We start from the raw sequence: 54,009 nt of genomic DNA, 5'->3' as shown, positions 1-54,009 counted from the left end.
GACCAGGCCACGAACAGGATGCAGTACAACCCGAGCAGGCGGCTGCTGGACGAGCGCCACTGGTCAGGATTGCGCATCGAAGACATAGCCGGTTCCACGTACGGTGGTGATGGGTTGAGGGCGGCCCGGCTGCTCGATGCGCTTGCGCACGCGGCCGATGTGGACATCGATCAGGTTGGTGCCGGGGTCGAAGTGATAGCCCCAGACTTCCTGGAACAGCATGCTGCGGGTGACCACCTGGCCGGCATTGCGGACCAGGAATTCGAGCAGCTTGAACTCGGTCGGCAGCAGGCTGATCTCCTGCCCGCCACGCCGGGCCGAACGGGTCATCAGATCCAGTTCGAGGTCGCCGGCATGCAGGACACTGTCGGCAGGGCCGGCCTGGCTCTGGCGACGGATCAATACCTCCACGCGGGCCGCCATCTCATCGGAGGCGAACGGCTTGGTCAGGTAATCGTCGCCGCCTGCACGCAGGCCACGCACGCGCTCGTCCACGTCCGACAGCGCGCTGATCATCAGTACGGGGGTGACGATTCCTTCGCGCCGCAGCGCAGTGACCAGCGCCAGGCCATCGATGCCGGGCAGCATGCGGTCCAGGGTGATCACCGCGTAGTCGCCCGCACGCGCCAATGCGAGGCCGGCAGTGCCATCAACGGCAACGTCGACCTCGAAGCCATGGCTGCGCAGCTCGGTTGCGATTTCCTCCGCAGTGACAAGGTCGTCCTCGATGGTGAGTACGCGCGGCATGGGCCATTGTGCAGGTTGGATGGCTGCCATCCTCGCAACCGCTCGCGGTGACTGCAAATGAAAAATGTTTCATGCGCGATTCGCCGGATTCCGCGCACAGGTCTTCTATATTCGGCGCCGAGCGTCTCCCCACGACGCGCGGAACCCCGGCACCCGATGAACCTCCTGCACATGCCCTTGCCATGCCATGCCCGGCCACTGCGGCTCCGACGGCCTCTGCTGCTTGCGCTCGTTCTGCTCGGCCTGCTGTCGGCCTGCGGCAAGGATGCGCCCACGCCGGCCGGCAGGCTTCACGAGGTGGAGGTGCTGACCCTGCAGGAAAGGCCGCTGGCGATGGAACAGGAGCTGCCGGGGCGGACCATCGCATCGCAGGAGTCGGATGTGCGCCCGCAGGTGGATGGCGTGCTGGTGAAACGCCTGTTCGAGGAGGGCGAAACCGTGCGTGCCGGGCAGCCTTTGTTCCAGATCGAACCGGCCCTGTACCAGGCGGCGTTGAATCAGGCTCAGGCCAACCTGAAGACCGCCGAAGCGGCGGCAGTGACCGCACGCCTGCGCGCGCAACGGATGCAGGCGCTGGGCGGCGAGCAGCTGGCCGCGCGCCAGGACGTGGATGACGCCATCGCCAGTGGGCAGCAGGCCGCAGCCGCGGTGCAGGCGGCACAGGCGAGCCTGGATACCGCACGTACGCGGCTTGGTTTCGCCACGGTGACCGCGCCGATTGCCGGGCGCATCGGCCGTGCGCTGTTCACACCCGGGGCGCTGGTTACCTCGGGCCAGGCCAACCCGCTGGCGCGGATCCAGCAGGTCGACCCGATGAACGTGGACATCACCCAGTCCAGCAACGAGTACCTGGCTTTGCGCCGCGCCATCGCCGACGGTGGCGTGCAGGCCACCACCGCTGCGGTGCGGCTGCGCCTCTCCGATGGCAGCGCGTATCCGTTGCCCGGCACCCTGGAATTTGCCGATATCGACGTGCAGCAGGAAACCGGGAGCATCACCCTGCGTGCACGTTTTCCCAATCCCGCCGGGCAGCTGCTGCCGGGGATGTATGTGCGGGCGCAGGTGGGGCAGGGCACCCGCCAGCAGGCGCTGCTGGTGCCACAGGCTGCGGTCGACCGCAGCCCGAAGGGCGAGGCGCAGGTGTGGGTGGTGGATGAGGGGGGCAAGGCGAAGCTGCGCCTGTTCCGTACCGCGCGTGCGGTGGGCGACCAGTGGCTGGTGCTGGATGGCATTGCTGCAGGTGAACGGGTGGTCGTGGCCGGCGCACAGGGGCTCTCCGATGGCATGCCGGTGCAGGTGAAGCCCGCGGCGGCAGTCACGCCGGCACCGGCCGGGAAGGACTGAGCAGATGCTGCCGCGCTTCTTCATCCATCGCCCGGTGTTCGCCTGGGTGCTGGCGATCTGCATCATGGCGTTTGGCGCGATCGCCGTCAGCCAGCTGCCGGTCGAACAGTACCCGGACATCGCACCGCCACAGGTCAACATCACCGCGAACTACACCGGCGCCTCGGCGCAGACGGTGGAAGACAGCGTCACCCAGGTGATCGAACAGCAGATCAAAGGCATCGATCACCTGTTGTATTTCTCGTCGACCAGTTCGTCATCGGGGCAGGCGCGCATCACGGTCACATTCGACCAGAGCGCCAACCCGGACATTGCCCAGGTCCAGGTGCAGAACAGCGTCAACCAGGCCATCAACCGGCTGCCGCAGGAAGTGCAGCAGCAGGGCGTGACGGTCGCCAAGTCGCAGGGCGACTCGCTGATGGTGGTCTCGCTGTATGACACCAGCCGGCGCATGGAACGGGTGGATGTTTCCGACTTCCTGGTCAGCAACGTGCAGGATCCGATCAGCCGCATTCCGGGTGTCGGCGAGATCAATGTGTTCGGCTCGGCGTATGCGATGCGCGTGTGGCTGGACCCGCACAAGCTGCGCGCCTACGACCTGATGCCGGCCGACGTGCGCACGGCCATCCAGGCCCAGAACACCCAGGTCACGGCCGGCGAACTGGGCGCATTGCCATCCAGCGCAACGCAGAGCCTGAATGCCACCGTCACTGCCCAGTCGCGGCTGCAGACGCCCGAACAGTTCCGCGCGATCATCCTGCGCACGCTTCCCAGTGGCGCTGCAGTGCACCTGGGCGACGTGGCACGGGTGGAGATCGGTGCCGAGAACTACCAGACCAGCAGCTATCTCAATGGCTATCCGGCGGCGGGTTTCTCGGTCACGCTGGCCTCCGGGGCCAACGCGCTGGCCACCGCGGATGCGGTCCGTGAGGAGATCGAACGCCTGCGACCAACGTTCCCGCCCGGGCTGCAGGTCGCCTATCCGCGCGACAGCACACCGTTCGTGCGGGTCTCGATCGAGGGTGTCATCCATACCCTCATCGAGGCCATCGTGCTGGTGGTCGTGGTGATGTTCCTGTTCCTGCAGAACCTGCGTGCCACGTTGATCCCCGCGATCACGGTGCCGGTGGTGCTGCTGGGCACGTTCGGCGTGCTGGCGGTCGCCGGATTCACGATCAACACGCTCACCTTGTTTGCGATGGTGCTGGCGATCGGCCTGCTGGTCGACGACGCGATCGTGGTGGTGGAGAACGTGGAGCGCATCATCCACGACGAGCACCTGCCGCCACGCGAGGCCACCGAAAAATCGATGGGCGAGATCACCGGCGCGCTGATCGGCATCACCGTGGTGCTGGGCGCGGTGTTCCTGCCGATGGCCCTGTTCGGTGGTTCCACCGGCATCATCTACCGCCAGTTCTCGATCACCATTGCATCTGCGATGGCGCTGTCGGCGCTGGTCGCGCTGACGCTGACCCCGGCGCTGTGCGCGACCCTGCTCAAGCCATCTTCGGCGCAGAAACCGCAGGGCCGCTTCTTCAGGGCGTTCAACCGAGGAGTCGAGCGCAGCCAGTTGGCCTATCAGGGAAAGCTCGGTGGCGTGGTCGCCCGGCCGCGGCGCTGGATGGCGTTCTACCTGCTGCTGGTGGTCGCCATGATTGCGTTGTACGCGCGCATGCCCACCGGCTTCCTGCCGGTGGAAGACCAGGGACAGGTGACCTTCCAGTTCTCCACGCCGGAGGGCACGCCGATGGCGCGTACCGAAGCGCTGGGCGAGCAGATCAGCCGCTACTTCATGGAGCACGAGAAGCAGAACCTGGACGTGGTGTTCGTGGTGGTCGGCCGCAACAATGCCGGCACCGGCCAGAACGCGGGGCAGGGTTTTCTCGCCCTGAAACCCTGGGATGAGCGCACGGGCGACAACACCGCTGCGGCGATCATCACGCGTGCCAATGCCTACTTCCGCAGCTTGCCGGACGCCAGGGTCAATGTACTGGCACCGCCGGCAGTGCGTGGACTGGGCCAGTCCAGCGGCTTCGAACTGTGGTTGCAGGACACCAGTGCGGCCGGGCGCGTGGCCCTGCAGGCAGCGCAGGAACAGGTGGTGCGTGCGGCCGGCGAAGACGATGGGCTCACCTCGGTGCGCCTGAACGGCCTCGGCGACAAGGCCGAGCTGCGGCTGGACATCGACCATGCGCAGGCCAGCGCGCTGGGGCTGTCCCAGGCCGATATCAATTCCACCCTGTCGGCGGCCTGGGGCGGCAGCTACATCAACGACTTCCTCGACCGTGGCCGGGTCAAGCGGGTCTACATGCAGGGTGACCAGCCCTACCGCAGCGTGCCCGACGACATCGGCCAGTGGTATGTGCGCGGTGGCAATGGCCAGATGGCCTCGTTCGCCAGCTTCGCCAGCAGCCACTGGGCGCGCGGGCCGCAGCTGCAGCAGCGTTTCAACGGCCTGCCGGCGATGCAGATCCAGGGCAGCGCCGCGGAAGGGCGTAGCTCGGGCGAGGCGATGCAGCGCATGCAGGCGCTGGTTGCCGATCAACCCGGATTCGACCTGCAGTGGAGCGGCCTGTCCTACCAGGAGCAACTGGCCAGCAACCAGACGCTGTGGCTGTACACCGCCTCCATCGCTTTCATTTTCCTGTGCCTGGCGGCGCTCTATGAGAGCTGGACGGTACCGGTGGCGGTGGTGCTGGTGATCCCCTTGGGCGTGATCGGTACCGTGCTGGCGACCACGGCGGCGGGCTTCGTCAACGACATCTACTTCCAGGTCGGCCTGCTGACCACCATCGGCCTGTCAGCCAAGAATGCGATCCTGATCGTTGAGTTTGCCGAGGCCCGTTATCGCGCCGGCAGTTCTGCGGTGGAGGCGGCGCTGCAGGGCGCACGCCTGCGCCTGCGTCCGATCGTGATGACGTCGTTGGCCTTTGTGGCCGGTGTGATTCCGTTGGCGTTGGCCACCGGTGCCGGTGCGGTCAGTCGCCGTGAGATCGGCATGAGCGTGATTGGCGGCATGGTCTCCGGCACGGTGCTGGCGGTGGTGCTGGTGCCGTTGTTCTTCGTGCTGGTGCGCCGCCTCGGCCGGTCACGGCCGCAGGACTGAGGGGGGCGCGGCTGTCATCTGGCTGCCGCAGCGCCATCACCCTTCCTTTGCCCAGCTGTCGCTAGCGTAGGTCGTCCCCGTCCCCCACGGAGACCCGCCATGTGGCTGCTCGATCATCTCTGGCCCGGCCGCAGACCTGTCCCTCCCCCGGTTGCTGCCGAACCACAGGCGACGCCCCGTCGGCCCTGGCTGAAACGCCCCGTGCGGGCGGGCCGCAGTGGCATGGCGCCGTGGCAGAAGGTCGCCGCGCCGCCAAGGCGGACGCGCCACTAGGCTAGTCGCCGCGGTCGGCCGGGTGGTTGACCCCGTCGTTGACCGGAATGATGCCCAGTGCGAACGGGTCGATGCCCTCCAGGCAGGCCACGTTGTAGCCGTACTGGTCCGGGTTGGAACGACGCCGGTGGTGGGTGTAGATGCCGCACACGCCGCAGAAATAGTGCTCGGCCACATGCGTGTTGAACTGGTACAGCTGCAGGTGGTTCTGCCCGCGCACCACCAGCAGGCCCGCGCGTGTGACGCTGGCGGCGATGGCGCCACGGCGGCGGCACATCGAGCAGTCGCAGCGGCGCGGATCGACGATGCCATCAGGCAGGTCCAGCAACAGTTCGACCGTACCGCAGTGGCAGGTGGCGCGATGCCGGGGTTGGACCGGAACGCCGGCCACGGACGTGATACCCATCGTTTCTCCTGTGTGGTGGAAGGCGGCCGCGAGGACCGCTGCCGACCCTGCGCCGGCCTGCCTGAACGGGCCGTAGATGCCACGGTGAACCCGCTTGTGGCTAACTATGCGGCTTCAAGACCGCGACAGGATGCCAGTGAAAGCCGCAGGACGATGGATGACAGGAAGTGCCATGGCGCTGCTGGCGCTGTGGGTGACCGGGCTGCTGGCCTATCAGCTGCCTGGGCCGGGCTGGCTGGCCGCCGGCGTCGCCGGGCTGTGGCTGCTGGTGGCGCTGTGGGCGTCGTGGCGGGTCGCGCGGGGCCGTGCCTCGCGCCGCCTGGGTCTGGCGTTCGGGGCATCGCTGGCACTGGCCGGCCTGTGGTGGCTGCTGCTGACCCCGCGCCAGGACCGGTTGTGGGCCGATGACGTGGCGCAGCGCCTGCACGTGGTGTCCTTCGATGGCCGCCACGTCGTGCTGGACAATGTGCGTGACTTCAGTTGGCGCACCGAAACCGACTACGACGCACACTGGGTGCGCCGCGAGTACGACCTGGACCAGCTGCGCTCGGCCGACCTGGTGCTGTCGTACTGGATGGGCCCGGCCATCGCCCACACCTTGATCTCGTTCGGCTTCGAGGACGGTCGCCACGTGGTGTTCTCGCTGGAGATCCGCAAGGAGCGCGGTGAGTCGTTCTCGGCGCTGGGCGGCTTCTTCCGCAAGTTCGAGATGACCCTGGTGGCGTCGGAGGAGACCGACATCATCCGCACACGCACCAACGCGCGTGGCGAGGATGTCTACCTGTACCGCCTGCATGGTATGAACCGCACGCAGCTGAAGGAACTGTTCGCCGCGTACATCGCACAGGCCCGGGAACTGGATGCGAAACCGGGCTTCTACAACACGCTGACCAGCAACTGCACCACGATCGTCTTCGACCTGGCCCGCCACATCGCACCGCGCCTGCCGCTGGATTACCGCCTGCTGCTGTCCGGTTACCTGGCCGAGTACGCGCAGGAGGTCGGCGCGCTCACTCCAGGCGTGCCGTACACCGAGCTGCATGCCAAGGGCCGCATCACCCAGCGCGCGCTGGACCTGGGTGATGGCCCGCACTTCTCCACCGTGATCCGCCAGGGCGTGCCCGGCACCGAGCAGGACCCGCAGTAATGACCCAACTCTTTCTGACCCGCTGGCAGCGCATGTTGCCGGCGCTGCTTGCCGCCTTCCTGCTGCTGGGCAGCAGCGGCTGTGCGATGGTGACCGTCAAGCAGGTCAAGTCCAGCGATTCGCTGGTCAACAAGCGCGCGGATGTGCTCAACACCGGCAAGCTCAGCCCGGCCGCGCGCGAAACGCTCAGCGCAGCAGGCCTGGATGAGTCGCAGTGCGAGAGGGACTTCCTGGTCTGCCGCAGCACGCTGCTGATGACCGATGACCTCAATGTCGAGCAGCGGCTGTCGGCGCTGTCCGAATTGTGGGTGAAGGCCGCGCTGGCGATGACGCCGAAGAAGACTGCCGCCGGCGACCCGCCGATGAGTGATGCGGCATTGGATGCCTGGCTGGAAGCCGCGCGCTATGCCTATGCCTACCTGTTCTACAGTGGTCGCTCTCCGTCCGACCGTGCCTTCGAGGATCGCCAGACGCAGGTGCGCGACTACTACAACTACGCGGCCGAGAAAGCAGCGGTGGTGCTGTTCGTGCGTGCGCGTGCGGCGGCATTGGCCGGCGAGGACTACACGAAGCCGGTCTCGGTCGGCAGCTGGTCGCTGGCCTCCAACTACCAGCAGTTGAACCTGAAGAGCATCCCGGCGCAGCTGGTGCCGGCCGGTACCGTCAGTTTCGTCGGCCTGCGCAGCACCTATCGCCGCGATGGTTTCGGCGCCGAGCTGGTGATGGTGATGGATCCGCCGAAGCTGGTCGCGCCGGTGATCGCAGCCGATGGTCCGAAGGCAGAAACGGCATCGGACGATGGGGACGACGAGCGTCGCGGCCGTCGTCATCGCCATGACGATTCGGTGCCCGAGTTCAGTGAGATGTCCTCGATCAACGTCACCGCACTGCTGCGTTTCGAGGGCAGCAGCCTGGAAGACGTGATGCGCACGCGCCGGGTCGAGCTGGATGCCTATTCGCCGGAAGCCACCGAGCGCATCACCCTGCACGGTGAGCAGGTACCGCTGGCCGGCAACTTCACCGCGGCCTATGGCCTGTGGCTGGCGCAAAGTGGCTTCGCCCGGCAGTCGCTGCGCACCCTGTTCGGCATGAGCGAGGGCATCGGCGAGCCGCACATCTACCTGATGCAGCCTTGGGACCCGAACCGGCGCATCATCTTCATGCTGCATGGCCTGGCCAGCAGCCCGGAAGCCTGGGTGAACCTGGCCAATGAGATCATGGGCGATCCCGAGCTGCGCCAGCAGTTCCAGGTCTGGCAGGTCTATTACCCGACCAATGCGCCGATCGCACTGAACCGCTACGAGATCGCCAATGCGTTCAACGATACGCTGAAGCATTTCGACCCCAACGGCAGCACGCGTGCATCGAAGGACATGGTCTACATCGGCCACAGCATGGGCGGTGTACTGGCCCGGCTGCTGGTGAGCGACTCGGGCGACGTGCTGTGGAATGACCTGCTGGCCAACTACGACCTGAAGGGTGAACGGCTGAAGCGGGTGCAGAACAAGCTGGGGCCGTTGCTGCATTTCAAGGCACAGCCGAACGTGGAACGTGCGATCTTCATCGCCGCGCCGCACCAGGGTACCGACATCGCCGGCAACAAGGTCGGCCGCCTGATCGGTCGCCTGGTGCGCCTGCCGCTGACCATTCTCGGCAAGTTCGAGGACGTGTTCATGGCACTGGCGCAGGCCGAGCAGCAGGTCGATGGCACCGCCAAGCCGAAGATTCCGAACAGCATCGACAACCTCAAGGCCAGCGATCCGTTCGTGAAGGCCGCCGCACAGCTGCCGATCGAAGCGGGCCTGAAGTACCACTCGATCATCGCCCAGCGCAAGCCGGAGCTGCCGGTGGAAAAGTCCGATGATGGGCTGGTGCCGTACTGGAGTGCGCACCTGCCGGGCGCGCTGTCGGAGAAGGTGATCATTTCCGGCCACAGCGTGCAGGAGACCCCGCAGGCGGTGCTGGAGGTGCGCCGCATCCTGCACCGGGATATCGATGACATGGGGACCGGCACCCGCTAGTGCCGGCCGCTGGCCGGCAATGCCGCAATGCGGCGGCGTTACACCCGCCGCGCAATCACCGTGGCCAGCAGCGCCAGGCCGAAGGTGATCGCCAGGCACAGCACGTAACCGGTGTGGGGTGCGCTTTGCACGAACAGCGCGAACAGCGCGCCGGAAACCGCCAGCGCGGTGGTCACCGACAGGGCCTCGCTCAGCTGCAGTGCCGAGGTGTTGGCACCCTGCTCCTGCGGCGCCGACAACGACAGCGTCAGCACCGACAGGCTTGCGTAGATCATGCCCATGCCGAAGCCGGTCACGGCCCAGCCGAGCAGCGACACCGGCAGTGGCATCACGTTGAACAGCACCGCCAGCGTTGCGGCGATGCCGACCGTCATCGTCGTCGTGCCCACCCGCAACAGCTGCTGGCGCGACCAGCCACGCTGCTGGTGACCCTGCAGCCATGAACCGGCGAACCAGCCCAGTGCGCCAAGACTGAGCACGGCACCGGCCCAGCTGGGCGAGAGCCCGCGTTCGCGCTGCAGCAGCAGCGGCAGGTAGGCCTCGCAGGCGAAGAAGGCGGCCGCCGCGACGCCGCGCAGCGCGATCACGCTGGGCAGGCCACGGCGCAGGATCAGGGTTCCGGGCGGAAGCAGTCGATGCACGCAGAACAGCAGCCCCAGCATCGCCACGCCGATGCAGAGCAGCGCAGGCAGGCCCTGCTGCTGGCCGCCGAAGTAGAGCAGCAGCGCCGCCAGCGAGGCACCACTGGCCCAGCGCACAACGTTGCCTCGCCCATCGTTGGCGAGGCCGCCATCGGTGGGCTGCATGCGCGTGAGTGCCGGGCGCAGCAGCAGCGCGGCCGGAATGGCCAGCAGTGGCACGGCCAGGAACACCCAGCGCCAGCCGAGATGCTGCACGATCAGGCCGCTCAACGCCGGGCCGACCATCGATGGCACCACCCAACCGGCCGAGAAGGCGGCGAATACCTTCGGCCGCAGGTGCTCGGGGTAGCTGCGGCCGACCATCACATACAGCGAAACCGAGATCGCGCCCGCGCCGAGGCCCTGCAGAAGGCGTCCTGCCACCAGCATGCCCATGCGCATGGCAAAGCCGGCCAGCAGCAGGCCTAGGACGAAGCAGGCCAACCCGTACCAGAGCGGCCGTGCCGGCCCGTGGCAGTCGGCCCAGCGCCCGGCCAGGGTCATGCCGATCACGCTGGTGGCCAGGGTACCGCCGAAGGCCAGTGCGTACAGGCGCAGGCCGTCCAGTGCCACGGCCACGGTCGGCATGGCGGCCGCCACCGCCAAGGCCTCGAAGGCGTGCAGCGCGACCAGCGCCACCATGCCAAGGGTGGTGGCGCGATAGCGGGGGGACAGGATCGACGTATCAGCCTGCACAACCGCGTCGGCGGGCGAAACAGTGGGGGACATACAAGTTGGATGCGGGCCGCGCTTGTCAACTGGCGGCGAAGATAGCAGCATGCCACCTCAACCGCAGTTTAGGTCAAGTAATGGTTTCCCAGGAACTCAGCGTTGGCGAAGTCTCCCAGCGCAGTGGCGTGGCGGTTTCCGCGCTGCACTTCTACGAGCGCAAGGGGCTGATCAGCAGCCTGCGCACCTCGGGCAACCAGCGCCGCTACAGCCGCGACGTGCTGCGACGGTTGGCCGTGATCCGTGTCGCGCAACGGGTGGGCATGCCACTGGAAGCCGTCGGCCGTGCCTTCGAAAGCCTGCCCGAGGGGCGCGCACCCACCAAAGCCGACTGGGCCAAGCTGTCCGCGCGCTGGCGCACCGAGTTGGAGGAGCGCATCCACATGCTGGAATTGCTGCGCGATGAACTGACCGGCTGCATCGGCTGTGGCTGCCTGTCACTGCAGCGTTGCCGCCTGGCCAACCCCGGCGACGTCCTCGGCGAACGCGGCGACGGCCCGATGCGCTGGGAGTGACCCACGAAAACGGGACGGAGGGGATTATGTCGTTTGTGCATTGACGACTTAATCCCCTCCGTCCCCTTCTTTCTTACCAGACCGTGATCGTCTCGCCGCTCTGGATGCCTTCCACTGCACGCTGGAAGGCCAGCGCCGCGCGCTGCGCGCTTACCGCTTCGAAGCCCGGGAAGTAGGGGCCGTACGCCGCCATCGATTCGATCAGCACGTTCGGGCTGACCACGTTGATGCGCAGGCCGCGCGGCAGCAGCTCGAGTGCGGCGGCTCGCACGAAGCCTTCCAGTGCGGCATTCACCGCGGTGGCGTTGACGCCGTCGCGGATCGGTTGGGCGCTGATGATGCCACTGGTCAGGGTGATCGAGCCGCCGGCGTTGAGGTGGTGCTGGGCGGCCAGTGCCAGCCGCACCTGCCCCAGCAGCTTGTCCTGCAGCCCGATGTTGAACTGTCCTGGCGTCATCTGCTGCAACGGGCCGAAGTGCACCGAGCCGGTGGTGGAGATCACCGCATCGACCGGGCCGGTACGCGCGAACAGTTCGGCGACGCTGGCGTCATCGGTCAGGTCCACTCGGAGTTCGCCGCTGCTGCGGCCGGCGGCGAGAATCTGATGCTGTTGGCCGAGCTGGCGGGCGACTGCCTGGCCGAGGGTGCCGCTGGCACCGACGAGGAGGATCTTCATGGCCGTTCCTTGCGTGGGGGAGTGAGCGCAGTCTGCGCCGTCACGGTGCGGTTAGGTAAGCGGCGTATGCTTCGCAGATTCCTAACTCTGGATTAGCAATGGATACCCTTCGCTGCATGCAGGCCTTTGTTGCCGTGGCCGAGCGCGGGAGCTTCGCAGGGGCTGCCGAACAGCTGCAGGTGTCGGCGGTGATGGTCGGCAAGTACATCCAGCAGCTGGAGGCGCACCTGGGCACCGCGTTGCTGCAACGGAACACCCGCCGCCAGCGCCTGACCGAAGCCGGCAGCGCCTACCTCGCTGGGTGCCGGCAGGTGCTGGAGCAGGTGCAGCAGGCCGAGGCCGACGTGGCCGGACTGCAGATACAGCCACGCGGGCTGCTGCGGGTCAGCGCACCCACCACCTGGGGCAGCTGCGTGCTGGCGCCACAACTGGCCGGCCTGCTGCGCGCGCAGCCGCAGTTGAACATCGAACTGGATCTGAGCAACCGCCGTGTGGATCTGATCGAGGACGGCTTCGACGTAGCGATCCGGGTCGGGCCACTGCCGTCGCAGGAAGTGGTGGCGCGGCCGCTGCCACCGTATGCGATGAGCCTGTGTGCGGCACCGTCCTACCTGCGCCGGCGCGGCACGCCGCGTACGCCCGCGGATCTGCAGGGGCATGATTGCCTGAGCCACCTGGCCTGGCGCGGCGGCCATGGTTGGCAGCTGGCCAACGGCGAATACGTGGACTGGGAGGCGCGCCTGACCTGCAATGACGGGTTCGCGCTGCGCGAAGCGGCGGTCGCCGGCGCGGGGCTGGTGTTGCAGCCGACCGCATTGCTGGCCGGTGAGATCGCGGCAGGGCGGTTGAAGCCGCTGCTGCGCGACTACCTGCCCGAACCACGGCCGATGCACCTGATCTACCTGCCCGACCGCAGGCCGCGTCCGCGGTTGCAGTGCTTCGTCGATTTCGTCATGACCACATTGGGGCAATGAGCATCCACGCCAGGCGTGGATGACGGTGGGTGCCGACCGGTGGTCGGCACGCATCGGGATCAATCATTCGCCGCAGACAGTTCCTGCCCACGCACCTGTGCGGCACGCAGTGCGGTGTCCACCAGGGCCTCGAAGCCACCGGCCTGGAAGCTCTCGATCGCGGCCTGGGTGGTGCCGTTCGGCGAGGTCACGCGGCGGCGAAGCTCGGCCGGGCTCTCACCGGCTTCATCAAGCATGCGCGAGGCACCCAGCAGGGTCTGCACCACCAGCGTGCGCGCGGCGTCGGCTGGCAGGCCCTGGGCAATACCCGCCGCTTCCATCGCTTCGGCCAGCAGGAACACATAGGCCGGGCCACTGCCGGATACGGCAGTCACTGAATCCATCAGCGCCTCGCTGTCGATCCACACGGTGCGGCCTGCGCTGGCCAGCACCTTCTCGGCCTGTGCGTGCTGCTGCGTGTCCACCGACGGTGTGGCGAACAGGCCGGTCACACCTGCGCCGAGCAGGGCAGGGGTGTTCGGCATCGCGCGCACCACTGCCAGGTCGCCTCCCAGCCAACGCTGCAGCTGCGCGCTGGTGATGCCGGCGGCAATCGACACCACCATCGGTCGGTTCGCCTGTGCCAGTGCCCGCAGCGACTGGCAGACCTCACGCAGCACCTGCGGCTTCACCGCCAGCAGCCAGGTGCTGCCCTGCGCAGCGGCATCAATCGCGTTGTCATGCACCTGCACACCGAAGTCGGCGGCCAGCGCCTGGCGCAGTTCGGCCACCGGTTCGGCGACGTGGATGTGCGCGGCGGGTGTGCCCTGGCGGATCAGGCCGGCGATCAGGCTGCGCGCCATGTTGCCGCCGCCGATGAAAGTGATGGAATCAGCTGCCATGGAAAGCTCCTTGGAAAGTCAGGCTGGGCGCGGGCGCGCGCCGAACAGTGCGGTACCGATCCGCACCAGGGTGGCACCCTCGGCGATGGCTTCGGCGTAGTCGCTGCTCATGCCCATCGACAGCGTGTCGATCTGCGTGTGCTGGGCAGCCAGCGACTGGAAAAGTGTGCGCATGCGCACGAATGCATCCCGACGGTGCTCGGCCTCGGGCCATGGCGCGGGAATCGCCATCAGTCCGCGCAGGCGCAGGGTGGGTTCGGCGGCAACTGCGGCGGCGAGTACGTCCACTTCCTCCGGTGCACAGCCATGCTTGCTGGATTCGTCGTCGATGTTGACCTGGATCAGCACGTTCAGCGGGCCGCGCGCGGCCGGGCGATGGCGCGCAAGCGCCGTTACCAGCTTGGGCCGGTCCACGCTCTGCACCCAGTCGAAGTGGGTGGCCACGGCATCGGCCTTGTTCGACTGCAGGTGGCCGATCAGGTGCCACTCCAGCGCCAGGTGCTGCAGCGCCTGCATCTTGGCCAGTGCTTCCTGCACATAGTTTTCGCCGAAGGCATGCTGGCCCTGTGCAGCCAGCGCAGCCACGGCCTCGGCCGGTTGGGTCTTGGAAACAGCCAGCAGGCGTGGATCGGGCCTGCCCGCGGCCTCGGCGGCGGCATGCAGGTTGCTCAGGATCTGGGGCAGGGGAGTGGCCACGTAACGCGTTCCGTTGAATCAGGAGGCTATACTGCCGCCCGGGGAAAGATCCTTCCAGTCGAAGCCGTTATTGGGGAGTAGCCGCTCATGGATATCGCCGAACTGTTGGCGTTTTCCGTAAAGAACAAAGCGTCCGACCTGCACCTGTCCGCAGGGCTGCCGCCGATGATCCGCGTGGACGGCGACGTTCGCCGGATCAACATCCCAGCCCTGGACCACAAGCAGGTCCATGCGCTGGTGTACGACATCATGTCCGACAAGCAGCGCCGCGATTACGAGGAATTCCTCGAAGTGGACTTCTCCTTCGAGATTCCGTCGCTGGCGCGCTTCCGTGTGAACGCGTTCAACCAGAACCGCGGCGCCGGTGCGGTGTTCCGTACCATTCCGTCCGAGGTGCTCACCCTCGAGGACCTGGCCTGCCCGCCGTTGTTCCGCGAAGTGATCCAGCAGCCGCAGGGCCTGATTCTGGTGACCGGTCCGACCGGCTCGGGCAAGTCGACCACGCTGGCGGCGATGATCGACTACATCAACAAGAACGAATACGGCCACATCCTCACCGTCGAGGATCCGATCGAATTCGTGCACACCTCGCAGAAGTGCCTGATCAACCAGCGCGAAGTGCACCGTGATACGCATGGTTTCAATGAAGCGCTGCGCTCGGCACTGCGTGAGGACCCGGACATCATCCTGGTCGGCGAACTTCGTGACCTGGAAACCATCCGCCTGGCACTGACCGCCGCGGAAACCGGCCACCTGGTGTTCGGCACCCTGCATACCAGCTCGGCGGCCAAGACCATCGACCGCATCATCGACGTGTTCCCGGCCGGCGAAAAGCCGATGGTGCGCTCGATGCTGTCCGAGTCGCTGCGTGCGGTGATCTCGCAGGCGCTGCTGAAGAAGGTCGGCGGCGGTCGTACCGCTGCGTGGGAAATCATGGTCGGCACCCCGGCCATCCGCAACCTGATCCGCGAGGACAAGGTGGCGCAGATGTATTCGGCCATCCAGACCGGCCAGCAGTACGGCATGATGACCCTGGACCAGCACCTGCAGGACCTGGTCAAGCGCAGCCTGATCACCCGCAACCAGGCCCGCGACTACGCCAAGGACAAGCGCCTGTTCGAGTAAGGCGGGGCAGCCACGGGCGACGCGTGCAATGGCGCGGCCGCTCCGTGTTGTTTCCTCCACCGACCGTTACCTGGTAAACCGCTTTTCCGGGAGCCTGCTGTGAACACCACCGCGACCACCATCGATTTCACTTCGTTCCTCAAGCTGATGGCGCACCAGCGCGCCTCGGACCTGTTCATCACTGCGGGCATGCCGCCGGCGATGAAGGTCAACGGCAAGATCTCGCCGATCACGCAGACCCCGCTCACGCCGCAGCAGAGCCGCGACCTGGTCCTCAACGTGATGACCCCGGCGCAGCGCGAGGAATTCGAGAAGACCCACGAATGCAACTTCGCCATCGGCCTGTCCGGTGTCGGTCGTTTCCGCGTGAGCTGCTTCTACCAGCGCAACCAGGTGGGCATGGTGCTGCGTCGCATCGAGACGCGCATTCCGACCGTGGAAGAGTTGAGTCTGCCGCCGATCATCAAGACGCTGGCGATGACCAAGCGCGGCATCATCCTGTTCGTCGGTGCCACCGGCACCGGTAAGTCAACGTCGCTGGCGGCGATGATCGGTTACCGCAACCAGAACTCGACCGGCCACATCATCACCATCGAAGACCCGATCGAATTCGTGCACAAGCACGAGGGCTGCATCATCACCCAGCGTGAAGTCGGCATCGATACCGACAGCTGGGAAGCGGCGCTGAAGAACACCCTGCGCCAGGCGCCGGACGTGATCATGATTGGCGAAGTGCGTACCCGCGAAGGCATGGACCATGCCATCGCGTTCGCCGAAACCGGCCACCTGGTGCTGTGCACCCTGCATGCCAACAACGCCAACCAGGCGATGGACCGCATCGTCAACTTCTTCCCGGAAGACCGCCGCAACCAGCTGCTGATGGACCTGTCGCTGAATCTCAAAGGCGTGGTCGCTCAGCAGCTGATTCCTTCGCCCGATGGCCGCTCGCGCAAGGTGGCGATGGAGATCCTGCTGGGCACGCCGCTGGTGCAGGACTACATCCGCGATGGCGAGATCCACAAGCTGAAGGAAGTGATGAAGGACTCGGTCCAGCTGGGCATGAAGACCTTCGACCAGAGCCTGTTCGAGCTGTACCAGGCCGGTGAGATCAGCTACGAGGACGCACTGCGCTACGCCGATTCGCAGAACGAGGTACGCCTGCGCATCAAGCTCAGCCAGGGCGGCGACGCGCGCACCCTGTCGCAGGGGCTGGATGGCGTGGAGATCTCCGAGATCCGGTGACCTGGCGATGTGTAGAGTCGACTGACAGTCGACTCTACCGGGCGCGCGGGCGATTGATGAATTCCGGTCATGACCGACTGCCGTCCAGCCGGTTCAATCCAGCGCCCCTGCAGGCGTATCGTCAGCGCTCCCCCTCTGGAGCATGACGATGCAGACACGTGAACTCGGCCGCAGCGGCCTGAAGGTTTCCGCCCTGGGCCTGGGCTGCATGGGCCTGACCCATGCCTACGGCCAACCGGTCGAAACGGGCCAGGGCATTGCCCTGCTGCACGCCGCCGTCGAGCGCGGCGTGACCTTCTTCGACACCGCCGAGGTGTACGGCCCGTACACCAACGAAGACCTGCTCGGCCAAGCCCTGGCACCCTACCGCGACAGGCTGGTGATCGCCACCAAGTTCGGCTTCAAGGATGCGCGCACCGATGCCGGCCTGGACAGCCGCCCGGAGAACATCCGTGCCGTGGCCGAAGCCAGCCTCAAGCGCCTGCGTACCGACCATATCGACCTGTTCTACCAGCACCGCGTCGACCCGAACGTGCCGATCGAGGAGGTGGCCGGTACCGTGCGCGACCTGATCGCCGAGGGCAAGGTCGGCCACTTCGGGCTGTCCGAGGCCAGTGCCGCCACCGTGCGTCGCGCGCATGCGGTGCAGCCGGTCACCGCCGTGCAGAGCGAGTACTCGCTGTGGTGGCGGGAACCGGAGCGCGAGCTGCTGCCGACCCTGCAGGAACTGGGCATCGGCTTCGTGCCGTTCAGTCCGCTGGGCCGCGGCTTCCTGACCGGTGCGATCAACGCCGATACCACCTTCGACGCCAACGACTTCCGCAACACCGTGCCGCGTTTCGAAGTGGAAGCACGCCGCGCCAACCAGGCGCTGGTGGACCGCATCAGCACGATCGCGGCGGCGCGGGGAGCGACCCCGGCGCAGGTGGCCCTGGCCTGGCTGCTGGCGCAGGCACCGTGGATCGTGCCGATCCCGGGCACTACCAAGGTTCACCGCCTGGAAGAAAACCTGGGCGCGGCCAACCTGCAGCTGGCGCCGGAGGAATTGCAGCGCATCGCACAGGCGCTGGATGAAGTGTCGATCGTCGGCGAGCGCTACAACGCGCAGCGTGCGGCGCAGGCCAAGGGCTGACCACCCGGCGGGTGCGGACCGTTGGTCCGCACTCCTTGACCCTCACCCCATCGGCCCACGCAGCGCATCAAGCACCGTGCGCATCGCCACGGTGACGTGGCGGCGCGACGGGTAGTACGCGTAGTAGCCATCGAAGTGGGGGCACCAGTCGTCCAGCACCGACTGCAGCCGGCCATCGTCCAGCATCGGCTGCACCTGGTCTTCCGGCAGCCAGGCCAATCCGCTGCCGGCCAGCGCAGCGGCGCGGGTCATGCCCATGGTGTTGAAGGTCCACTGGCCGGTGACGCGCACGCTCAGTTCGTTGCCATCCTGGCCGAAATCCCACGGCATCAGCCCGCCATGCGTGGGCAGGCGCAGGGTCACGCAGTTGTGGTCTGCCAGCTCGTCCGGATGCCGTGGCACCACATGCTGGCGGAAGTAGCTGGGCGCGCCGACCACGCGCATGCGCAGCGGCGGGCTGATCGGCACAGCGACCATGTCGCGCGCCAGCCGCTCGCCGAGGCGGATGCCGATGTCGTAGCGCTCGGCCACGATGTCGGCCAGCCCGTAGTCGGCAGCCAGCTCCACCTTCAGGTCCTGGTACTGCTGCAGCAGCGGCGCCAGCCGCGGCCAGGCGATGTACTCGGCGGCGTGGCCGGTGGCATTGATGCGGATGGTGCCGGCCGGGCGTTCACGATATTCGGCCAGCGCGGCCAGCCCGTCCTCGATCTCGGCCAGGCGCGGACCCAGGGTATCGAGCAGGCGGGCCCCGGCTTCGGTGGTGGAGACGCTGCGGGTGGTGCGGGTCAGCAGGCGCACGCCGAGACGTTCTTCCAGACCGCGCATGGCATGGCTGAGCGCGGACTGGGATACGCCCAGCTGGGCGGCGGCCTTGGTGAAGCTGCCCTCGCGGGCAACGTGGACGAAGGCCTGCAGGTCGTTGAGATTTTCGCGGGGCATGACGGGATGATACGGCCGGGCTGCGCCCGGCACCTGCCGAATTAACGTCAACGGCAACGTCAAAAGCTGGCTTCCCGTGGGAGGCGGGGTGGCTCAGGTTGCGCGGGACGGCGCAAGTACGTCCATGTAGCCTCGGTCGCGCCATCCATGGCGCTCACGCCCCCGCAACCTGAGCCACCCCGCCTTCGACAATTTCCCGCGAGCTGTTGGAACGGCATTCTGCTTTGGTGGGTGCCGACCGTTGGTCGGCACTGGGTCGGACGTGTGGGTATGTCGATTTCTGCGTCTGTGGTTCGTCGAATGAATGACTTCAACGGGAGCTGCACATGAGCACTGACACCAAGCCCAAGGGCCCGGCCTCGTACTTCCCCTCCATCGAGAAGACCTACGGGCAGCCGGTGGCGCACTGGTTCGGGTTGCTGGCCGGGAAGAAGGGCCTGAAACACATGGAACTGGTCAGCTTCCTGAAGAGTGAACATGGGCTGGGCCATGGCCATGCCAACGCGCTGGTGGCGCACCATCTGGCCGGCAAGGGCTGAGCAGGCAACCCCGCGCTGAACGGTTGTCGGCGGCCTCGCCCCACGGGATGCAGGGACGGGCAGACTGGGCGTCCATCCTCAGGCAGGACGCCCGCATGCAGGTCACGCTGGAAACGATCACCTCCGACAACTACGAGGCGGTGTGCGACCTCGACGTCAACGAGGCGCAGCAGGACTTCGTGGCCGGCAATACCTGGTCACTGGTGCAGGCAGCCTTCAATCCCGGTTACCAGACCCGCGCCATCCGTGCCGATGGCGAGTGGGTCGGGTTCTTCATGTGGGTGCCGGAGACGCCGCAGCGGATGTCGATCTGGCGCTTCATGGTCGATCAACGCTGGCAGGGCCGCGGCATCGGTCGACGTGCGCTGGAACTGGCGCTGGCGCAGATCCGGGCCACGCCCGGTCTGGCCGAGATCGAGATCTGCTACAACCCGCGCAATCCGGTGGCCGGCGCCTTCTACGGCAGCTTCGGGTTCGTCGAGACCGGAATGGACGACGACGGAGAGGACATGCTGGCCGTGCTGCCTGCAGTGGTCCCGAAATAACCTGAATGGGCGAGGTTGGCTGAACGATTTCATCTGCAACTGTCATGCAGATCGTGTCTAATACCGCTCCCCACCTGCTGTTCCCCACCCGTATGTCCCTTCCCTCCCATGGCCCCGCGCCGTGCGACGACGCTGACGGCCACCTGGTCACCGCCGGTCCGCTGACCCCGCCGCCCGACAGCGCCGGCACCACCGCCGACGAAAAAGCGCTGCGCCACTCGATCGCCGAGGATGTGCAGGGCATGGTGCTGGCCACGATGGTGGCCTCGCTGGGCCTGGCCATCTTCGCCAAGAGTGGGCTGATGATCGGCGGCATGGCCGGCATGGCCTTCCTGCTGCATTACGCGCTGGACTGGAACTTCGGCGTGGTGTTCGTGCTGGTCAATCTGCCATTCTACTGGGTGGCGGTGCGGCGCATGGGCTGGGAATTCACCCTGAAGACCTTCGCCGCGGTCACCGCCTGTGGCGTGCTGACCGACCTGCTGCCGCGCTGGATCGACTTCTCGCACATCCACCCGCTGTATTCGGCGATCGTCGGTGGCGCATTGTCCGGCCTGGGCATCCTGTTCTTCATCCGTCACCGTGCCAGCCTCGGCGGTATCGGCATACTGGCGGTGTACCTGCAGCGCACCCGTGGCTGGAGCGCGGGCAAGGTGCAGATGTCCTACGACGCCTGCCTGATGGTGGCCGCGTTCTTCGTGCTGTCGCCTTCCAAGGTGCTGTATTCGGCCATCGGCGCGGTGGTGCTCAGCCTGGTGCTGATGTTCAACCACCGCCCCGGCCGCTACATGGGCGTGTGATCGCGCTCTCCGCGTTCGCCGGGAACGTGTAGATCACCCGCAGCATGCAGTAGAGCCACGCCATGCGTGGCTGGCACGAGCGCCGATCAACCGCCGGCGGCCTGCAGCCACGGCGGCGACAGCTTCAGCAGCCGCGCATGCACCGGGCAATCCTCGGCGTGCGCGCCGGGCAGGTAGCCCAGGCTCATCAGGAATTCGCCGGTGATCTCGCCGCCGGTGAAGCGGAACGTCTTCTTGAACAGCTTCACCCAGTCGGCCTTGCTGCGCGGGTGATGCGCGTCCAGCCACGCCGCGAAGCTGCCATGGCTGGCTCGCAGCTGCTGGATCACCTGCGCGTTGTGGATCGCCGCCAGCACCTTCAGCCGGTTGCGGATGATGCCCGCGTCCGACAGCAGGCGTTCGATGTCCTGCTCGGCATACGCTGCCACGCGGTCCACATCGAAGCCGTCATAGGCCGCGCGGAAACCCTCGCGCTTCTTCAGGATCGTTTCCCAGCTCAGCCCGGCCTGGTTGATCTCCAGTACCAGCCGCTCGAACAGTTCGCGCTCGTCACGCTGCGGGAAGCCGTACTCGTTGGCGTGGTAGTAGTCGTGCACCGGATGGCCCGGGGCGATGAGGCAGTAGCCGCTCATGGGGAAGACTCGTTGGATTCGGGTTCGGGATCGATGGCCAGCGCAGGGCGCCCGCCGATGGACAGCATCGGCCAGCGCGGCGGTTCGAGAGTGAGTTCGCCATCGCGCAGGGCCTGGTTGATCGCCTCGGCCTGGCCGCTGACGGTGCCGAACAGCGAGCCGGCCCGGCGCCACTGGGCATCCCTGCCACGTGCGTACAGCACGCAGTCGGGGCCACGGTGGGTGTACAGCTCGCACAGCAGCACTTCGCCGGTGCCGTCGCCGTCCAGGTCGCGATGCACAATCAGGCAGTCGCGCTCGCTCTGGGCGCAGGATTCACCATTGATCGAACGTGTGGCCAGTGCCTGCCACCAATCCTCCGGTGGCGAGCTGGATCCCTTGGCCAGCTTCAGCGCGCGCTGCAGGGCGACGACGTCCTGCGGCCCCTTGTCGAGGCGCTGTCCGTCGTCCCAGCGTGACGTGCGTGCCAGCGCGGCCGCGATCACCTGTGGCGCATTGGCATCGGCGGTGATGGCCGGATCACGCTGCAGCTCGCGCAGCGCCTGCACGCCACGGCGCCCAAGATCGAAGCGCAGCACGTTGACGTCGCTGCTGGTGATTGCCGGCGGGTCCGCGCGCAGCCGCGCCAGCTGGCTGGACAGGGTCAGCCGCACCGGGTCCAGCAGCGGCGAGTTGCCCAGCAATGCCAGTGCCAGCACCGCCCAGCACATCCAGCGGTTGACCGGCTCCAACATCTGCAACCAGCGCCCCTGCCGGCGCAGCACCGCCAGCGCGTAGCCCACGGCATAACCGGCCACGGCCAACGCGACGAGTACTGCCCAGAACCGGTCCACGGTCCAGCCGTACTGCACCACGCGCAGGCCCAGCGCGTACAGTGCCAGCGCCGCGTAGACCGGCAGCGCCAGCAGGCTGGCTTCAACAAGGCGTCGCAGCAGCAGGGGGTAGGGGGCGCTGTCTTCCCCCTGCTGGTAGACCGCATTGGTGAACGTCACCAGCAACAGCGACAGCACCAGCAGCAGGCTGGCGGCCGAGCGGGTCTTCCACAGCGGCTCGAGCCCGGTGAGCGGCAGGCTCAGCACGAACAGCACCGCGATGAACGACAGCAGCGGCAGCAGCCCGCGGCAGATCGCGAACAGCACCTGGCGGGTGATCTGGATCGCGCGGTGCTGGGTGCGCCCGATCAGTACGCCAAACCCGGCCAGGCTGCCGGTGGCCAGCGCAATGAACGCGTCCTGCCGGAACAGGTCGCGGAAGAACGTCACCTCCAGCAGCTGGAACAGCGCCGCCCACAACCACAGCAGCAGCCAGGTCAGCCCGGTGAACAGTGCGGCGAGGCCCAGGGTCAGACCGTTCTGCCAGGCGCGCTCGAACAACGCCGGGTAGCTGGCACGCCAATGCCCGTGCTGCAGCTGGAACTGCCACCAGGGCAGGGCCACGAACACCGCCACGGCCATGCCCAGGGTCAGCGGGAACTGCAGCGCGCCCGATTCCAGTGCGATCTCGCCATTGAGGTTCCAGCCGATCCAGGCGGCCAGCGCCAGCACCACCGCCGAGCCCAGCGCGGCCTGCAGCCACAGGCGGCGCTGGCCCAGCTCGACCAGGCTCAGCGCCACCGCGCTGGGGATGGCCAGCACCCAGGCGTACCAGCAGTAGCGCCAGCCGATATCGCGGAAGGGCCATGCATCGGACAGCTCCTGCGCGGTGTACAGCATCAGGCCCTGCAGCAGGGCGATCAGGACGATGGCGCTGCGTGCCGGCAGGGTCAGGGGCGAAGAGGGCTGCATCGATGACCTTCCATGGCAAAGCACCATCCTAGCCCATCGCTGCACGCGCCCATCGCGCGACCATATCGGCCCCAACAGGTAGAATGGGGCCATGCCTGTAATGCCGACCTCCCTTGCCGATCACCTGCTCGTCGCGCTGCCGTCGCTGCTCGACGCGACCTTTGCCCGCAGCGTCGCGCTGATCTGCCAGCACGACGAGAACGGGGCGATGGGCGTGCTGGTCAACCAGCCTTCCGAGTACACGCTGGGTGAAGTGCTTGCACAGATGGACATCACCACCGGTGATGGCGACCTGCAGGCGCGCATGGTGCTTAACGGCGGCCCGGTGCATCCGGAGCGCGGCTTCGTCATCCATGACGACGCGCGGGCGTGGGATTCCAGCCTGACCGTGGGCGACGGCCTGTACCTGACCACCTCGCGCGACATCCTCGAAGCGATGGCGCGCGGCGAAGGCCCGGCCAATGCCGTGGTCACCCTTGGCTGTGCCGGTTGGGGCGCAGGGCAGCTGGAAAGCGAGCTATCCGAGAACAGCTGGCTGACGGTGCCGGCCGATGCCGAACTGGTGTTCCAGCTGCCGCTGGAGCAGCGCTGGCAGGGTGCGGCTTCGCGTATCGGCGTGGACCTGTTCCGGCTGACGGATTACAGCGGCCATGTCTGAGCCGGTCGCGCCCGCACCGGTTCCTGCTGCCCCGGCGATCCGCCGTGATGGCACCGTTCTGGGTTTCGATGTCGGCTCGCGACGGATCGGCGTGGCTATCGGCAGTGCCTTCGCCGCGCATGCGCGCGCGGTGGCCGTGGTCGATGTGCACGGCAACGGCCCGGACTGGACCGCGATCGAGCGCCTGCTCAAGGAATGGAAGCCCGATGGCCTGGTGGTCGGCGACCCGCTGACCCTGGACGGCCAGGACCAGCCCAACCGCAAGCGTGCGCAGGGCTTCGCCCGCCAGCTGCGGGAACGTTTCAAGCTGCCGGTGGTGATGATCGACGAGCGCTCCAGCTCGGTCGAGGCCGCCCGCCGCTTCGCCGTCGAGCGCGCCGAAGGGCGCAAGCGCCGCCGTGATGCGGCCGCCCTCGATGCCGTGGCCGCGGCGGTGATCATCGACCGCTGGCTGTCGTCGCCGGACGACGCCACCCCCATTCCCTGACTGCCCGACACCGCCATGACCGCCCAGCAAATCGATGCCTCCGGACGCCTGCGCCACCTGCTGACCCTGGAGGGCCTGCCGCGCGAGACCCTGCTGCAGCTGCTCGATCGGGCAGGGCAGATCCGCGATGCCGCAGTCGGCCGCGTCGGCAACAAGCGCCACGTATTGGCCGGTTCGGCGGTGTGCACGCTGTTCTTCGAACCGTCCACGCGCACCCGCAGCTCGTTCCAGCTGGCCGCGCAGCGGCTGGGCGCCGATGTACTGAACTTTGATGCCTCGACCTCGTCCACGCGCAAGGGCGAAACCGCCTGCGACACGCTGCGCAACCTGGAAGCGATGGGCGTGCGCGGCTTCGTGGTGCGGCACCCGGATGATGGCGCCGTGGCCGCACTGGCCGAAGCGGCGGGCGAGGGCACTGCGCTGATCAACGCCGGTGACGGCCGCAGTTCGCACCCGACCCAGGGCCTGCTGGACATGCTGACCCTGCGCCAGGCCAAGGGCCCGGATTTCTCGAAGTTGAAGGTAGTGATCGTCGGCGACGTGAAGCACTCGCGCGTGGCCCGCACCGACCTGCATGCGCTGCGCACGCTGGGCGTGGGCGAGATCCGCGTCTGCGGCCCGCAGTCGCTGCTGCCGGACGACGAGACCCTGAAGGGCTGCGTGGTCGGCGATGATTTCGACGCGATGCTGGAAGGCGTCGACGCGCTGATGATGCTGCGCCTGCAGCGCGAGCGCATGGAAGAAGGCCTGGTGCCGTCGCTGGAGCAGTATCACACGCAGTACGGCCTGACCACCGAGCGCCTGGCCCGCGCCGGCAAGGATGCGGCGGTGCTGCACCCGGGCCCGATCAACCGCGGCGTGGAAGTGACCGACGAAGTGGCCGACGGCCCGCAGTCGTGGGTACTGCGCCAGGTCGCCAACGGGGTCGCCGTGCGCATGGCCGTGCTGGAAACCCTGCTGGGCTGATCCCCCTGTTGGGCTGACCTGCCCTGGTGGGTGCCGACCGTTGGTCGGCACGATTGATCTGTCCTTATCCGATCCGGTGGGTGCCGACCGTTGGTCGGCACTGAACCATCAGTGCGGTGAAGTGCGGGCCTGGCCACTGAATGGTTCCGGGCCTACCTGTACTGACGTGGTTGCCCGATAGAAGACGGATGCCGGCAGGCGCACGCTTGGGCCCATGAACCGCACGCCTACGCCTACGCCTTGGCCGCCATTCCCGGATCGGGCAATCCTACATCCTGACCACCGTCACCCAGGAACGTCGATGCTACTTCGATGATGCCACTGCGGCACAGGAGGTGATGGATGTGTTCCGTCGCATTGATGCTGAGGGCCTGACGCACTCACTTGCCTATGTGGTCATGCCAGACCACATCCATTGGCTTGTGGAGATCCGAGCGTTCTCGCTGGACCGCATCATGCAACGCTTCAAATCGAGCAGTGCATTGCGGATCAACCGCATGCTGAGTAAGACAGGACGATTCTGGCAATCGAGCTATCACGATCACGCCATTCGTTCTGAAGAATCACTGTTTCGCCATGCGATGTACATCGTCGCCAACCCGGTCAGGGCGAACCTGGCGAGCTGCGTGGGGGATTATCCGTATGCCTGGTGCAGATGGGAGATCGATGTGAGTTACCAGGCAATGGATTACCCCGAAGCGGAGAGATAGTGCCGACCAACGGTCGGCACCCACCAATACCCAAGCCGACCAACGGTTGGCATCCACCAACATCCATGCCGACCAACGGTAGGCATCCACCAACAGATGTTTCCCAGCAGAAGCTGTGGCTCAGCGCCTCTGCGCGAACAGCCATTCCCACATTGCCGGGTCCGCATAGGTGGCATCCCAGGCGTTGTGGTTGCCGTCGGGGTACTCGGTGTAGCGCACGTCGCGTGCGCTGGCGCCCTGGAAGGCGGCGTGCAGCCTGCGGTCGTCGTCCGGCGGCACCACGTCGTCCAGCGCGCCGTGGAAGATCCAGATCGGCGTGTGCCGCAGGCGCTGCGCGATCACGGCATACGGATCGGTTTCCTGGGCGACCTGCTCGACGAACAGGGTTGGGCGCTTCGCGCGTGGTGCAAGTACCGCGCCGCACACGGGGACGATCGCGGCAAAGCGGCGCGGGTCGTCCAACGCGATGTTCCAGCTGCCGTAGCCGCCCATCGACATGCCGGTCAGGTACTGCCGTGCCGGGTCAGCGCCGAATTCGGCGATCGTCGCGTCCAGTGCGGCCACTGCCGCACGGTTGTTGCGGCCGCTCCACTCCTCGTGGCCCGGTACCTGTGGGAACACCACCAGGGCGGGGAAGTCGGGATGCTCGCGCAGGTAAGGCCCCAGCCCGGCGTGGGTCTGCTTGACGCCATCGGCACCGCGCTCGCCGGAGCCGTGCAGGAACAGGATGACCGGGAGGTGGGTGGGAGCGGCGGCCTGCACGCCGGCCGGAATGAACACCTGGTAGTAGGCGGTCTCTCCCTCCACCTTCACCGCACGTGCTTCGAAGCGACCACGCGCGCTGTCCGGCAGCGAAGTGCAACCGCTCATCATCAGAAGGGCCAGCAGCGGCAGCCAGCGCGACATCGAACGGACCATGGGGATTCCCGAGGCGGCAGGTATGACCGCATCGTAGTCCGCCACACGTCAATGCGGCATCGTGCGCCGCGTCACTGCGGGCGCGGGAAACTGGCGATGATGTCCAACTGCTCCTGTGCCTCGGCGTTGCCTTCGGCGGCAGCTGCCTGCACCTGTGCCATGTCCGGATGCAGCACCACCAGCAGCGGGTTCTCGCAGACCGGGCAGTCGTACTCGGTGGCGTCCTCGTCCAGCTCCATCTCCATGGCGCGCGAGCAGCCCTTCCATTCGCAGGCCGGGCAGGTGTGCTGCTGATCGCGCCAGCCGGGCTGGAAATAGTTTTCGATCGTTGTTGCCATGGGTGTTCCAGTTGGGTGGGGTCAGCGCCCCGCGTGGCGGGGCCCGATCCTTGATGCGGTCAGTGCAGCAGCACCAGGGTGGCCAGGCCGAGGAAAGTGAAGAAGCCCATCGAGTCGGTCACGGCGGTCAGGAAGATGCCACTGGCCAGCGCCGGATCGAAGCCGAAGCGCTTCAGTGTGAGCGGCACCAGCACGCCGGCCAGCGCTGCGAACAGCAGGTTGCAGGTCAGCGCGATGGCGATCACCGCAGACAGACCGGGTGAATGGAACCAGGCCAATACGATCAGGCCCAGCACCGAGCCGAGCATCACGCCGTTCAACAGCGCAACCCGTACCTCCTTCCACAACAGAGTGCGCGCGTTGGAGGCGCCCACCTGGCCCAGCGCCAGGCCGCGCACCATCAGCGCCAGCACCTGGGTACCGGCGTTGCCACCGAGGCCGGCAACGATCGGCATCAGCACCGCCAGCGCCACCAGCTTGTCGATGGTGCCCTCGAAGTGGCCGACCACGCTGGAGGCCAGGAACGCCGTGCACAGGTTGACCGACAGCCACATCAAGCGGCGGCGCATGGCGCGCCAGACCGGGCTGAACAGATCTTCGTCCTCGTCCAGGCCGGCGGCGCCCAGCGCCTGGTGCTCGGCCTGTCCACGGATGATGTCGACCACGTCATCGATGGTGATGCGGCCGACCAGGATGTTGTTGTCGTCCACCACCGGCGCGGAGATCCAGTCATGGTCGGAGAACTGGCGGGCGACCTCCTGGTCGCTTTCGCCGACATCGATCGCCGGCTGCTCGTCGTCGATCAGGCGGTTGATCGGGGTGGTGTCCTCGTGGGTCACCAGTGCCGCCAGCGACACCCGGCCGAGGTATTGATGGCGCCGGCTGACCACGAACAGGTGGTCGGTGTGGTCGGGCAGTTCGCCACGCAGGCGCAGGTAGCGCAGCACCACGTCGACGTTGACGTCGGCGCGCACGGTCACCACGTCCGGGTTCATCAGGCGCCCGGCACTGTCCTCGGGGTAGGACAGCACCTGCTCCAGGCGCTCGCGGTTCTCGCGGTCCATCGACTTGAGGACTTCGTCGATGACCGTGTCCGGCAGGTCTTCGACCAGGTCGGCCAGGTCGTCGATGTCCAGGTCTTCGACCGCGGCGATGATTTCGTCCGGGTCCATGTCCGCGAGCAGGCTCTCGCGCACGTCGTCGCCGACGTGGACCAGCACCTCGCCGTCATCTTCCGGATCGACCAGGCCCCACACCACCTCGCGCTTGCCCGGCGGCAACGATTCGAGCAGGTTGCCGATCTCGGCCGGGGCCAGGGTGTTGACCAGGCGGCGCACCGGGCCCAGCCGACCGCTGTCCAGTGCGTCGGACAGCATCCGCAGTTGGCGTGCAGTCTTGTCGTGGCGTACAGCTTCAGCCATCGCAGCTCCCGCGGGATAAGAAAAGCCGCGATCCCGGCAAGGATGCGGCAACAGGGGTGTTCAGCGCGTCATTATCGCAAGGGGATGTTTCAACGCATAGCCGCCACGCATGGCGGCCGATGGTAGTGCCGGCCGCTGGCCGGCAACCTCACGGACCTCGATGGCGGCGATTGCCGGCCAGCGGCCGGCACTGCCCTTGGCGCTCAGGCCGTTTCGGCCACCAGCGCCAGCCAGCGCTCGATGGCGCGGCGGTCGCGTGCGGCCAGCAGCTTCGGTGCGCGCGCACGCAGCGTGGCCAGGTCGGCCTCGCGGATCGCGCGGCGCACTTCTAGCAGTGTGCCGGGGTGCAGGCTGAACTCGCTCAGGCCCAGCGCCAGCAGCAGCGGCGTCATCCGCGCATCACCGGCCATCTCACCGCAGACCGCCACCGGGATGCGATGCCGCGCACCGGTCTCGATCACCATCTGCAGCAGCCGCAGCACGGCCGGATGCAGTGGCGAATACAGCTCGCCCAGTGCCTCGTTGTTGCGGTCGGCGGCCAGCAGGTACTGCACCAGGTCGTTGGTGCCGATCGACAGGAAGTCGACCAGGTCGATGAAGCTCTCCAGTGCCAACGCCGCAGCGGGCACCTCGATCATCGCCCCCAGTGGCACATGGTCGGACACCATGTGACCTTCGCCACGCAGCTGTTCGGTCAGCTTGAGCATGCGCCGGCGCACCGCCAGCAGTTCCTCGCGGGTGCTGACCATCGGCACCAGCACGCGCAGCTTGCCGTAGGCCGAGGCCCGCAGGATCGCGCGCAGCTGGGTGTCGGCCACCTTCGGCCGTGCCAGCGACAGGCGCACGCCGCGCAGTCCCAAGGCCGGGTTCTCTTCATTGCTCAGGGTCAGGCCGGTACGGTCGGCCTTGTCCGCGCCCAGATCGAGCGTGCGGATGGTGACCGGTCGCCCGCTCATGCCCAATGCGGCATCGCGGTAGGTCTGGAACTGTTCTTCTTCGTCCGGCAGCTCGTTGCGCTGCAGGAACAGGAATTCGGTGCGGTACAGGCCCAGTCCCTGCGCGCCCAGCGCATGTGCCTGGGTGACGTCCTCCAGCGATTCGGCATTGGCCAGCAGCGCGATGTCGACCTGGTCGCGGGTACGGCTGGGCTTGCTGCGCAGGCGGCCGAGCTCGCGCTGCTCGCGCGCATGCTCTTTCAGGCGCGCGCGGTAGTCGCGCAGGTTGTCGGCCTGCGGGTTGGCGGTGATGCTGCCGTCGGCGCCATCGATGATCAGCACGTCGCCATCGGCGATGCGGCTGAGCAGCTGCGGCACGTTGACGATCAGGGGCAGGTGCAGGCTGCGCGCCAGGATGGCGCTGTGCGACAGCGCGCTGCCGGCGGCGGTGACGATGCCGACCACGCCCTGCGCCTGCAGCTGCGCCAGCTCGGACGGGGCGATGTTGTCGCAGACCAGGATCTCCCCGGCCAGGCCCTTCATCACCGGCGGCCGTTCGGGCTGCAGGAAGGCGTGGATGCGGCCGATCACATGGTCCAGGTCGTCCATGCGGCTCTTCAGATAGGCATCGTCCATGCCATCGAAGACCTTGGCCAGGCGGTCACGCTGCAGGCGCAGTGCATAGCCGGCGCTGTAGGGGCCGCTGCGGATCAGTTCGTCCAGCCCGAACAACAGCTCGGGATCGTCCAGCAGCAGGGCATGCAGGTCGAGGAACTCGCCCACTTCCTGGTTCAAGGCGCCATGCAGGCGCTGGCGCAGCTCGTGCATTTCCGTGCGCGCGGCATCCACCGCCCGGTGCAGGCGGGCCAGTTCGGCCTCGATCTGATGGGCGGCGATGCGCTGCTCGGCCACTTCCAGCGCATGCGGCAGGCGCACCCGTGCCCGGCCCATCGCCGCGCCACGGGCAGCACCGTGCCCGGCCAGCAGCTGTACCGGCCGCTGGCTGGAAGGGACCTGGGCGGCACGCGCGCGTGGCACGCTCAGCTGTCCTCGTCGAAGCGGCGTTCGAACAGGCCGACCACCGCTTCCATCGCGGCGGCTTCGTCCTCGCCGTTGATGCGCACCGTGACCGGGGTGCCCTGGCCGGCGGCCAGCAGCATCACGCCCATGATGCTCTTGGCGTTGATCTCACGGCCCTTGGCGGCCATGGTCACGTTGCAGCGGAACGGCGCCAGGGTCTGCACCAGCTTGGCGGTGGCCCGGGCATGCAGGCCCAGGCGGTTGCTCACGGTGAGTTCTCGTTCAAGCATCGTCGACTATCGCTCCATTACGGGTACCCGCCGCGGCTGTGGCGGGCAGTTGATCCAGTCCCTGTTCCGGATAATTCATCACCCGCAGCAACATCGGCAGGCTCAGCGCCGACACCCGGCGAACCGGGGTCCCCAGACGGGCCAGCTGCCCGGCAAGGTTGGCGGGGCTGGCGCCGTACAGGTCGGTCAGGATCAGCACACCTTCACCGCCATCGACCCGCCGCAGAGCGGCCGAGGCAAGCGGGAGAAGAGCATCCAGGTCTGCGTCGAACGGTACTTCGAAAGCTTCGGTTTTCAGCGGCAACTGCCGCAGGAGCCGGGTCGCCACGTCAAGCAGGGCGGTCCCGACCCCAGGATGTGTTACGAGGAGAATGCCACAGGTCATTACTGCACGTTAACAGGTCAAGGTGAATTGGCGATAGCAGCAGGAGAGGGGCACTGTGTCCCGTATTCAGTGTTGCCAGGGTCAGAGCCCTTTTCCCCTGGAAAAGGGATCCGACCCCATGCGTTTTTCGATGCCTGACCGGGACTCATCCACGCATGGCGTGGATCTACCGTGTCGACCAAGGTCGACACCCACCAACAGCAGCACACAATGCCGTCCCGACAGATCGCAGGAATCTGTCGAAGGCGGGGTGGGTCAGCAAGCGGGGGCGTGAGCCGCATGGATGCGGCGACCGAGCTTACAGGGACGTACTTGCAGCGTCCCCCGCTTGTTGGCCCACCCCGTCTACCCACAGGAAACCCGCTTTTGCTTCGGACGTTGCCGTTGATTCGGCATCGGCGGGTGCCGGGCGCAGCCCGGCCGATCCCCTCAATCCTGTTCGCGGTGGTACGTCGCCACGTCTTCCCAGCCCATCTCGCGGGCATGCCGGGCCAGGCGCTCGGCCAGGAACACCGACCGGTGCTTGCCACCGGTGCAGCCAAACGCCACGGTCACGTAGCTGCGGGTGCCATCCCCCAGCTTCGGCAGCCAGGTATCGAGGAAATCCATCAGCTGGGCCAGGTAGCGCTGCACGTCCGGCTGCGCTTCCAGGTAGTCACGCACGCCAGGCTCACGGCCGCTGAGCGCGCGCAGGTCCGGGTCCCAGTGTGGATTGGGCAGCACCCGCGCGTCGAACACGAAGTCCGCTTCGGCCGGCACGCCGCGCTTGTAGGCAAACGATTCGAACAGCAGCGACAGGCCGGTGGCATGGTCCATCGTGAACTCGGTGATGATCCGCCGCCGCAGCTGATGCACGTTGAGGTTGCTGGTATCGATCACCGCATCGGCCTCGCGGCGCAGCGGTGCGGTCAGCTCGCGCTCGCGGGCGATCGCTTCGGGCAGCGACAGGCCCAGCTGGCTCAGCGGATGGCGACGGCGGGTGTCGGCATAGCGCTTGAGCACCGTTTCATCGCTGGCCTCGAAGAACAGCACCTTCACTTCCACGCCGGCGTCGGTGGCCAGCTGCCGCCAGTCACCCAGCTGGCTCAGGTCGGCCTGGCCGCGCACGTCGATGCCGACCGCCAGCCGGCGTGGTGCGCTGCCGTCGTGGTTGGCCAGCAGGCTGCGCACGAAGTCGGGCAGCAGGTGGATCGGCAGGTTGTCCGAGCAGTAGTAGTCCTGGTCCTCGAAGGTCTTCAGGGCGACGGATTTACCCGAGCCGGACAGGCCGCTGACGATGATCAGGGTCGGGGCGGAGGGGGTTGCGGTGCTCATGGACAGGCTCTTCGAAGGGCAGGGGAATCAGGGCGTTCGCCGTTCCAGCAGGTTGCTGTGGCGGGCGATGAACATCGCCGCCGGGTCGATGCCCTTGGTACGCAGGATATGCAGGCGGGTGGCGGCTTCGGTCAGCACGGCCAGGTTACGGCCAGGCATCACCGGCAGGGTGATCAGCGGAACATCCAGGTCCAGCACATGGCGGGTGCCCGAGTCGCCGGTCAGGCGCTCGTAGCCATGCGGGGTGGGTTCGGTCATCGGCTTGGTCAGGTGGACGATCAGCCGAAGGTACTTGTTCTTCTTTACAGCTGTGTCGCCGAACATCTCGCGCACGTTCAGTACGCCCAGGCCGCGCACTTCCAGCAGGTCCTGCAGCAGCTCGGGGCAGGTGCCGTCGAGTACGTCGGGCGCGATCTGGGTGAATTCGGGGGCATCGTCTGCGACCAAGCGATGGCCACGGCTGAGCAGTTCCAGCGCCAACTCGCTCTTGCCCGATCCAGCCTCGCCGGTGATCAGCACGCCGATCGAGTAGATCTCCATGAACACGCCATGCAGGATCACCCGCGGCGCCAGCGTACGCGCCAGGTGGTAGGACAGGTGGTTGAGCAGTTCGTGGCCGCGCTTGGGCGACAGCCACAGCGGCGTGCCGGATTCATCGGCGGCGGCGCGCAGGTCTTCCGGGCAGGCCTGGTTGCGGGTCAGCACCAGCGCCAGCGGGTGCGACTGCATGATCTTTTCGATGGTCTCCCAGCGCTGGCGCGGTTCCAGCGCATCCAGCCAGGACAGTTCCTCGGTGCCCAGGATCTGCACCTTGTTGGGATAGATGGCGTTGAGGTAGCCGGCCAGCGAGGGGCGCCGCGAGACCGTGTTGCCGGCCTCCAGCTCGCGCTTCTCGCCGGACTTGCCGGCAGCCCAGCGCAGCCCCAGCCGCTCGCGCTGCTGTTCGAACAGTTCACGGGCGGTGATGCTGGTATTCATGCGGCGCTCGCAGGTGGGGTCATGTCCAGCGCCTCGCGCAGGGCCCGGGCATCGCCCGCTTCGCGCAGGGCCTGGCGGATGTCCGGCGCGGAGAACAGCTCGGCCAGCTCGGACAGCAGCATCAGGTGCTGGTGGGTGTAGTGGGCGGGGACGGCCATGGCGAACACCAGGTCCACCGGCTCGTCGCCACCGAAGTCGACCGGGGTGGCCAACCGCAGCAGGGCGCCGCGGGGGCGGTCCAGGGTTGGCGCGCGGCCGTGGGGAATGGCGATGCCGTGACCGATCACGGTGCTGCCCAGCGCTTCGCGCTGGCACAGGTTCAGATAGATCTGTTCGGCGTTGGCCTGGCGGCAGGCCAGCAACCCGGCGGCGGCCTGCAGGACGCTGTCGCGGTCGGTGGCCGTGCAGAGCTGGGTCTGCACGGCCGCCAGGAGGTCAGTCAGGGGCATGTCTGCGGGGAACAGTGGCGATCAGCCACCATTGTCGCCCACCGGCAGCGGCGCGTGCTGCTGTTTTTTCTCCTTGTGCTTGATCACCAGGCGGTCAAGCTTGTCCGCAAGCAGGTCGATCGCGGCATACATGGTCTGGGCATTGGCCTCGGCGTGCAGGGTCTGGCCGGGAATGTTGAGGCTGGCGTCGACGTGGTGTTCGGTCTTCTGCAGCTTGAGGGTCACCCGCGCTTCGCAGTGCTGGTCGAAGTGTTTGCCGATCCGGGCCAGCTTCTCCTCTACATAGGACTGCAGGGCCGGGGTGACTTCGACATCTTTGCCAAACGTTTCGATGCGCATCGGGTTTCTCCTGTGTTCGGATGTGCCAATGAACCTCTCCGCCGGGCGCGGCGGCGCGTCAAGCGATTCTGACCCTTTCGTGCGAGGCGGAAATGTTCATGGCTTCACGATACTTCGCCACGGTGCGCCGCGCTACTGGAATTCCCGATGATTTGAGCAGGTCAGCCAGCTTGGCGTCAGAAAGCGGCTTGCGCGGGTTCTCGTCGTCGATCAGGCGCCGGATCATCGCCTGGATGGCGGTGCTGGACGCCTCGCCACCGCCCTCGGTATCAATGCCGGAGGCAAAGAAGGCGCGCAGCGGCAGGGTGCCTCGCGGGGTACGCACGTGCTTGCGGGCGATCGCGCGCGAGACCGTGGATTCGTGCAGGCCGAGCTCGGCGGCGATCTCGCGCAGGGTCAGTGGACGCAGCGCCTGCTCACCGAATTCAAGGAAGCCGGCCTGCTGCAGGATCAGGCTGCGCACGACGCGCAGCAGGGTTTCGCCACGCTGCTGCAGCCCTTTCAGCAGCCAGCGCGCTTCCTGCAGCTGGGCACGCAGGTAGCCGGCATCGGCGTCGCCACAGCGTCGGATCAGCTGTTCGTAGCCGCGGTGGATCACCACCTTCGGCCCGGCATGCGCGGCCAGCGCCGCGCGCCACACGCCGTTCTGCCGCCACACCACCACGTCCGGCACCACATAGGTGTCCTGCGACAGCGGTGCGATCTGCGTGCCCGGGCGCGGGTCCAGCGAGCGCAGCAGCGCCACGGCAGCCTCGACCTCGTCCAGCGGCTGCTTCAACTCATGGGCAAGCCCGGCGACGCCGCTGCGCGGCAACCGTTCCAAGGGGCCTGCGGCAATCTGCCGCGCCAGGATCAGGGCGGGCGTGTCGCCGGCCAGCACATCCAGCTGCAGCAGCAGGCATTCGCCCAGCGTGCGTGCAGCCACACCCACCGGATCGAAGCGCTGGATGCGATGCAGCACGGCGAGGATCTCGTCCTCGTCGGCGTGGATCGCCGGCAACAGGGTTTCAGCGATGGTGGCCAGCGGCTCGCGCAGGTACCCGTCGTCGTCCAATGCATCGATCAGTGCCGCGCCGATGCTGCGATCACGCGAGGACAGATGCGACAGATGCAGCTGCCACAGCAGATGGTCGGCCAGTGTTTCGGTTTCGGCTACGCGCTCGGCAGCGCTGCCGTTGTCGTCGTCATCGTCGAAGCTGCCACCGCTGCCGGCCGCGCTCCAGTCCAGTTCGGCCGGTGCCCAGTCGTCACCGGCATCGGTGCGTTCTGCGGCGGCGTCACTGTCGTTGCCATCGCCGGCTTCGTTGGCGGTACTGCTGCTGTCACTGCTGTCGGCCCAGTCCAGCAGTGGATTGCTTTCCACCGCCTGCGCGATTTCCAGCTCCAGCTCGGTGGTGGACATCTGCAGCAGCTTGATCGCCTGCTGCAACTGGGGCGTGAGCACCAGTTGCTGTCCCAACGATGTCTGCAGCCGAGTCTTCATGCCTGTGCCGAAAGGAAGGAAAGGGACCCGGCGACTGCACTCACAGCTTGAAGGAATCCCCGAGGTAGACGCGACGTACATCGGCGTTGTCCAGGATCGCTTCCGGCGAACCCTGGGCCAGCACGCTGCCCTCAGCGAGGATATACGCGCGGTCGCAGATACCCAAGGTCTCGCGCACGTTGTGGTCGGTGATCAACACGCCGATGCCACGCTGCTTGAGATGGGTGACGATGCGCTGGATCTCGCCGACCGAAATCGGGTCGACACCGGCGAACGGTTCGTCGAGCAGGATCAGGCGCGGCTGCGCGGCCAGTGCGCGGGCGATCTCGCAGCGGCGACGTTCGCCACCGGACAGGCTGGCACCGAGCTGGTCAGCGACATGGCCCAGCTGCAGTTCGTCGAGCAGGCTGTTCAATTCGCGTTCGCGGCCCTTCGAATCGAGGTCCTCGCGCAGTTCCAGCACCAGGCGGATGTTGTCGGCCACGGTCAGCTTGCGGAACACCGAGGGTTCCTGCGGCAGATAGCCCACGCCCTGCTTGGCGCGGGTATACATCGGATCGCCGGTGATGTCTTTGCCATCGAGCACGATGCTGCCAGCGTCAGCCGCAACCAGGCCGACGATCATGTAGAAGCAGGTGGTCTTGCCGGCGCCGTTGGGGCCGAGCAGGCCGACCACTTCACCGGCGTCGAGGGTCAACCCGAAGTCCTTGACGACTTCGCGCTGCTTGTACTTCTTGCGCAGGCCCTTGGCGACGAGCATTACTTCCTGCTCCCGGCCGGCTGCGCCGGCGTGGTGGCCTTGGGCTGTGCCGCAGGCGCGGCCGGGGTCTTGTTCTTCGGCGGGATGACGGTGCGCACGCGGCTGCCGTCACCACCGGAGTTCATCTCGCCGGTGCGGGTGTTGTAGACCATGCGCTGGCCGGCATTGGTGCCGCGGGCGCTGGTGACCTTGTAGTTGCCGGTCAGGGTGATGATCTCGGTCTTGATGTCGTAATCGATGCGATCAGCCAGCGCGTCCATCCAGGTGCCGTCATCGAGCTGCTGCTTCATCTTGGCCTGCTTGCCGGTGAACACCACGCGCACGGCCTCGCCGTCCTTGAGGTAGATCTCGGCCTCGGACGAGCGCAGGTCCAGCGTGCCCTGGGTGATGATCACGCCCTGCGACAGCACGGTCTTGCCGTCGCCGGTGAGCATGCCCGACTGGGCGCCGGAATCGATGTGCATGTCTTCGTTGCGGTCGGTGGACTTGGCGAAGGCGGCGCTGGGGACAAGAAGACCGAGCGCGAGTACGGCGGCAAAGGGAATCTTCATCGGGGTCCGTTCTACCGGTGAGGGCCTCCCGGGCGGGCCGGGGGCGGGCGGATGGGGCTGCCGGCCCTGCGCCTGTCCGGAGACGTCGCAGGCTGGCGGCGGAATCAGTGCTTGGGCGTGTAGCGGCCCTTGGACTGGCTGAGGAAATGATACGTGTTGTTCTTCGAATCCACTTCGAAGCCGACGCCGGACTGTTCCATGCCCGGGCGGGTCATGGTCACCAGGGCGTCGGTGCGGGCGCGGTTTTCCTTCGGGAACACGTCCAGATGATCGGTGCGGAAGGTGGTCGGCACCGTGCCCGGGCCGGCCGGGCTGTCGCCGGCGACATTGCCGCGCAGCTTCATCTCGTCGCCCTTGGCACTGAGCCAGCCGGTCTCGGCACGCAGGGTCCAGTGCTTGCCATCCTTGTCCGGCATCTCGAACAGCGGCGTGGCGATGTTGATGGTCTGGTCACCGCGCTGGCGCTCCAGCAGCGGCGCACGCAGGGTGGTCGATTCCTTGCCGTGCTCATCCAGGGCGACGATCTGGAAGTCATGCAGGATGTAATCCACGCCGACTTCCTGGCCACCCTTGGCTGGCCCCTTGTCGCGGTTGCGCAGCGCCGCCCAACTGCTCAGCAGGGCGGCCAGCAGCAGGCCGATGCCGAGCACGGTGCGCCAGTTCAGGGTGGGCAGGTTCATGCGCCGAACCTCGCCAGCACGGCGTCCACGTGGCCCTGGGCGGCCAGCAGGATGTCGCACAGCTCACGTGCGGCGCCCAGCCCGCCCTCGGCACGGGTCTGCCAGTGCACGCGCTCGGCGATCCACGGATGGGCGTTGGCCGGGGCCACCGCCAGGCCGACCGCACCCAGTGGCGCCAGGTCGGGCAGGTCATCGCCCATGAACGCCACCTGTTCCAGGCCGATGCCGTGCTGCGCGCACAGCGCCTGCACGCTGGCCAGCTTGTCGCCCACGGCGATCTGGGTGTCGATGCCGAGGTCGGCGCCGCGCTTGAGCGCGGACTGGCTGTTGCGCGCGGTGATCAGCACGGGGTGGATACCGTGCTGCTGCAGCAGTTTCAGGCCCAGGCCATCCTGCACGAAGTACGCCTTGCTCTCGTTGCCGTCCTTGTCGTAGTACAGCCGACCGTCGGTGAGGGTGCCGTCCACGTCGAAGCAGGCCAGGCGGATACGGGCCGCGGCGGCATGCAGGTGGGCGGGGAAGGCGGGCAGGGGGGACCAGGGCATCAGGGCGGCAGGCTCGTTGGGGGCAGGTGCGGCGTTACAGACTGAATGGGGTTGATGGACTCTCGGTTAAACCACCCGGGCCCGCAACAGGTCATGAATGTTCAGGGCGCCGACCGCGCGGCCCTGGCCATCGACCACGATCAGGCCATTGATTTTCTGGGTTTCCATCTGCCGGGCCGCCTCGACCGCGAGCTGGTCAGCACCGATGGTGCGCGGGTTGCGGGTCATCACATCGGCGATCTTTGCGGTGCGCACGTCCAGCGCGCTGTCCAGCGCACGGCGCAGGTCACCGTCGGTGAACAGGCCGATCAGCACGCCGTCGGCATCGACCACGGCGGTCATGCCCAACCGTTTGCGGCTCATTTCCATCAGCGCTTCGCTGAGGCTGGCGTCGGCGCCCACGCTGGGCAGGTCCTCGCCGGTGTGCATCACGTCGGTGATGTGCAGCAACAGGCGGCGGCCGAGGCTGCCGGCCGGGTGCGAGCGGGCGAAGTCATCGGCGGTGAAGCCGCGTGCGTCGAGCAGGGCCACAGCCAGCGCATCGCCCATCGCCAGCGAGGCGGTGGTACTGGAGGTCGGCGCCAGCGCCAGCGGGCAGGCCTCGGCCGGCACACTCACATCCAGATGGATGTCGGCGGCGGTGGCGAGGCTGGACTGCGGGCGGCCGGTCATGGAAATCAGCACGTTGCCCTGGCGCTTGAGTACCGGCAGCAGCATCAGCACCTCGTCCGACTCGCCCGAATAGGACAGGGCCAGCACCACGTCGTCTTCGGTGATCATGCCCAGGTCGCCATGGCCGGCTTCGCCCGGGTGCACGTAGAACGCGGGCGTACCCGTGGAGGCCAGGGTGGCGGCGATCTTGCGGGCGATATGCCCGGATTTGCCCATGCCGGTGGCGACCACCCGCCCGCGGCTGGCCAGGATCGCCTGGCAGGCCTGCTGGAAGGCCTCGCCAAGGCGGTCGGCCACGGCATCCAGCGCCTGCCGCTCGATCTCGAAGACGCGGCGGCCGCTGGCGACCAGGCCGGCAGGGTCGACGGAACGGGGGGGCAACAGGGATTCGGCCATGCGGACGCCACGCAGCGGAAGTAGAATGGACGCACATTTTATTAGGAAAGCCCGTTGGACGCCGACACCATCCGCAATCTGATCGAAACCGGCCTGCCTGGCGCCCGCGCCGACGTGCAGGGCGACGATGGCGTGCATTTCGAAGCGACCGTGGTCTGCGAGGCCTTCGCCGGCAAGATGCCGCTGGCCCGCCACCGCATGGTGTATGCCACGCTGGGCGACCTGATGGGCGGCGCGATCCACGCGCTGGCGCTGAAAACCGTGACCCCGGCCGAAGCCGGCTGAACCGCAGAAGATCCCGAATACATGGCCAAGATCGTTGTGACCGGCGGCGCTGCGCTGCACGGTGAAGTGAGCATCTCCGGCGCCAAGAACGCCGTCCTCCCCATTCTCTGCGCGACCCTGCTGGCCGATGCGCCGGTGGAGATCACCAACGTGCCGCACCTGCACGACGTGGTCACCACGGTGAAGCTGCTGGGCGAGCTGGGCGCCAAGGTCACCATCGACCAGGGCACGCTGTCGCGCGGCAGCGCGATCGTGGTCGACCCGCGCTCGGTCAACCAGCACGTGGCACCCTACGAGCTGGTCAAGACCATGCGCGCTTCGATCCTGGTGCTGGGCCCGCTGCTGGCCCGCTTCGGCGCGGCCGAAGTGTCGCTGCCCGGCGGCTGCGCGATCGGTTCGCGTCCGGTCGACCAGCACATCAAGGGCCTGCAGGCGCTGGGTGCCGAGATCGTGGTCGAGAACGGCTTCATCAAGGCCACCGCCAAGCGCCTCAAGGGCGGCCATTTCACCTTCGACATGGTCAGCGTCACCGGCACCGAGAACGTGCTGATGGGTGCGGTGCTGGCTGAAGGCACCACCATCCTCGACAACTGCGCGATGGAACCGGAAGTGACCGATCTGGCGCACTGCCTGATCGCGCTGGGCGCGAAGATCGAAGGCCTGGGCACCGCCCGCCTGGTGATCGAAGGCGTCGAGCGCCTGTCCGGTGGCCGCCATGAAGTGCTGCCCGACCGCATCGAGACCGGCACCTTCCTGGTCGCCGCAGCGATGACCGGTGGCAAGGTCACGGTCAACCGTGCGCGCCCGAACACCATGGACGCGGTGCTGTCCAAGCTGGTCGAGGCCGGTGCGAAGATCGAGACCACCGACGACACCATCACCCTGGACATGCAGGGCAAGCGGCCGAAGGCGGTCAACCTGACCACCGCGCCGTACCCGGCATTCCCGACCGACATGCAGGCGCAGTTCATGGCGCTCAACTGCGTGGCCGACGGCGTGGGCGTGATCAACGAAACGATCTTCGAGAACCGTTTCATGCACGTCAACGAACTGCTGCGCCTGGGTGCGGACATCCAGGTCGAAGGGCATACCGCCATCGTGCGTGGCAGCGAGCACCTGAGCGGTGCACCGGTGATGGCGACCGACCTGCGTGCGTCGGCGTCGCTGATCCTGGCCGGCCTGATGGCCAGCGGCGACACCACCATCGACCGCATCTACCACCTTGATCGTGGCTACGAGAACATCGAAGAGAAGCTGTCTTCGCTCGGCGCCACCATCCGGCGCGTGCCATGATCCTGCGCGGCAAGTTCAGCCCGCGTCGCAAGGCGCTGCTGGCCCTGGTGCTGATCGTGCTGGCGTGGCTGGGCTATGCCTGGTACTCCAACATCGCCATCACCCGGGGCATCGAGCAGAAGGACATGGACTGGAATGGCGATGGCACGGTCACGCGTGATGAAATCATCGAGTCGTTCTATGCGGTCGCAGTGAACGACAGCCAGGACGGCAACCGTCATTGCCGCACCTTCGTCTGGCGCAGCACCGGTGAGCAGATCCGCGTGGACTGCCGCACCGAGTTCAAGGCGGCCGAAGAGAAACCGGCCGAAGCGAAGAAGTAAGAAAACGCCCGCGGAAGCGGGCGTTTCTTTTTGGGATACATCCATCCACGCCATGCGTGGATGACGTGGATCTCCGGTCAGTTCATCGCCTTGATGGTCAGGTCCAGCGCATCGCGGCCGCTCTCACGCTGCAGCATGCGCGCCGGCACCGGGAACTCCGGCACGATCCAGGCGATCAGTTCCTTGTTGCCGTCGGCGCGCGAGACCTTGGTGGCCTCGTAGCTCTTGCCGCCCACGGTGATCGACTCCTTGCCGATCACGCGGTACGTCATGTTCTTGATGCGGCCTTCGTCGACCATGCGATAGGTCAGCGGCTTGCCGGCGGCCAGGTCACGGGCGATCGCCAGGTTGATCAGCAGCGCGTCCATGTCGCCCGCCTTCAGCGCGATGGGGCCCGCACGGTCCGGCTTGATGTCGCCGGTCCAGGTGGCCTGGTTGCTGGTCCAGTTGTAGTTGGCCTGCACGTTGCGCTTCTTCACCAGCAGCGCCGAACGGTCCTGGCTGCTGAGCGGGCGCAGCTGGCCACGGACTTCCTCGAACACCGTGCTCTGGCTCAGGTCGGCCAGCTGGTTCTTCACCTGCAGGCTGTAGCGCCACTTGTTGCTGCCTTCGCTGGCCAGGGTCATGGTGCCGTTGGCCTGCATGCCCATGTAGCTGGCCAGGTAATCCGCCTTGAACGGTTCCAGGGCCATGGCCGGCAGGCTGGCCACGGTCAGGGCGGCGGCTGCGATCCAGGTGAGGGGGCGGGTCAGGGTGTTCATGCTCAGACTCCTTGGTATTCGATCAGGCGCAGATCGACGCGATCTTCGCCGTCTTCGCGTTGCAGGATGCGCACCGGGGTGGGGACACCGTTGGCGATCCAGAGAATGGTTTCGTTTCTGCCGCCGTTGGTCCGGTAGACCCGCAGCGCGTTGTAGGACAGGTCGCCGACCTCGACGTTCTCGGTCTGCGGCGCGGCCTGGTAGTCGTGTTCGCGGACCTTGCCCATGTCCACGTAGCGGTAGTGCATGGCGGCGCCCGGGCGGGCATCGCGCATGATCGCCAGATTGATCAGCAGCGCGCTCTGGTCGCCCGCCTGCAGCGGGATCGGCTGCGCGCGTTCCTTCTTGACGTCACCGGTCCATTGCGCGGTGCCGGCCTGCCAGTTGTAGGTACCGACCGCCTTCTTGCCCAGGAACAGGCCCTTGCGCACCGTGCTCTGGCTGAGCGGCGCATACACGCCGCTGCGCTCCTCGAACACCGTGCTCTGTTCGATGTTCAGGCCCAGCACGCTGGCAAAGCCGCGGCGGCCGACCACCTGCATGTCGACCCGCCACTGGCTGCCGCCGGTGTGGGTGACCTGCATGCTGGCATCGCCCGCTTCCTTGCCCTTGTAGAAGGCCTGGTAGGTGGCGCTGAACGGCTGCAGCGGCGGTGGCTCCCAGGCCAGTGCCGGTGGCATCGGTACGACCGGCGCCTCGGCAGGCGGCTGCGCTGCGGGCACCGGTGCCGGCGGGGTGGCGGGCGCCGGTGCCTGTCCCCAGCCCACGCCGGGGAACACGGCAAGCGACAGCAGCAATGAAGTGGACAGCAGGGTCGTGGTCTTCATGGAGGACAGGGACCGCAGGAGGGGGGCAGGATGCCAGCCCCGCAGTCAGCAGGGCGTGTGCAAGGGCGTTACCGGTTCAGGTTTCCGGCGGAATCTAGGGCCAAGGGGCTAAACAGGGGGTGACCGTCCAGCCAGGGCTGACCCTCCCGTTCAGCCAGGCGGCCCTCGCACAACAGCTGCAGGGTGGCGATCAGCAGCGGATGCTCCACCGCCAGCACGCGCTCGGCCAGGCTGTGCGCGTCATCACCTGGCTGCACCGGTACACGTACCTGCGCCAGCACGGCTCCGGCATCCAGCTCCGGCACCACCAGGTGCACGCTGGCGCCGTGCTCGGCATCGCCGGCCTGCAGCGCCCGGGCATGGGTGTCCAGGCCCTTGTGCAGCGGTAGCAGCGACGGATGGATATTGACCAGCCGGCCATCGAAGCGCTGTACGAAGGCCGCGCCGAGGATGCGCATGTAGCCTGCACAGACGATCCAGTCCGGCTGTACTGCGGCAAGCGCATCGCCCAGTGCCTGCTCGTAGCTGGCGCGGTCACTGAAGGACTTCGGTGCGTGTGCCCAGCGCAGGTTCGGTGCGACGCGCTGCAGGACCTCCGCGGCGGGGCGGTCGGAAAACACGCCGACCACCTCGGCCGGCAGGCGGCCGCTGCCGATCGCGTCGAGGATGGCCTGCAGGTTGCTGCCGCGGCCCGAGGCGAGCACGGCGATGCGGGTTGGGGCGGTCATTGCAGGGAACTCCGGCGGATCAGTGGCCACGTCAGCAGGCTGCCGACGGTCGCCATCAGCATGTCGGCATGCGCATCCCACATGTCACCCTGCTGGCCGTTGTAGGCCTCGGCGGCATCCGGCGACAGCGCCAGCGCGATGGCCCACTCGAACCATTCGTAGACCAGGCTGGCACACATCACCGTCATCACCGCCAGGGTGAAGGCCTGGCCCAGGCGCAGCGCGGGCCACGCATGGCGCGCCAGCTGCAGCAGCGCGGGAGTGAAGCAGACGCCGAACAGGAAGTGGATGAGGCGGTCGAAGTGATTGCGCTGCCAGCCGAAGGCCGCGTTCGGCGACCAGCCGGTCAGCGCCTGCGCCCAAGCGTCGTAGGGCACGTTGGAATACAGCCAGCGCGCCGCCACGCAGTGCAGCGCGATGAAGCCACAGATGGCGATGAAGGCGCCGTTGCCCAGCCAGCCGCCGCGACGGTCGACCCACAGCAGCGCGGCCAGCCCGATCACGGTCAGGGTGCTGTGCAGGGCCTGTTCGGTAGGCCACAGCGGGTGGACCCAGCTGATGGCGAACACCGCCAGTACGGTGGCAAAGGCCAGCTTCTTGGGCCCCGAGAAGCGGTGGGTGGTGGGCGAAGTGGACGTCGGGAGGGCAGGCGCGGACATGGGAAATCGATCAGGACAGGACGGGGCGTCTGCCGGCAGGTTCAGACACTGAGGTGGTCGCCGCGGTCGAACAGCGCGGCCATTTCAGGCTTGGACAGGAACACCCAGGCATAGGCGGCCAAGGCCATGCCCAGCGGGCCTGCCAGTACGCCCAGCCAGGCTGCGCGCTGGCACCAGGCCAGCCCGGTGCGATGTGACAGCTGGCGCGCGGTGTGCAGCTGCACGAACCCCAGAACGGCGGCCAGCCCGGCGATCGACGCATAGACCGTGGTCAGCATCCAGGCATCGTCCAGCCCGCGTGACTGGGCCACCCAGCCGCTGAGGCCGAGGAACGCCACTGTGGCGACCCAATGGAAGCCGGCCAACGCGTAGAACAGCACTTTCAGCGTCTGCAGATGGCTGGTCAGCTGCAGCTGCGCCAGGGTCTGATGCGGCAGCGGCGGCGGATTGCCAGAGGCAGTCATGCGGTCGTGGCGGGAAGGTCGAAGGCGGCCTTGACCTGCGGGCGCAGCAGGGTGATCAGGCTGAACACCCCCAGTGCGGTGCCGATCGGCGTGAACAGGCAGGCCAAGCCGGCCACGATCAGGCACAGCAGGTAGCGGCGGCGACGGGTCAGGCAGCGGCCGGCGTAGGCCACGAACGCGCCCAGGGTCACGCCACCGAACACGATGACGCAGCCGACGATGGTGAACATCCAGCCGAACAGGCGTTCCTCGGCCGGCGATGACGGCTGGCCGCCGGAATTCATCGGCAGGTTGCCGGTGAGCGCGGTGATGCCCAGCACGATGTGGATGATGAAGATCAGCGAGAACAGCGCGATCAGGGCGCCGACCACGTAGTGCGCGATGGCCAGCATGCGCAGGTGATCGGCATCCTGCGCGCTGAACACCGGTACCGTCGCCAGCGGCGGCGGCACGGGGGCGGGCGACAAGGGGGGCGTTGCGTCCATGCGGGCTCCTGGGTTGCCGGGATCAGCCGATGTGGACGCGCTCGGCGCCTTCGGCGGTGACCACCTGGCCGATGGTCCAGTGCTCCAGGCCCTGCGCCTTGACCGCGTCGGACACTGCAGCCACCTGGTCCGGCGCCACGATCAGCACGAAGCCGATGCCGCAGTTGAAGGTGCGCCACATTTCACTGTCGGCCACCGCGCCTTCCTTCTGCAGCCACTGGAACACCGGCGGCAGGGTCCACGACGAGGCCTGGATGTCCAGGCCCAGGCCTTCGGGCACCACACGGATGATGTTCTCGGTCAGGCCGCCACCGGTGATGTGGGCCATGCCATGGATGGCCTCGCCGTGCGACTTCAGCAGCGACAGGATCGGCTTGACGTACAGGCGGGTCGGCGCCATCAGCGCATCGACCAGCTTCACGCCGCCTTCCAGCTCCAGATCGGCCGGGCGACCGGCGCGGTCGTAGATGCGGCGCACCAGTGAGTAACCGTTGGAGTGCGGGCCGGACGAGGCGATGCCGATCAGCACGTCGCCGGCGGCCACGCTGGCGCCGTCCTTCAGCTCGCTCTTCTCGACCGCAGCGACCGTGAAGCCGGCCAGGTCGTACTCGCCCGGGGCATACATGTCGGGCATTTCAGCGGTTTCGCCGCCGATCAGCGCGCAGCCGGCCTCGGTGCAGCCGTTGGCGATGCCGCCCACGACCGCCGCGGCGGTGTCGATGTCCAGCTTGCCGGTAGCGAAGTAGTCCAGGAAGAACAGCGGTTCGGCACCCTGCACCAGCACGTCGTTCACGCACATGGCGACCAGGTCGATGCCGATCGTATCGTGGCGGTTCAGCTGGTGGGCCAGCTTCAGCTTGGTGCCCACGCCGTCGGTACCGGACACCAGCACCGGCTCGCGGTACTTGTTGGACAGGTCGAACAGGGCGCCGAAGCCACCCAGGCCACCCATCACTTCCGGGCGGAAGCTGCGCTTGACCAGGGGCTTGATCCGCTCGACCAGCGCGTTGCCGGCGTCGATGTCGACACCCGCGTCACGGTAGGTGAGGGGGGAGGGGGCGGAAGACGGGGTGTTGGTCACGGGCGTCGGCGCTGGCAGGGGTTGAACGGGCGATTTTAACAGGCCGCATTGGCGCAAAGGCCGTATTCGGGCAACAATTCCCCCGGATACGTCGAGCCAATGGATGTCCTGATGCGCCGCAGCCTGATTCTGACCCTGCTCCTTGCGCTGAGCCTGCCGGTGGCCACGATGGCCCAGAGCGGCCTGCGCACCGAGGGTGATGTTGCCACCGCCACTGGCGCGTACGAGGCCGAAGTGCCCGTCAACAGCCAAGCCGAAGCCGACCGCAACGGCGCCCTGGCCCGCGCCTTGAGCGTTGTACTGGGCAAATTGTCCGGCGATCGCAGCGTGATGTCGCGCCCTGGCGTGGCGCAGGCGCTGCGCAATGCCAAGGATTACGTGGCCAGCTACGACTACAAGCAGGACCAGAGCGTGAGCGCCAGTGGCGCCCCCAGCTTCCGTACCCTGCTGGTGGCCCGCTTCCGCGAGGACGATGTCGATTCGCTGGTGTCGGCGCTGGGCCTGCCGCTGTGGCCGCAGCCGCGCCCGAAGCCGGTGCTGTGGCTGGCCGTCGACGACGGCAGCGGTCCGCGCCTGGTCAGCGTGCAGCAGGCCAACGCCGCCCGGTCGTTGCTGAACCGCGCCATCGAGCGCGGCTACAAGCTGGGCCTGCCCAGCGGTGGTGCTGCCGAACAGGCACTGGCCGGTGCCATCTGGCGCCAGGACAGCGCCGCCGTGGCCCGCGCCTCTTCGCGCTACTCGCCGCCGATGCAGCTGATCGGCAAGCTGTACCGCGCCAACGGTGGCTGGCAGGCGGACTGGGTGTTCGTCGACAACGGCCGTGAGCTGAACAAGTGGACCAGCAAGGACGCCAACGCCATGCGTGCGATGGCCGCCGGTGCCGATGGTGCCGCCGATGCGCTGGTCAAGCGCTATGCCAAGGCGGGCGCCGCCGTCGGCCAGGCCGGCACCTACCGTGTAGTGGTCACCGGCATCAACAGTGCCGATGACTACCTGCGCCTGGCTGCCGGCCTGCGCGAGGTGCCGGTGGTGCGCAACGTCACCCCGCTGCACGCCTCGGCCGGCCAGCTGGAGCTGAGCCTGGAGATGACCACCGGCCTGGCCGGCTTCAACCGCATGCTGGGCGACAACGGTGTGCTGGCGCCGAGCGCACCGCTGCCGGCCCTGCCGACGCCGATCGATGACACCACCGGTACCCCGGTGGCCGCCCCGGTCAGCAACGAGTACCGCCTGCGATGACTCTGACCCCGGAAGCGGAAATCGCGCAGTTCCTGCGCCGCCTGAAGTACATCCTGTTCGCCGGCCTGGTCGGCTGGGTGGTGTGGCTGCTGGCGCCGATCCTGACTCCCTTCGTGCTGGCGCTGGCGCTGGCCTGGCTGGGCGATCCACTGGTGGACCGCATCGAGGCCACCGGCCGCTCGCGCATGACCGGCGTGGTGCTGGTGTTCGCGGCGATGGTGCTGGTGATCGTGGCGCTGCTGCTGGTGCTGGTGCCGATGATCGAGCGCCAGATCACCACCCTGATCGCGGTCGCGCCGCAGGCACAGGCGTGGTTGATGGAAAAGGGCATTCCCTGGTTCGAGCAGAAGACCGGCCTGGAAGTGATGCAGTGGCTGGACCCGGACCGCCTGATCGAATGGGTGCGCAGCCACTGGCAGCAGGCCGGCGGCTTCGCCACCACATTCATGGGCTACGTCTCGCGCTCGGGCTTCGCGATGGTGACCTGGGTGGTCAACATCCTGCTGCTGCCGATCCTGGCGTTCTACTTCCTGCGTGACTGGGACAAGCTGGTCGAGCGGGTCGCGTCGGTGATTCCGCGCAACCAGATCGGCACCATCAGCGCGCTGGCGCGCGAATCCAACGAGGTGCTGGGCGCGTTCATCCGCGGCCAGTTCCTGGTGATGCTGGCGCTGGGCGTGATCTATGCCGGTGGCCTGTCGCTGGTTGGCCTGAAGCTGGGCCTGCTGATCGGCCTGATTGCCGGCCTCATCAGCTTCATCCCTTACCTGGGCGCGACCACCGGCATCCTGATGGCGATCATCGCCGCGCTGGTGCAGGCACAGGGCTTCGACCTGAAGCTGCTGATCCTGGTCGGCGTGGTGTTCACCGTGGGCCAGCTGCTGGAGAGCTACGTACTGACCCCGCGCATCGTCGGCGACAAGATCGGCCTGCACCCGGTGGCGGTGATCTTCGCGGTGATGGCCGGCGGCCAGCTGTTCGGCTTCCTCGGCATGCTGCTGGCGCTGCCGGTGGCGGCGGTGACCAACGTGCTGCTGCGCTACGCGCACCAGCGCTACCGCCAGAGCGAGCTGTACGTGGGCGAGAAGCCGGCGATCGTGCTTGATGGCGTGGTCGATGCCCCCCATATCATCATTCCGAACGACAAGGGCCCCGACCTGAAGTGATGGGTGTGCCGCAACTGCCGCTGGCCCTGCATTACCCGCGGGACCAGCGCCTGGAGACCTTCATCGGCGCGCCGGATGGCGCGCTGGCGCAGCTGCGCGCGATCGCGGTGGGCGCCAGCCACGACTGGGTCTACCTGGAAGGGGCGGCGGGCACCGGCAAGACCCATCAGGCGCTGGCGATGTGTTCCAGCGCCGAGCAGGCCGGCCGCCTGCCGACCTACGTGCCGCTGGCCAGCGCCGCCGGCCGCGTGCGCGCGGCGCTGGATGGGCTGGAGGTGCGCGAACTGGTGGCGCTGGATGGCCTGGACGAGGTTGCCGGCAACCGCGAGGACGAGATCGCGCTGTTCGATTTCCACAACCGCGCGCGCGCTGCGGGCGTCACCGTGTTGTACACGGCGCAGAAGGCGCCGGAAGAACTGGGGCTGGTACTGCCCGACCTGCGTTCGCGCCTGGGCCAGTGCGTGCGCGTGCTGCTGCAGCCGTTGGATGAGGAAGGTCGCGCGGCGGTGCTGCGTGAGCGTGCACTGCGGCGTGGCCTGGCGATCGACGAGGCGGCCATCGAGTGGCTGCTGTCGCACACCGGGCGCGAGCTGGGTGGATTGATCACGCTGCTGGACTGGCTGGACCGCGAGTCACTGGCGGCGAAGCGGCGGATCACCGTGCCGTTCCTGCGCCAGGTGCTGGAAGAAGGCCGGCCTCGATACTGAGGGTGGGGTTTGTTTGCAGGGCTGCGCCCTGCACCCGCCGAAGCCGAAGCAACATCAACGTCAACGTCAAAAGCGGGCTATCCGTGGGATGGCGGGGCGCTGTGGGTTTGCGGGGACGCCGTGAACCCATCCATGGGGGCTTGGTCGCCGCATCCATGCGGCTCACACCCCGCAAACCCACAGCCCCCCGCCTTCGACAGGTTTCCGCGGCTGTTGGTGGATGCCGACCTTGGTCGACACCAGAGCAAGCGCAGCGAAGCGACCCGCTTTTGCTTTTCTTTCCTTTCTTCCGTGGCTGGACGCGCACGGAAACTGTCAGAGGCCGGTCGGGGTGGGCTGCGCAGGGGCGTGAGCCGCATGGATGCGGCGACCGAGCTTACATGGACGTACTTGCAGCGTCCCCTGCATGGCCCACCCGCCCGGCCAAACACGCGATCCGCTCTACGCGACCAACCACGAGGGGCTCAGCCGTTCGCCGCCAACTCAACATCCAGCGCGCGCAGGCGATCCACGGTACCCACATCGGTCCAACGCCCGCGATGGTGCTGCCCCGTCATCAACCCCTGCGCCATGAAATGCTTCTGCAGCGGCACCACCGAGAACTTCGGCGGAACACGCTCGCTACCCGGCGCATCGCCGATCACCGTGCGCCAGTCGGCCACGATGGAGGGGCGATACACGCCGATGCCGGCATAGGTCAGGCACGGCCCTTGGCGGTCGTGGTGCAGCAGGCCCTGCGCGTCCAGCCGGTAGTCGCCGTCCGGGTGCTGCGCGGGATTGTCGACCAGCACCAGGTGCGCCTGGCCCTGTGGTTCGCGCGGCAGCGTGGCGAAATCGAAATCAGTCCAGATGTCGCCGTTCACGACCAGGAACGGGGCGTCGCCCAGCACCGGTAGCGCGTTGAGGATGCCGCCGCCGGTTTCCAGCGGGGTCTGCCCTTCGTACATGAAATGCAGGCGCAGGCCCCATTGGCTGCCATCGCCCAGCATCGTCGGGAACTGCTCGGCCAGCCATGCGGTGTTGATCACCACCTCGCGCACGCCAAGCGCGGCCAGGCGTTCCAGGTGCCAGACGATCAGTGGCTTGCCAGCCACTTCCAGCAGCGGCTTGGGCGTGTGCAGGGTCAGCGGGCGCATGCGCTCGCCGAGGCCAGCGGCAAAGACCAGCGCCTTCATCGGGCCACGCGCAGCGGTGCGGCCAACTCGGCCAGTGCTGGCTTGATGCGGTCGTCCAGCAACCGCTGCAGCGGCGCCAGTTCGCGATAGCGCGGCAGCACTTCATCCAGATAGGTGATGAAGCGCGGCGCATCGTCCAGGTAATGGCCCTTGTTGTCGCGGTAGCGCAGGCGGCAGAACAGGCCGAGGATCTTCACGTGGCGCTGGACACCCATCCAGTCGGCGTCGCGCAGGAAGGTGGCGCGGTCGGGCACCGGCAGGCCGGCATCGCGCGCGCGCTCGTGGTACTGCGCGAGCCACTCGTCCACGCGCTGCAGCGGCCAGCTCAGGAAGGCGTCCTTGAACAGGCTCACCGCGTCGTAGGCGATCGGGCCGCGCACCAGGTCCTGGAAATCCAGCACGGCGGGACCGTCGTCGACCGGCATCAGGTTGCGTGGCATGTAGTCGCGGTGGGTCATCAACTGGGCCTGGCCCAGCGCGTTGTCCATCAACCGGCGATGCACCAGCTGCAGCCCTTCAATCTCGCCGCAGTCCAGTTCCAGGTTCAGGTGGCGCTGCAGGAACCATTCGTCGAACAGGCCGGCATCACGCTGCAGCAGCGCTTCGCCGAACTGGCCGAAGTCGGCCGGCACCGGAATCGCCTGCAGGCGCAGCAGCTGTTCGATCGAACGGCCGAACCATTCGTCAGCGTTGCGCTCGTCGAGGATCTTCGCCAAGGTCGGGTCGCCGAGGTCTTCCAGCAGCAGGAAGCCGGCCTCCAGATCCTGGGCCAGCAGCATGGGCACGCGCAGGCCGTTGTCGTGCAGCAGGCCGCGCATGCGCAGCCACGGCCGCGGATCTTCCAGCCCCGGCGGGGCGTCCATCACGATGTGGCTGCCACCGGTGCTGGTGGTGCGCCAGTAGCTGCGCATGCCGGCATCGACCGAGGCGCGTTCGACCACTGCATTCGCATCTTCGAGCTGGGTACGGGCCCACTGCAGACGCTGCGCGCTGCGCTGGGGATCGGAGGCGGGTTCGGTCATGCAGGCATATCCGGGCGCGCCGGGCGCGCCAACGTCGGGAACAGGAAGGGAAGGGGATGCGCGCTCAGCGGCGGCCGCTGAACAGGCGCAGGACGGCCAGCACGGCCACCGCGCCCACTACCGCACCGAGGAAACCGGCCGGCTCACCGGGGGCGTACCAGCCCATGTACTGGCCAAACCAGCCGGCCAGCAGCGCACCGAGGATGCCCAGCACGATGGTCAGCAGGCAGCCCATGCGGTTGTTGCCGGGCATGAAGAAACGCCCGAGCAGGCCGACGAAGAAGCCGACCAGGATGATGTAGAGCCAGCTGCTGCTGCCGAACAGACCATTCATGCGCGCGATTTCCAGCAAGGGTGGACGCAGCCTAGCAAGGCCAGACTGCGTCCGTCACGGTGTGACGTGATCAGCAGCAGCCGTGGTCGCCGTGGCGGGTGCCACTGTCGGCAGCCACCGGCGAACCACTGGTCTCGCCGCGCAGGCTGGCGGCGTAGTGCTCGCTGATCACCTTGGATACGCAGGCGGTGACCTTCTTGCCCATCGGGATGTGCAGGAACTCGTTCGGGCCGTGCGCGTTGGAGTGCGGGCCAAGCACGCCGGTGATCATGAACTGGGCGCCCGGGAACTTCTCGCCCAGCATGCCCATGAACGGGATCGAGCCGCCTTCGCCCATGTACATCGCCGGCTTGCCGAAGAAGGCCTGGCTGGCGTCGTCGATGGCCTGGGTCAGCCACGGCGCCATGGCCGGGGCGTTCCAGCCGGTGGAGGCCTTTTCCAGATCCAGGGTGACCTGCGCGCCGTTCGGCGGGTCGCGCAGCAGCGCTTCCTTCAGCAGCTCACCGCAGGTCTTGCCATCTGCGGTCGGCGGCAGGCGCAGCGACAGCTTCACCGAGGTCTGCGGGCGCAGCACGTTGCCGGCCGATTCCAATGCCGGCATGCCACCGACGCCGGTGACCGACAGCGCCGGGCGCCAGGTGCGGTTGAGCACCAGCTCGGTCAGGTCCTCGTTCATCGGACGCAGGCCGTCGACCATCGGGAACTTCTCGAAGATTTCGGTATCGACCACTTCGGCGGCGCGCTTGGCCTGTTCCTGGCGCTCGGCCGGAATTTCAACGTTCATGCCGTCGATCAGGATGCGGCCAGTGTCCTGGTCCTCGATGCGCGACAGCAGCTGGCGCAGCAGGCGGAAGCTGGACGGCACCACGCCGGAGGCATCGCCGGAATGCACGCCTTCGTTGAGCACCTTCACGGTGAAGTTGCCGCCGGTCAGGCCGCGCAGCGAGGTGGTGCACCACAGCTGGTCGTAGTTGGCGCAGCCCGAATCCAGGCAGACCACCAGCGACGGCTTGCCGATGCGGTCGGCCAGGTGGTCGACGTAGGCCGGCAGGTCGTAGCTGCCCGATTCTTCACAGGCTTCGATCAGCACCACGCAGCGGGCGTGCGGCAGGCCCTGGGCCTGCAGCGCCAGTACGGCGGCCAGCGAGCCGAAGATGGCGTAACCGTCGTCGGCGCCGCCGCGGCCATACAGCTTGTCGCCGCGCAGGACCGGGGTCCAGGGGCCGAGGTCGTCGTCCCAGCCGGTCATTTCCGGCTGCTTGTCCAGGTGGCCGTAGAGCAGGATGGTGTCGTCGCCGGTTTCGGCGCCGGTAGCCGGAATTTCCAGGAAGATCAGCGGGGTACGGCCTTCCAGGCGCACCACTTCAACCTTCAGGCCGGGCAGCTGCTGGGCCTTGGCCCAGTTCTCCATCAGCGTGACCGCCTGTTCCATGTAACCGTTCTGCACCCAATTGGCGTCGAACATCGGCGACTTGTTGGGAATGCGGATGTAGTCGACCAACTGCGGGACGATCTCGCTGTCCCACTTGTCATTGACGAATTGGCCGAGCTTGGCGCTGTCCATCTGAAACTCCGATTGCATGGGCTGTGATCGCGACATTCTACGCCTGTGCCGTGGGTAGGGTTTTTCCTACATCACGTCGGGTATTTGGCTGGCTTTTAGAAATCCAGGAAACCGATAGGCTGTGTGCATGTGGTGACGGACACTGTTCCTACCGACGGGATTGCCGGTCGGGACGGTCAGAACCACAAGGAGATACACGTCGTGCCTTGGAGTGTCGTGTTGAGGGCACTGGTGCTGGTCGTGTGGATCGCAGGGGCGCATGCCGCCGAACCGATCGACATCAACCGCGCCGATGCCCAGGCGCTGCAGCAGGGATTGATGATGGTCGGAGCCGCCAAGGCCGAGGCGATCGTCGAGCACCGGCGCAGACACGGCCCGTTTCACCGCGTCGAGGACCTGGCGCAGGTGAAGGGGATAGGGAAAGCAATCGTCGAACGGAATCGACAGCGGATCACCGTAGGCAACAGGTTGTTGCCGGCGGATCCGGTACCCGGATCGGTACCGGTGCGAACCGTACCGAGGCGCTGACAGCAGGAATCGTCGGAACCGGCAGGAGGCTGGTTCACCGGTCACGGACAGGAAGGCCGTGACCACCGACCGCCGCAGGACGCGGCACCACTCACCAGGATGGTGGCATCACAGACCTGTGGAAGGGGCTGAGATACAAA

Annotated in this window: 60 protein-coding genes (1 of these 60 only partly in view); 23 read left to right on the top strand and 37 right to left on the bottom strand. The window is 67.2% G+C overall.

The features are described from left to right. Together N5D20_RS07270 and N5D20_RS07265 are read right to left on the bottom strand one after the other, a co-directional pair. A protein-coding gene (locus N5D20_RS07270; RefSeq protein ID WP_279914732.1) for an ATP-binding protein crosses the window boundary here: on the bottom strand, positions 1-77 show its beginning. 1,300 nt of this gene lie to the left of the window's left edge; only the first 77 of its 1,377 coding nucleotides appear in the window; its start codon is at positions 75-77; its stop codon lies beyond the left edge, outside the window. After that, a complete protein-coding gene (locus N5D20_RS07265) occupies positions 64-747 on the bottom strand; it encodes a response regulator transcription factor (protein WP_010483717.1) in 684 nt (227 codons plus the stop codon). Before N5D20_RS07265 ends, N5D20_RS07270 begins: the two co-directional genes overlap by 14 nt. A gap of 156 nt (positions 748-903) precedes the next feature. On the opposite strand from N5D20_RS07265, the gene N5D20_RS07260 reads away from it, so the two are divergent. Both N5D20_RS07260 and N5D20_RS07255 read left to right on the top strand, forming a co-directional pair. After that, complete coding sequence (locus N5D20_RS07260) at positions 904-2,091, top strand: efflux RND transporter periplasmic adaptor subunit (protein ID WP_227199468.1); 1,188 nt, start codon at positions 904-906, stop codon at positions 2,089-2,091. Between the two features lie 4 nt (positions 2,092-2,095). Continuing rightward, on the top strand, positions 2,096-5,197 hold the full coding sequence (locus N5D20_RS07255; protein WP_197653879.1) for an efflux RND transporter permease subunit: 3,102 nt from the start codon (positions 2,096-2,098) through the stop codon (positions 5,195-5,197). A 274-nt stretch (positions 5,198-5,471) separates the two neighbouring features. On the opposite strand, the gene N5D20_RS07250 is transcribed toward N5D20_RS07255, so the two are convergent. Continuing rightward, positions 5,472-5,876: a GFA family protein gene (locus N5D20_RS07250; protein WP_054171145.1), complete on the bottom strand. Its 405-nt coding sequence runs from the start codon at positions 5,874-5,876 to the stop codon at positions 5,472-5,474. 172 nt (positions 5,877-6,048) lie between these two features. Between N5D20_RS07250 and N5D20_RS07245 the strand changes: the two genes are divergently transcribed. Together N5D20_RS07245 and N5D20_RS07240 are read left to right on the top strand one after the other, a co-directional pair. Then, entirely contained in the window at positions 6,049-7,023 is a 975-nt protein-coding gene (locus N5D20_RS07245) for a DUF4105 domain-containing protein (RefSeq protein WP_279914716.1), read from the top strand. Then, positions 7,023-9,044, top strand: coding sequence for an alpha/beta hydrolase (locus N5D20_RS07240; RefSeq protein WP_279914715.1), 2,022 nt, complete (start codon positions 7,023-7,025; stop codon positions 9,042-9,044). Before N5D20_RS07245 ends, N5D20_RS07240 begins: the two co-directional genes overlap by 1 nt. Before the next feature lie 38 nt (positions 9,045-9,082). Here the strand turns inward: N5D20_RS07240 and N5D20_RS07235 are convergent, their stop codons facing one another. Continuing rightward, complete coding sequence (locus N5D20_RS07235; protein ID WP_279914714.1) at positions 9,083-10,504, bottom strand: MFS transporter; 1,422 nt, start codon at positions 10,502-10,504, stop codon at positions 9,083-9,085. Positions 10,505-10,533: 29 nt separating this feature from the next. Here N5D20_RS07235 and soxR point away from each other — a divergent pair, with 29 nt between their 5' ends. Beyond that, positions 10,534-10,968 (top strand): redox-sensitive transcriptional activator SoxR, encoded by a 435-nt coding sequence (gene soxR, locus N5D20_RS07230; protein ID WP_019336938.1) that lies wholly within the window; start codon positions 10,534-10,536, stop codon positions 10,966-10,968. Between the two features lie 73 nt (positions 10,969-11,041). Here soxR and N5D20_RS07225 read toward each other — a convergent pair whose 3' ends face one another. Continuing rightward, entirely contained in the window at positions 11,042-11,644 is a 603-nt protein-coding gene (locus N5D20_RS07225) for a short chain dehydrogenase (protein ID WP_049410246.1), read from the bottom strand. Positions 11,645-11,742: 98 nt separating this feature from the next. Between N5D20_RS07225 and N5D20_RS07220 the strand changes: the two genes are divergently transcribed. Beyond that, positions 11,743-12,618, top strand: a complete 876-nt coding sequence (locus N5D20_RS07220) for a LysR family transcriptional regulator (RefSeq protein WP_049481362.1) — start codon at positions 11,743-11,745, stop codon at positions 12,616-12,618. 59 nt (positions 12,619-12,677) lie between these two features. Here the strand turns inward: N5D20_RS07220 and proC are convergent, their stop codons facing one another. Next, positions 12,678-13,499 (bottom strand): pyrroline-5-carboxylate reductase, encoded by an 822-nt coding sequence (gene proC / locus N5D20_RS07215; protein ID WP_049481360.1) that lies wholly within the window; start codon positions 13,497-13,499, stop codon positions 12,678-12,680. Between the two features lie 18 nt (positions 13,500-13,517). Continuing rightward, positions 13,518-14,195, bottom strand: coding sequence for a YggS family pyridoxal phosphate-dependent enzyme (locus N5D20_RS07210; protein WP_071306279.1), 678 nt, complete (start codon positions 14,193-14,195; stop codon positions 13,518-13,520). A gap of 87 nt (positions 14,196-14,282) precedes the next feature. On the opposite strand from N5D20_RS07210, the gene N5D20_RS07205 reads away from it, so the two are divergent. From N5D20_RS07205 to N5D20_RS07195, 3 genes are all read left to right on the top strand, one after another. Next, the gene (locus N5D20_RS07205) at positions 14,283-15,320 is read left to right on the top strand and encodes a type IV pilus twitching motility protein PilT (protein ID WP_006422551.1); all 1,038 of its coding nucleotides are present in this window, start codon (positions 14,283-14,285) and stop codon (positions 15,318-15,320) included. A 99-nt stretch (positions 15,321-15,419) separates the two neighbouring features. Next, positions 15,420-16,562: a PilT/PilU family type 4a pilus ATPase gene (locus tag N5D20_RS07200; protein WP_006422552.1), complete on the top strand. Its 1,143-nt coding sequence runs from the start codon at positions 15,420-15,422 to the stop codon at positions 16,560-16,562. Between the two features lie 148 nt (positions 16,563-16,710). Then, complete coding sequence (locus tag N5D20_RS07195) at positions 16,711-17,694, top strand: aldo/keto reductase (protein WP_279914713.1); 984 nt, start codon at positions 16,711-16,713, stop codon at positions 17,692-17,694. Between the two features lie 42 nt (positions 17,695-17,736). On the opposite strand, the gene N5D20_RS07190 is transcribed toward N5D20_RS07195, so the two are convergent. Further along, a complete protein-coding gene (locus N5D20_RS07190; RefSeq protein ID WP_279914712.1) occupies positions 17,737-18,633 on the bottom strand; it encodes a LysR family transcriptional regulator in 897 nt (298 codons plus the stop codon). A gap of 326 nt (positions 18,634-18,959) precedes the next feature. Between N5D20_RS07190 and N5D20_RS07185 the strand changes: the two genes are divergently transcribed. The 3 genes from N5D20_RS07185 to N5D20_RS07175 all read left to right on the top strand — a co-directional run bounded on the left by N5D20_RS07185 (position 18,960) and on the right by N5D20_RS07175 (position 20,517). Next, positions 18,960-19,172, top strand: a complete 213-nt coding sequence (locus N5D20_RS07185; RefSeq protein WP_014646220.1) for a DUF4287 domain-containing protein — start codon at positions 18,960-18,962, stop codon at positions 19,170-19,172. Between the two features lie 95 nt (positions 19,173-19,267). Then, positions 19,268-19,717: a GNAT family N-acetyltransferase gene (locus N5D20_RS07180; protein ID WP_279914711.1), complete on the top strand. Its 450-nt coding sequence runs from the start codon at positions 19,268-19,270 to the stop codon at positions 19,715-19,717. A 92-nt stretch (positions 19,718-19,809) separates the two neighbouring features. After that, entirely contained in the window at positions 19,810-20,517 is a 708-nt protein-coding gene (locus tag N5D20_RS07175; RefSeq protein ID WP_029379885.1) for a YitT family protein, read from the top strand. 86 nt (positions 20,518-20,603) lie between these two features. Here N5D20_RS07175 and N5D20_RS07170 read toward each other — a convergent pair whose 3' ends face one another. Then, positions 20,604-21,149, bottom strand: coding sequence for a DNA-3-methyladenine glycosylase I (locus tag N5D20_RS07170; RefSeq protein ID WP_164191945.1), 546 nt, complete (start codon positions 21,147-21,149; stop codon positions 20,604-20,606). Further along, a complete protein-coding gene (locus N5D20_RS07165) occupies positions 21,146-22,933 on the bottom strand; it encodes a DUF4153 domain-containing protein (protein ID WP_279914710.1) in 1,788 nt (595 codons plus the stop codon). Before N5D20_RS07165 ends, N5D20_RS07170 begins: the two co-directional genes overlap by 4 nt. Positions 22,934-23,024: 91 nt before the next feature. On the opposite strand from N5D20_RS07165, the gene N5D20_RS07160 reads away from it, so the two are divergent. The 4 genes from N5D20_RS07160 to N5D20_RS07145 all read left to right on the top strand — a co-directional run bounded on the left by N5D20_RS07160 (position 23,025) and on the right by N5D20_RS07145 (position 25,754). Beyond that, positions 23,025-23,591, top strand: coding sequence for a YqgE/AlgH family protein (locus tag N5D20_RS07160; protein ID WP_010483676.1), 567 nt, complete (start codon positions 23,025-23,027; stop codon positions 23,589-23,591). After that, a complete protein-coding gene (ruvX, locus tag N5D20_RS07155) occupies positions 23,584-24,078 on the top strand; it encodes a Holliday junction resolvase RuvX (protein ID WP_010483674.1) in 495 nt (164 codons plus the stop codon). Before N5D20_RS07160 ends, ruvX begins: the two co-directional genes overlap by 8 nt. A 15-nt stretch (positions 24,079-24,093) precedes the next feature. Then, positions 24,094-25,044 (top strand): aspartate carbamoyltransferase catalytic subunit, encoded by a 951-nt coding sequence (locus N5D20_RS07150; RefSeq protein ID WP_019337122.1) that lies wholly within the window; start codon positions 24,094-24,096, stop codon positions 25,042-25,044. A 257-nt stretch (positions 25,045-25,301) separates the two neighbouring features. Then, a complete protein-coding gene (locus N5D20_RS07145) occupies positions 25,302-25,754 on the top strand; it encodes a transposase (protein ID WP_279914731.1) in 453 nt (150 codons plus the stop codon). 120 nt (positions 25,755-25,874) lie between these two features. On the opposite strand, the gene N5D20_RS07140 is transcribed toward N5D20_RS07145, so the two are convergent. The 16 genes from N5D20_RS07140 to N5D20_RS07065 all read right to left on the bottom strand — a co-directional run bounded on the left by N5D20_RS07140 (position 25,875) and on the right by N5D20_RS07065 (position 39,228). Then, positions 25,875-26,672 carry a prolyl oligopeptidase family serine peptidase gene (locus N5D20_RS07140; protein WP_279914709.1) on the bottom strand — a complete coding sequence of 266 codons (798 nt, stop codon included), beginning with the start codon at positions 26,670-26,672 and terminating at the stop codon, positions 25,875-25,877. A gap of 71 nt (positions 26,673-26,743) precedes the next feature. Continuing rightward, the gene (locus tag N5D20_RS07135; RefSeq protein WP_053442615.1) at positions 26,744-27,010 is read right to left on the bottom strand and encodes a hypothetical protein; all 267 of its coding nucleotides are present in this window, start codon (positions 27,008-27,010) and stop codon (positions 26,744-26,746) included. A gap of 59 nt (positions 27,011-27,069) precedes the next feature. Next, on the bottom strand, positions 27,070-28,431 hold the full coding sequence (mgtE, locus tag N5D20_RS07130) for a magnesium transporter (RefSeq protein ID WP_010483662.1): 1,362 nt from the start codon (positions 28,429-28,431) through the stop codon (positions 27,070-27,072). Positions 28,432-28,634: 203 nt separating this feature from the next. Further along, complete coding sequence (gene ptsP, locus N5D20_RS07125; RefSeq protein ID WP_010483659.1) at positions 28,635-30,404, bottom strand: phosphoenolpyruvate--protein phosphotransferase; 1,770 nt, start codon at positions 30,402-30,404, stop codon at positions 28,635-28,637. 2 nt (positions 30,405-30,406) lie between these two features. After that, a complete protein-coding gene (locus N5D20_RS07120; RefSeq protein WP_005408385.1) occupies positions 30,407-30,676 on the bottom strand; it encodes an HPr family phosphocarrier protein in 270 nt (89 codons plus the stop codon). Further along, positions 30,669-31,061 carry a PTS fructose subfamily transporter subunit IIA gene (locus N5D20_RS07115; protein WP_010483657.1) on the bottom strand — a complete coding sequence of 131 codons (393 nt, stop codon included), beginning with the start codon at positions 31,059-31,061 and terminating at the stop codon, positions 30,669-30,671. The genes N5D20_RS07120 and N5D20_RS07115 overlap by 8 nt, the downstream gene beginning before the upstream one ends. Positions 31,062-31,490: 429 nt before the next feature. After that, positions 31,491-32,375 carry an RNase adapter RapZ gene (rapZ, locus tag N5D20_RS07110; RefSeq protein WP_010483655.1) on the bottom strand — a complete coding sequence of 295 codons (885 nt, stop codon included), beginning with the start codon at positions 32,373-32,375 and terminating at the stop codon, positions 31,491-31,493. Between the two features lie 27 nt (positions 32,376-32,402). Further along, the gene (gene hprK, locus N5D20_RS07105) at positions 32,403-33,353 is read right to left on the bottom strand and encodes an HPr(Ser) kinase/phosphatase (RefSeq protein WP_005408388.1); all 951 of its coding nucleotides are present in this window, start codon (positions 33,351-33,353) and stop codon (positions 32,403-32,405) included. Continuing rightward, a complete protein-coding gene (locus tag N5D20_RS07100; protein WP_010483653.1) occupies positions 33,350-33,802 on the bottom strand; it encodes a PTS sugar transporter subunit IIA in 453 nt (150 codons plus the stop codon). The genes hprK and N5D20_RS07100 overlap by 4 nt, the downstream gene beginning before the upstream one ends. Before the next feature lie 21 nt (positions 33,803-33,823). Then, complete coding sequence (gene raiA, locus N5D20_RS07095) at positions 33,824-34,141, bottom strand: ribosome-associated translation inhibitor RaiA (protein ID WP_004147311.1); 318 nt, start codon at positions 34,139-34,141, stop codon at positions 33,824-33,826. A gap of 58 nt (positions 34,142-34,199) precedes the next feature. Next, positions 34,200-35,624, bottom strand: a complete 1,425-nt coding sequence (locus tag N5D20_RS07090; protein ID WP_227199476.1) for an RNA polymerase factor sigma-54 — start codon at positions 35,622-35,624, stop codon at positions 34,200-34,202. A gap of 40 nt (positions 35,625-35,664) precedes the next feature. Continuing rightward, entirely contained in the window at positions 35,665-36,384 is a 720-nt protein-coding gene (gene lptB / locus N5D20_RS07085; RefSeq protein ID WP_010483646.1) for an LPS export ABC transporter ATP-binding protein, read from the bottom strand. Next, a complete protein-coding gene (gene lptA, locus N5D20_RS07080) occupies positions 36,384-36,935 on the bottom strand; it encodes a lipopolysaccharide transport periplasmic protein LptA (RefSeq protein WP_005408392.1) in 552 nt (183 codons plus the stop codon). Before lptA ends, lptB begins: the two co-directional genes overlap by 1 nt. Before the next feature lie 104 nt (positions 36,936-37,039). Next, positions 37,040-37,615: an LPS export ABC transporter periplasmic protein LptC gene (lptC, locus tag N5D20_RS07075; protein WP_049410270.1), complete on the bottom strand. Its 576-nt coding sequence runs from the start codon at positions 37,613-37,615 to the stop codon at positions 37,040-37,042. Further along, positions 37,612-38,160 (bottom strand): HAD hydrolase family protein, encoded by a 549-nt coding sequence (locus tag N5D20_RS07070; protein ID WP_010483642.1) that lies wholly within the window; start codon positions 38,158-38,160, stop codon positions 37,612-37,614. The genes lptC and N5D20_RS07070 overlap by 4 nt, the downstream gene beginning before the upstream one ends. Before the next feature lie 66 nt (positions 38,161-38,226). After that, positions 38,227-39,228 (bottom strand): KpsF/GutQ family sugar-phosphate isomerase, encoded by a 1,002-nt coding sequence (locus tag N5D20_RS07065; RefSeq protein ID WP_049480171.1) that lies wholly within the window; start codon positions 39,226-39,228, stop codon positions 38,227-38,229. Between the two features lie 54 nt (positions 39,229-39,282). Here N5D20_RS07065 and N5D20_RS07060 point away from each other — a divergent pair, with 54 nt between their 5' ends. From N5D20_RS07060 to N5D20_RS07050, 3 genes are read left to right on the top strand one after another with little or no spacing between them, the layout of a single operon-like run. Then, positions 39,283-39,513 carry a BolA family protein gene (locus tag N5D20_RS07060; RefSeq protein WP_005408396.1) on the top strand — a complete coding sequence of 77 codons (231 nt, stop codon included), beginning with the start codon at positions 39,283-39,285 and terminating at the stop codon, positions 39,511-39,513. Positions 39,514-39,534: 21 nt separating this feature from the next. Next, positions 39,535-40,806 (top strand): UDP-N-acetylglucosamine 1-carboxyvinyltransferase, encoded by a 1,272-nt coding sequence (gene murA / locus N5D20_RS07055; protein WP_010483637.1) that lies wholly within the window; start codon positions 39,535-39,537, stop codon positions 40,804-40,806. After that, positions 40,803-41,129 carry an EF-hand domain-containing protein gene (locus N5D20_RS07050; RefSeq protein ID WP_197577975.1) on the top strand — a complete coding sequence of 109 codons (327 nt, stop codon included), beginning with the start codon at positions 40,803-40,805 and terminating at the stop codon, positions 41,127-41,129. The genes murA and N5D20_RS07050 overlap by 4 nt, the downstream gene beginning before the upstream one ends. 77 nt (positions 41,130-41,206) lie before the next feature. Here the strand turns inward: N5D20_RS07050 and N5D20_RS07045 are convergent, their stop codons facing one another. The 7 genes from N5D20_RS07045 to purM all read right to left on the bottom strand — a co-directional run bounded on the left by N5D20_RS07045 (position 41,207) and on the right by purM (position 46,134). Beyond that, positions 41,207-41,890, bottom strand: a complete 684-nt coding sequence (locus N5D20_RS07045; RefSeq protein ID WP_010483632.1) for a DUF3108 domain-containing protein — start codon at positions 41,888-41,890, stop codon at positions 41,207-41,209. Positions 41,891-41,892: 2 nt separating this feature from the next. Further along, positions 41,893-42,717, bottom strand: a complete 825-nt coding sequence (locus tag N5D20_RS07040; RefSeq protein ID WP_010483630.1) for a DUF3108 domain-containing protein — start codon at positions 42,715-42,717, stop codon at positions 41,893-41,895. Positions 42,718-42,785: 68 nt separating this feature from the next. Continuing rightward, positions 42,786-43,445, bottom strand: coding sequence for a phosphoribosylglycinamide formyltransferase (purN, locus tag N5D20_RS07035; protein WP_279915203.1), 660 nt, complete (start codon positions 43,443-43,445; stop codon positions 42,786-42,788). Further along, complete coding sequence (locus N5D20_RS07030; RefSeq protein WP_010483625.1) at positions 43,442-44,104, bottom strand: DUF2238 domain-containing protein; 663 nt, start codon at positions 44,102-44,104, stop codon at positions 43,442-43,444. The genes purN and N5D20_RS07030 overlap by 4 nt, the downstream gene beginning before the upstream one ends. A 41-nt stretch (positions 44,105-44,145) precedes the next feature. Continuing rightward, a complete protein-coding gene (locus N5D20_RS07025; RefSeq protein ID WP_054171161.1) occupies positions 44,146-44,568 on the bottom strand; it encodes a hypothetical protein in 423 nt (140 codons plus the stop codon). Next, positions 44,565-45,053: a hypothetical protein gene (locus tag N5D20_RS07020; RefSeq protein ID WP_019336866.1), complete on the bottom strand. Its 489-nt coding sequence runs from the start codon at positions 45,051-45,053 to the stop codon at positions 44,565-44,567. The genes N5D20_RS07025 and N5D20_RS07020 overlap by 4 nt, the downstream gene beginning before the upstream one ends. 22 nt (positions 45,054-45,075) lie before the next feature. Then, the gene (purM, locus tag N5D20_RS07015; protein ID WP_049434457.1) at positions 45,076-46,134 is read right to left on the bottom strand and encodes a phosphoribosylformylglycinamidine cyclo-ligase; all 1,059 of its coding nucleotides are present in this window, start codon (positions 46,132-46,134) and stop codon (positions 45,076-45,078) included. A 99-nt stretch (positions 46,135-46,233) separates the two neighbouring features. On the opposite strand from purM, the gene N5D20_RS07010 reads away from it, so the two are divergent. From N5D20_RS07010 to hda, 3 genes are read left to right on the top strand one after another with little or no spacing between them, the layout of a single operon-like run. Next, positions 46,234-47,373, top strand: a complete 1,140-nt coding sequence (locus N5D20_RS07010; protein WP_279915204.1) for a DUF2066 domain-containing protein — start codon at positions 46,234-46,236, stop codon at positions 47,371-47,373. Next, positions 47,370-48,539 (top strand): AI-2E family transporter, encoded by a 1,170-nt coding sequence (locus N5D20_RS07005; protein ID WP_010483616.1) that lies wholly within the window; start codon positions 47,370-47,372, stop codon positions 48,537-48,539. Before N5D20_RS07010 ends, N5D20_RS07005 begins: the two co-directional genes overlap by 4 nt. Beyond that, the gene (hda, locus tag N5D20_RS07000; RefSeq protein ID WP_010483615.1) at positions 48,539-49,246 is read left to right on the top strand and encodes a DnaA regulatory inactivator Hda; all 708 of its coding nucleotides are present in this window, start codon (positions 48,539-48,541) and stop codon (positions 49,244-49,246) included. The genes N5D20_RS07005 and hda overlap by 1 nt, the downstream gene beginning before the upstream one ends. 464 nt (positions 49,247-49,710) lie before the next feature. On the opposite strand, the gene murU is transcribed toward hda, so the two are convergent. The 4 genes from murU to N5D20_RS06980 form a co-directional block, all read right to left on the bottom strand. After that, complete coding sequence (murU, locus tag N5D20_RS06995) at positions 49,711-50,421, bottom strand: N-acetylmuramate alpha-1-phosphate uridylyltransferase MurU (RefSeq protein WP_019337113.1); 711 nt, start codon at positions 50,419-50,421, stop codon at positions 49,711-49,713. Further along, positions 50,418-51,443: a phosphotransferase gene (locus N5D20_RS06990; RefSeq protein WP_279915205.1), complete on the bottom strand. Its 1,026-nt coding sequence runs from the start codon at positions 51,441-51,443 to the stop codon at positions 50,418-50,420. Before N5D20_RS06990 ends, murU begins: the two co-directional genes overlap by 4 nt. Before the next feature lie 64 nt (positions 51,444-51,507). Next, positions 51,508-51,777 carry a GlsB/YeaQ/YmgE family stress response membrane protein gene (locus N5D20_RS06985; protein WP_010483608.1) on the bottom strand — a complete coding sequence of 90 codons (270 nt, stop codon included), beginning with the start codon at positions 51,775-51,777 and terminating at the stop codon, positions 51,508-51,510. Positions 51,778-51,847: 70 nt separating this feature from the next. Then, a complete protein-coding gene (locus tag N5D20_RS06980) occupies positions 51,848-53,341 on the bottom strand; it encodes a M20 family metallopeptidase (protein ID WP_010483606.1) in 1,494 nt (497 codons plus the stop codon). A 201-nt stretch (positions 53,342-53,542) separates the two neighbouring features. Here N5D20_RS06980 and N5D20_RS06975 point away from each other — a divergent pair, with 201 nt between their 5' ends. Then, the gene (locus N5D20_RS06975; protein ID WP_343239060.1) at positions 53,543-53,869 is read left to right on the top strand and encodes a helix-hairpin-helix domain-containing protein; all 327 of its coding nucleotides are present in this window, start codon (positions 53,543-53,545) and stop codon (positions 53,867-53,869) included. Positions 53,870-54,009: the final 140 nt, after the last annotated feature.

It is taken from the genome of Stenotrophomonas sp. GD03877, from assembly GCF_029840555.1.
In the GTDB taxonomy this organism is placed as follows: domain Bacteria; phylum Pseudomonadota; class Gammaproteobacteria; order Xanthomonadales; family Xanthomonadaceae; genus Stenotrophomonas; species Stenotrophomonas geniculata.
This window is presented reverse-complemented; position numbering and strand designations above follow the sequence as displayed.

What these genes read in the sequence shown, in the direction of transcription:
- N5D20_RS07165 (WP_279914710.1), bottom strand. Translation starts at nt 22,933, where the DNA reads ATGCAGCCCTCTTCGCCCCTGACCCTGCCGGCACGCAGCGCCATCGTC.
- N5D20_RS07120 (WP_005408385.1), bottom strand. Translation starts at nt 30,676, where the DNA reads ATGCTTGAACGAGAACTCACCGTGAGCAACCGCCTGGGCCTGCATGCC.
- N5D20_RS07205 (WP_006422551.1), top strand. Translation starts at nt 14,283, where the DNA reads ATGGATATCGCCGAACTGTTGGCGTTTTCCGTAAAGAACAAAGCGTCC.
- murA (WP_010483637.1), top strand. Translation starts at nt 39,535, where the DNA reads ATGGCCAAGATCGTTGTGACCGGCGGCGCTGCGCTGCACGGTGAAGTG.
- N5D20_RS07020 (WP_019336866.1), bottom strand. Translation starts at nt 45,053, where the DNA reads ATGGACGCAACGCCCCCCTTGTCGCCCGCCCCCGTGCCGCCGCCGCTG.
- lptA (WP_005408392.1), bottom strand. Translation starts at nt 36,935, where the DNA reads ATGAAGATTCCCTTTGCCGCCGTACTCGCGCTCGGTCTTCTTGTCCCC.
- hprK (WP_005408388.1), bottom strand. Translation starts at nt 33,353, where the DNA reads ATGAATACCAGCATCACCGCCCGTGAACTGTTCGAACAGCAGCGCGAG.
- N5D20_RS07150 (WP_019337122.1), top strand. Translation starts at nt 24,094, where the DNA reads ATGACCGCCCAGCAAATCGATGCCTCCGGACGCCTGCGCCACCTGCTG.
- N5D20_RS07005 (WP_010483616.1), top strand. Translation starts at nt 47,370, where the DNA reads ATGACTCTGACCCCGGAAGCGGAAATCGCGCAGTTCCTGCGCCGCCTG.
- lptB (WP_010483646.1), bottom strand. Translation starts at nt 36,384, where the DNA reads ATGCTCGTCGCCAAGGGCCTGCGCAAGAAGTACAAGCAGCGCGAAGTC.
- raiA (WP_004147311.1), bottom strand. Translation starts at nt 34,141, where the DNA reads ATGCGCATCGAAACGTTTGGCAAAGATGTCGAAGTCACCCCGGCCCTG.
- N5D20_RS07175 (WP_029379885.1), top strand. Translation starts at nt 19,810, where the DNA reads ATGTCCCTTCCCTCCCATGGCCCCGCGCCGTGCGACGACGCTGACGGC.
- N5D20_RS07190 (WP_279914712.1), bottom strand. Translation starts at nt 18,633, where the DNA reads ATGCCCCGCGAAAATCTCAACGACCTGCAGGCCTTCGTCCACGTTGCC.
- N5D20_RS07100 (WP_010483653.1), bottom strand. Translation starts at nt 33,802, where the DNA reads ATGCCCCTGACTGACCTCCTGGCGGCCGTGCAGACCCAGCTCTGCACG.
- mgtE (WP_010483662.1), bottom strand. Translation starts at nt 28,431, where the DNA reads ATGGCTGAAGCTGTACGCCACGACAAGACTGCACGCCAACTGCGGATG.
- N5D20_RS06990 (WP_279915205.1), bottom strand. Translation starts at nt 51,443, where the DNA reads ATGACCGAACCCGCCTCCGATCCCCAGCGCAGCGCGCAGCGTCTGCAG.
- N5D20_RS07070 (WP_010483642.1), bottom strand. Translation starts at nt 38,160, where the DNA reads ATGCCCTGGTCCCCCCTGCCCGCCTTCCCCGCCCACCTGCATGCCGCC.
- N5D20_RS07180 (WP_279914711.1), top strand. Translation starts at nt 19,268, where the DNA reads ATGCAGGTCACGCTGGAAACGATCACCTCCGACAACTACGAGGCGGTG.
- N5D20_RS07045 (WP_010483632.1), bottom strand. Translation starts at nt 41,890, where the DNA reads ATGAACACCCTGACCCGCCCCCTCACCTGGATCGCAGCCGCCGCCCTG.
- N5D20_RS07160 (WP_010483676.1), top strand. Translation starts at nt 23,025, where the DNA reads ATGCCTGTAATGCCGACCTCCCTTGCCGATCACCTGCTCGTCGCGCTG.
- N5D20_RS07090 (WP_227199476.1), bottom strand. Translation starts at nt 35,624, where the DNA reads ATGAAGACTCGGCTGCAGACATCGTTGGGACAGCAACTGGTGCTCACG.
- lptC (WP_049410270.1), bottom strand. Translation starts at nt 37,615, where the DNA reads ATGAACCTGCCCACCCTGAACTGGCGCACCGTGCTCGGCATCGGCCTG.
- N5D20_RS07245 (WP_279914716.1), top strand. Translation starts at nt 6,049, where the DNA reads ATGGCGCTGCTGGCGCTGTGGGTGACCGGGCTGCTGGCCTATCAGCTG.
- N5D20_RS07040 (WP_010483630.1), bottom strand. Translation starts at nt 42,717, where the DNA reads ATGAAGACCACGACCCTGCTGTCCACTTCATTGCTGCTGTCGCTTGCC.
- N5D20_RS07170 (WP_164191945.1), bottom strand. Translation starts at nt 21,149, where the DNA reads ATGAGCGGCTACTGCCTCATCGCCCCGGGCCATCCGGTGCACGACTAC.
- proC (WP_049481360.1), bottom strand. Translation starts at nt 13,499, where the DNA reads ATGGCAGCTGATTCCATCACTTTCATCGGCGGCGGCAACATGGCGCGC.
- N5D20_RS07255 (WP_197653879.1), top strand. Translation starts at nt 2,096, where the DNA reads ATGCTGCCGCGCTTCTTCATCCATCGCCCGGTGTTCGCCTGGGTGCTG.
- N5D20_RS07140 (WP_279914709.1), bottom strand. Translation starts at nt 26,672, where the DNA reads ATGGTCCGTTCGATGTCGCGCTGGCTGCCGCTGCTGGCCCTTCTGATG.
- N5D20_RS06980 (WP_010483606.1), bottom strand. Translation starts at nt 53,341, where the DNA reads ATGGACAGCGCCAAGCTCGGCCAATTCGTCAATGACAAGTGGGACAGC.
- N5D20_RS07225 (WP_049410246.1), bottom strand. Translation starts at nt 11,644, where the DNA reads ATGAAGATCCTCCTCGTCGGTGCCAGCGGCACCCTCGGCCAGGCAGTC.
- rapZ (WP_010483655.1), bottom strand. Translation starts at nt 32,375, where the DNA reads ATGAGCACCGCAACCCCCTCCGCCCCGACCCTGATCATCGTCAGCGGC.
- N5D20_RS07115 (WP_010483657.1), bottom strand. Translation starts at nt 31,061, where the DNA reads ATGACCTGTGGCATTCTCCTCGTAACACATCCTGGGGTCGGGACCGCC.
- purN (WP_279915203.1), bottom strand. Translation starts at nt 43,445, where the DNA reads ATGACCGCCCCAACCCGCATCGCCGTGCTCGCCTCGGGCCGCGGCAGC.
- N5D20_RS07260 (WP_227199468.1), top strand. Translation starts at nt 904, where the DNA reads ATGAACCTCCTGCACATGCCCTTGCCATGCCATGCCCGGCCACTGCGG.
- N5D20_RS07265 (WP_010483717.1), bottom strand. Translation starts at nt 747, where the DNA reads ATGCCGCGCGTACTCACCATCGAGGACGACCTTGTCACTGCGGAGGAA.
- N5D20_RS07025 (WP_054171161.1), bottom strand. Translation starts at nt 44,568, where the DNA reads ATGACTGCCTCTGGCAATCCGCCGCCGCTGCCGCATCAGACCCTGGCG.
- N5D20_RS06985 (WP_010483608.1), bottom strand. Translation starts at nt 51,777, where the DNA reads ATGAATGGTCTGTTCGGCAGCAGCAGCTGGCTCTACATCATCCTGGTC.
- N5D20_RS07240 (WP_279914715.1), top strand. Translation starts at nt 7,023, where the DNA reads ATGACCCAACTCTTTCTGACCCGCTGGCAGCGCATGTTGCCGGCGCTG.
- ruvX (WP_010483674.1), top strand. Translation starts at nt 23,584, where the DNA reads ATGTCTGAGCCGGTCGCGCCCGCACCGGTTCCTGCTGCCCCGGCGATC.
- N5D20_RS07185 (WP_014646220.1), top strand. Translation starts at nt 18,960, where the DNA reads ATGAGCACTGACACCAAGCCCAAGGGCCCGGCCTCGTACTTCCCCTCC.
- N5D20_RS07065 (WP_049480171.1), bottom strand. Translation starts at nt 39,228, where the DNA reads ATGGCCGAATCCCTGTTGCCCCCCCGTTCCGTCGACCCTGCCGGCCTG.
- N5D20_RS07235 (WP_279914714.1), bottom strand. Translation starts at nt 10,504, where the DNA reads ATGCTGCTATCTTCGCCGCCAGTTGACAAGCGCGGCCCGCATCCAACT.
- N5D20_RS07050 (WP_197577975.1), top strand. Translation starts at nt 40,803, where the DNA reads ATGATCCTGCGCGGCAAGTTCAGCCCGCGTCGCAAGGCGCTGCTGGCC.
- murU (WP_019337113.1), bottom strand. Translation starts at nt 50,421, where the DNA reads ATGAAGGCGCTGGTCTTTGCCGCTGGCCTCGGCGAGCGCATGCGCCCG.
- N5D20_RS07030 (WP_010483625.1), bottom strand. Translation starts at nt 44,104, where the DNA reads ATGTCCGCGCCTGCCCTCCCGACGTCCACTTCGCCCACCACCCACCGC.
- N5D20_RS07195 (WP_279914713.1), top strand. Translation starts at nt 16,711, where the DNA reads ATGCAGACACGTGAACTCGGCCGCAGCGGCCTGAAGGTTTCCGCCCTG.
- N5D20_RS07135 (WP_053442615.1), bottom strand. Translation starts at nt 27,010, where the DNA reads ATGGCAACAACGATCGAAAACTATTTCCAGCCCGGCTGGCGCGATCAG.
- N5D20_RS07250 (WP_054171145.1), bottom strand. Translation starts at nt 5,876, where the DNA reads ATGGGTATCACGTCCGTGGCCGGCGTTCCGGTCCAACCCCGGCATCGC.
- soxR (WP_019336938.1), top strand. Translation starts at nt 10,534, where the DNA reads ATGGTTTCCCAGGAACTCAGCGTTGGCGAAGTCTCCCAGCGCAGTGGC.
- N5D20_RS07010 (WP_279915204.1), top strand. Translation starts at nt 46,234, where the DNA reads ATGGATGTCCTGATGCGCCGCAGCCTGATTCTGACCCTGCTCCTTGCG.
- hda (WP_010483615.1), top strand. Translation starts at nt 48,539, where the DNA reads ATGGGTGTGCCGCAACTGCCGCTGGCCCTGCATTACCCGCGGGACCAG.
- N5D20_RS07220 (WP_049481362.1), top strand. Translation starts at nt 11,743, where the DNA reads ATGGATACCCTTCGCTGCATGCAGGCCTTTGTTGCCGTGGCCGAGCGC.